Annotated in this window: 46 protein-coding genes and 1 tRNA gene; 33 read left to right on the top strand and 14 right to left on the bottom strand. The window is 57.5% G+C overall.

The features are described from left to right. The first annotated feature begins 176 nt into the window (after window positions 1-176). Both DWW73_RS10295 and DWW73_RS06040 read left to right on the top strand, forming a co-directional pair. Entirely contained in the window at window positions 177-938 is a 762-nt protein-coding gene (locus tag DWW73_RS10295) for a septum formation initiator family protein (RefSeq protein WP_233509137.1), read from the top strand. 20 nt (window positions 939-958) lie between these two features. Continuing rightward, window positions 959-1,960: a hypothetical protein gene (locus tag DWW73_RS06040; protein WP_117779022.1), complete on the top strand. Its 1,002-nt coding sequence runs from the start codon at window positions 959-961 to the stop codon at window positions 1,958-1,960. A 345-nt stretch (window positions 1,961-2,305) separates the two neighbouring features. Here the strand turns inward: DWW73_RS06040 and DWW73_RS06035 are convergent. Further along, window positions 2,306-2,390: transfer RNA gene (locus DWW73_RS06035), tRNA-Leu, on the bottom strand. Between the two features lie 31 nt (window positions 2,391-2,421). Then, complete coding sequence (locus tag DWW73_RS06030; RefSeq protein ID WP_117776842.1) at window positions 2,422-3,045, bottom strand: hypothetical protein; 624 nt, start codon at window positions 3,043-3,045, stop codon at window positions 2,422-2,424. A 163-nt stretch (window positions 3,046-3,208) separates the two neighbouring features. Between DWW73_RS06030 and DWW73_RS06025 the strand changes: the two genes are divergently transcribed. Beyond that, complete coding sequence (locus DWW73_RS06025; protein ID WP_055252380.1) at window positions 3,209-3,496, top strand: PTS sugar transporter subunit IIB; 288 nt, start codon at window positions 3,209-3,211, stop codon at window positions 3,494-3,496. A gap of 12 nt (window positions 3,497-3,508) precedes the next feature. After that, window positions 3,509-3,883, top strand: a complete 375-nt coding sequence (locus DWW73_RS06020) for a VOC family protein (RefSeq protein ID WP_117779021.1) — start codon at window positions 3,509-3,511, stop codon at window positions 3,881-3,883. A 75-nt stretch (window positions 3,884-3,958) separates the two neighbouring features. Here the strand turns inward: DWW73_RS06020 and DWW73_RS06015 are convergent, their stop codons facing one another. The 3 genes from DWW73_RS06015 to DWW73_RS06005 are packed head-to-tail and all read right to left on the bottom strand — an operon-like array spanning window position 3,959 to window position 6,575. Continuing rightward, window positions 3,959-5,254: a cell wall metabolism sensor histidine kinase WalK gene (locus DWW73_RS06015; protein WP_117779020.1), complete on the bottom strand. Its 1,296-nt coding sequence runs from the start codon at window positions 5,252-5,254 to the stop codon at window positions 3,959-3,961. Beyond that, window positions 5,238-6,014, bottom strand: a complete 777-nt coding sequence (locus DWW73_RS06010) for a response regulator transcription factor (RefSeq protein ID WP_117779019.1) — start codon at window positions 6,012-6,014, stop codon at window positions 5,238-5,240. Before DWW73_RS06010 ends, DWW73_RS06015 begins: the two co-directional genes overlap by 17 nt. 18 nt (window positions 6,015-6,032) lie before the next feature. Beyond that, window positions 6,033-6,575 (bottom strand): DUF4342 domain-containing protein, encoded by a 543-nt coding sequence (locus tag DWW73_RS06005; RefSeq protein ID WP_117583603.1) that lies wholly within the window; start codon window positions 6,573-6,575, stop codon window positions 6,033-6,035. Window positions 6,576-7,079: 504 nt separating this feature from the next. On the opposite strand from DWW73_RS06005, the gene DWW73_RS06000 reads away from it, so the two are divergent. Together DWW73_RS06000 and DWW73_RS05995 are read left to right on the top strand one after the other, a co-directional pair. Then, window positions 7,080-7,754, top strand: coding sequence for a type IV toxin-antitoxin system AbiEi family antitoxin domain-containing protein (locus DWW73_RS06000; RefSeq protein WP_199408775.1), 675 nt, complete (start codon window positions 7,080-7,082; stop codon window positions 7,752-7,754). 18 nt (window positions 7,755-7,772) lie between these two features. Beyond that, on the top strand, window positions 7,773-8,660 hold the full coding sequence (locus tag DWW73_RS05995; RefSeq protein WP_089573599.1) for a nucleotidyl transferase AbiEii/AbiGii toxin family protein: 888 nt from the start codon (window positions 7,773-7,775) through the stop codon (window positions 8,658-8,660). A 69-nt stretch (window positions 8,661-8,729) separates the two neighbouring features. Here the strand turns inward: DWW73_RS05995 and DWW73_RS05990 are convergent, their stop codons facing one another. Next, window positions 8,730-10,163: a hypothetical protein gene (locus DWW73_RS05990; protein ID WP_117779018.1), complete on the bottom strand. Its 1,434-nt coding sequence runs from the start codon at window positions 10,161-10,163 to the stop codon at window positions 8,730-8,732. Between the two features lie 287 nt (window positions 10,164-10,450). Between DWW73_RS05990 and DWW73_RS05985 the strand changes: the two genes are divergently transcribed. From DWW73_RS05985 to DWW73_RS05965, 5 genes are all read left to right on the top strand, one after another. Then, window positions 10,451-11,368: a hypothetical protein gene (locus DWW73_RS05985; RefSeq protein ID WP_117779017.1), complete on the top strand. Its 918-nt coding sequence runs from the start codon at window positions 10,451-10,453 to the stop codon at window positions 11,366-11,368. A 38-nt stretch (window positions 11,369-11,406) separates the two neighbouring features. Further along, window positions 11,407-12,891 carry a VirD4-like conjugal transfer protein, CD1115 family gene (locus DWW73_RS05980; protein WP_117779016.1) on the top strand — a complete coding sequence of 495 codons (1,485 nt, stop codon included), beginning with the start codon at window positions 11,407-11,409 and terminating at the stop codon, window positions 12,889-12,891. Between the two features lie 109 nt (window positions 12,892-13,000). After that, window positions 13,001-13,603, top strand: a complete 603-nt coding sequence (locus DWW73_RS05975) for a ClpP family protease (protein WP_117779015.1) — start codon at window positions 13,001-13,003, stop codon at window positions 13,601-13,603. A 74-nt stretch (window positions 13,604-13,677) separates the two neighbouring features. Then, a complete protein-coding gene (locus DWW73_RS05970) occupies window positions 13,678-14,505 on the top strand; it encodes a hypothetical protein (protein ID WP_117779014.1) in 828 nt (275 codons plus the stop codon). 304 nt (window positions 14,506-14,809) lie between these two features. Next, entirely contained in the window at window positions 14,810-15,358 is a 549-nt protein-coding gene (locus DWW73_RS05965) for an HNH endonuclease (RefSeq protein ID WP_233509136.1), read from the top strand. A 5-nt stretch (window positions 15,359-15,363) separates the two neighbouring features. On the opposite strand, the gene DWW73_RS05960 is transcribed toward DWW73_RS05965, so the two are convergent. From DWW73_RS05960 to DWW73_RS05940, 5 genes are all read right to left on the bottom strand, one after another. Next, window positions 15,364-16,704: a Shedu immune nuclease family protein gene (locus DWW73_RS05960; protein ID WP_117779012.1), complete on the bottom strand. Its 1,341-nt coding sequence runs from the start codon at window positions 16,702-16,704 to the stop codon at window positions 15,364-15,366. Beyond that, on the bottom strand, window positions 16,691-18,160 hold the full coding sequence (locus tag DWW73_RS05955) for an LlaJI family restriction endonuclease (RefSeq protein ID WP_117779011.1): 1,470 nt from the start codon (window positions 18,158-18,160) through the stop codon (window positions 16,691-16,693). Before DWW73_RS05955 ends, DWW73_RS05960 begins: the two co-directional genes overlap by 14 nt. A gap of 3 nt (window positions 18,161-18,163) precedes the next feature. Further along, the gene (locus DWW73_RS10290; protein ID WP_255413123.1) at window positions 18,164-19,594 is read right to left on the bottom strand and encodes an AAA family ATPase; all 1,431 of its coding nucleotides are present in this window, start codon (window positions 19,592-19,594) and stop codon (window positions 18,164-18,166) included. A 547-nt stretch (window positions 19,595-20,141) separates the two neighbouring features. Further along, a complete protein-coding gene (locus tag DWW73_RS05945) occupies window positions 20,142-21,206 on the bottom strand; it encodes a DNA cytosine methyltransferase (protein WP_117779009.1) in 1,065 nt (354 codons plus the stop codon). Beyond that, entirely contained in the window at window positions 21,203-22,108 is a 906-nt protein-coding gene (locus DWW73_RS05940; protein ID WP_233509140.1) for a DNA methyltransferase, read from the bottom strand. Before DWW73_RS05940 ends, DWW73_RS05945 begins: the two co-directional genes overlap by 4 nt. A 392-nt stretch (window positions 22,109-22,500) precedes the next feature. On the opposite strand from DWW73_RS05940, the gene DWW73_RS05935 reads away from it, so the two are divergent. The 6 genes from DWW73_RS05935 to DWW73_RS05910 all read left to right on the top strand — a co-directional run bounded on the left by DWW73_RS05935 (window position 22,501) and on the right by DWW73_RS05910 (window position 31,013). After that, window positions 22,501-22,737 (top strand): ATP-binding protein, encoded by a 237-nt coding sequence (locus DWW73_RS05935; protein ID WP_199413472.1) that lies wholly within the window; start codon window positions 22,501-22,503, stop codon window positions 22,735-22,737. 351 nt (window positions 22,738-23,088) lie between these two features. Continuing rightward, on the top strand, window positions 23,089-24,273 hold the full coding sequence (locus DWW73_RS05930) for a WYL domain-containing protein (RefSeq protein ID WP_117779006.1): 1,185 nt from the start codon (window positions 23,089-23,091) through the stop codon (window positions 24,271-24,273). Continuing rightward, window positions 24,260-28,861, top strand: coding sequence for an ATP-binding protein (locus DWW73_RS05925; protein WP_117779005.1), 4,602 nt, complete (start codon window positions 24,260-24,262; stop codon window positions 28,859-28,861). The genes DWW73_RS05930 and DWW73_RS05925 overlap by 14 nt, the downstream gene beginning before the upstream one ends. A 130-nt stretch (window positions 28,862-28,991) precedes the next feature. Continuing rightward, window positions 28,992-29,297, top strand: coding sequence for a hypothetical protein (locus DWW73_RS05920; RefSeq protein WP_117779004.1), 306 nt, complete (start codon window positions 28,992-28,994; stop codon window positions 29,295-29,297). A 102-nt stretch (window positions 29,298-29,399) separates the two neighbouring features. Then, the gene (locus DWW73_RS05915; RefSeq protein ID WP_117779003.1) at window positions 29,400-30,224 is read left to right on the top strand and encodes a hypothetical protein; all 825 of its coding nucleotides are present in this window, start codon (window positions 29,400-29,402) and stop codon (window positions 30,222-30,224) included. A 171-nt stretch (window positions 30,225-30,395) separates the two neighbouring features. Then, entirely contained in the window at window positions 30,396-31,013 is a 618-nt protein-coding gene (locus DWW73_RS05910) for a hypothetical protein (RefSeq protein WP_147343546.1), read from the top strand. Between the two features lie 71 nt (window positions 31,014-31,084). Here the strand turns inward: DWW73_RS05910 and DWW73_RS05905 are convergent, their stop codons facing one another. After that, complete coding sequence (locus tag DWW73_RS05905) at window positions 31,085-32,671, bottom strand: hypothetical protein (protein WP_117779002.1); 1,587 nt, start codon at window positions 32,669-32,671, stop codon at window positions 31,085-31,087. Window positions 32,672-32,893: 222 nt separating this feature from the next. Between DWW73_RS05905 and DWW73_RS05900 the strand changes: the two genes are divergently transcribed. The 11 genes from DWW73_RS05900 to DWW73_RS05860 all read left to right on the top strand — a co-directional run bounded on the left by DWW73_RS05900 (window position 32,894) and on the right by DWW73_RS05860 (window position 48,219). Next, window positions 32,894-33,631, top strand: coding sequence for a hypothetical protein (locus tag DWW73_RS05900; RefSeq protein WP_117766972.1), 738 nt, complete (start codon window positions 32,894-32,896; stop codon window positions 33,629-33,631). Window positions 33,632-33,675: 44 nt separating this feature from the next. Then, window positions 33,676-33,882 (top strand): hypothetical protein, encoded by a 207-nt coding sequence (locus DWW73_RS05895; RefSeq protein WP_117766970.1) that lies wholly within the window; start codon window positions 33,676-33,678, stop codon window positions 33,880-33,882. Window positions 33,883-33,943: 61 nt separating this feature from the next. After that, on the top strand, window positions 33,944-35,713 hold the full coding sequence (locus DWW73_RS05890; RefSeq protein ID WP_117779001.1) for an AAA family ATPase: 1,770 nt from the start codon (window positions 33,944-33,946) through the stop codon (window positions 35,711-35,713). Window positions 35,714-35,847: 134 nt separating this feature from the next. Then, window positions 35,848-39,798 (top strand): hypothetical protein, encoded by a 3,951-nt coding sequence (locus tag DWW73_RS05885; RefSeq protein ID WP_117779000.1) that lies wholly within the window; start codon window positions 35,848-35,850, stop codon window positions 39,796-39,798. Further along, a complete protein-coding gene (locus DWW73_RS05880) occupies window positions 39,782-41,677 on the top strand; it encodes a hypothetical protein (RefSeq protein WP_117778999.1) in 1,896 nt (631 codons plus the stop codon). The genes DWW73_RS05885 and DWW73_RS05880 overlap by 17 nt, the downstream gene beginning before the upstream one ends. Window positions 41,678-41,835: 158 nt before the next feature. Beyond that, window positions 41,836-42,066, top strand: coding sequence for a hypothetical protein (locus DWW73_RS10150; protein WP_117797533.1), 231 nt, complete (start codon window positions 41,836-41,838; stop codon window positions 42,064-42,066). 86 nt (window positions 42,067-42,152) lie between these two features. Next, complete coding sequence (locus tag DWW73_RS05875) at window positions 42,153-45,503, top strand: CAP domain-containing protein (RefSeq protein ID WP_158551204.1); 3,351 nt, start codon at window positions 42,153-42,155, stop codon at window positions 45,501-45,503. A 96-nt stretch (window positions 45,504-45,599) separates the two neighbouring features. Further along, the gene (locus DWW73_RS10065) at window positions 45,600-45,965 is read left to right on the top strand and encodes a hypothetical protein (RefSeq protein WP_117799814.1); all 366 of its coding nucleotides are present in this window, start codon (window positions 45,600-45,602) and stop codon (window positions 45,963-45,965) included. Between the two features lie 128 nt (window positions 45,966-46,093). Further along, window positions 46,094-46,849 carry a metallophosphoesterase gene (locus DWW73_RS05870; RefSeq protein WP_089572443.1) on the top strand — a complete coding sequence of 252 codons (756 nt, stop codon included), beginning with the start codon at window positions 46,094-46,096 and terminating at the stop codon, window positions 46,847-46,849. A gap of 9 nt (window positions 46,850-46,858) precedes the next feature. Beyond that, complete coding sequence (locus DWW73_RS05865) at window positions 46,859-47,497, top strand: metallophosphoesterase (RefSeq protein ID WP_117637087.1); 639 nt, start codon at window positions 46,859-46,861, stop codon at window positions 47,495-47,497. Continuing rightward, window positions 47,494-48,219: a metallophosphoesterase family protein gene (locus DWW73_RS05860; RefSeq protein ID WP_117778998.1), complete on the top strand. Its 726-nt coding sequence runs from the start codon at window positions 47,494-47,496 to the stop codon at window positions 48,217-48,219. Before DWW73_RS05865 ends, DWW73_RS05860 begins: the two co-directional genes overlap by 4 nt. Window positions 48,220-48,234: 15 nt before the next feature. Here the strand turns inward: DWW73_RS05860 and gluQRS are convergent, their stop codons facing one another. Continuing rightward, window positions 48,235-49,131 carry a tRNA glutamyl-Q(34) synthetase GluQRS gene (gluQRS, locus tag DWW73_RS05855; protein ID WP_233509139.1) on the bottom strand — a complete coding sequence of 299 codons (897 nt, stop codon included), beginning with the start codon at window positions 49,129-49,131 and terminating at the stop codon, window positions 48,235-48,237. Between the two features lie 624 nt (window positions 49,132-49,755). On the opposite strand from gluQRS, the gene DWW73_RS10145 reads away from it, so the two are divergent. Beyond that, on the top strand, window positions 49,756-51,702 hold the full coding sequence (locus tag DWW73_RS10145) for a DUF2207 domain-containing protein (RefSeq protein WP_158563793.1): 1,947 nt from the start codon (window positions 49,756-49,758) through the stop codon (window positions 51,700-51,702). 452 nt (window positions 51,703-52,154) lie between these two features. Here DWW73_RS10145 and DWW73_RS05845 read toward each other — a convergent pair whose 3' ends face one another. Continuing rightward, window positions 52,155-52,796 carry a GNAT family N-acetyltransferase gene (locus DWW73_RS05845; protein ID WP_117640393.1) on the bottom strand — a complete coding sequence of 214 codons (642 nt, stop codon included), beginning with the start codon at window positions 52,794-52,796 and terminating at the stop codon, window positions 52,155-52,157. Between the two features lie 265 nt (window positions 52,797-53,061). Here DWW73_RS05845 and purH point away from each other — a divergent pair, with 265 nt between their 5' ends. From purH to DWW73_RS05825, 4 genes are all read left to right on the top strand, one after another. Next, window positions 53,062-54,669, top strand: coding sequence for a bifunctional phosphoribosylaminoimidazolecarboxamide formyltransferase/IMP cyclohydrolase (gene purH, locus DWW73_RS05840; RefSeq protein WP_117778997.1), 1,608 nt, complete (start codon window positions 53,062-53,064; stop codon window positions 54,667-54,669). A gap of 224 nt (window positions 54,670-54,893) precedes the next feature. Further along, a complete protein-coding gene (locus DWW73_RS05835; protein WP_117759752.1) occupies window positions 54,894-55,625 on the top strand; it encodes a hypothetical protein in 732 nt (243 codons plus the stop codon). Window positions 55,626-55,804: 179 nt separating this feature from the next. Then, window positions 55,805-56,476, top strand: coding sequence for a response regulator transcription factor (locus tag DWW73_RS05830; RefSeq protein WP_117778996.1), 672 nt, complete (start codon window positions 55,805-55,807; stop codon window positions 56,474-56,476). A 9-nt stretch (window positions 56,477-56,485) separates the two neighbouring features. Then, entirely contained in the window at window positions 56,486-57,529 is a 1,044-nt protein-coding gene (locus DWW73_RS05825; protein WP_117564916.1) for a sensor histidine kinase, read from the top strand. Window positions 57,530-57,671 lie beyond the last annotated feature (142 nt).

Below are 57,671 nucleotides of genomic sequence, written 5' to 3'. Positions count from 1 at the left end.
GGGAGGCTGACTCGGTTCCGTCCCGCCTTGACTGGATGCTGCAAAGCGCCATGGGCGCTGGGCCATACGGCTCAGCGCCTTTTTTATGTCGAGCAAAGGCTGGCGAAGGCGGTGCAGGCGCTCGTGCTATAACTAAAGGACTTAGCGCAAACAAACCTCAACCGCACAAGGCGCACATGGATCAGATTTACGACAACAGGTACTATTCCGCCGGTTCGCGCGAGCCGTCGCCTCGCCGTGCGCGCACGGTGCAGCTCGGTGGGTCCGCTTATGCCGGCGCCGACCGCTCCACGCAGCGCCCGGCAAGTACCTCGCGCCCCAATGCTCAATCAAATACCTTGGCAGATGGACCGGTGCGCCCGGCACGTTCGTCGCATGCGTCGCGTCCCTCGACTCAAGCACACGACAAATCGAGTAGGCCCTCGAACCGTCTTTCGGGCTCGGACTTTATGCATTACGCCAACGACAACGCGGTTGTCAAGGCGATCTATGACTTTACGCATGGCCCTCTGCGTCCGCTGTTTATCGGTATCGTGGTGGCGCTGGTGCTCGTGAGCCTGTATTTCCCCGTGCGCGATCTGTACGTGGCAAAGCGTTCGAGCGATATCTTGGCCAAGCAGGTCGAGATTCGCCAGCAATACAATGATGAGCTGCAAAAAAGCGTCGACAAGCTGCTCTCGGAGGAGGGTATCAAGGACGCGGCGTCCGAGGACCTGGGCCTGGTGATGCCCGGCGAGAAGAAGATTGACGTGCTAGGTTTGGACGACGATTCGGACTCGTCGTCGAGCAAAAAGTCCTCAAACGCCAAGAAGGCCAGCGAAGTGGCCAAGGAAATCGAAGAAGTCGGCAAGGACGCGCCGTGGTACATCCAGGCGCTCGACATGCTGTTTGGGTTTAACGGCGTCGAGGGTCAGACGGTCGTGTCCAACGGCAAATAGCGCCCGGAGGGGAGCCCGCAATGACAAATTGCAAACGCTATAAGGTAGCCGCGATCGACCTGGGAACGGTGTCGTCGCGACTGGTGTTGGCCCAGGTCGAGGGCGGAGCGATTGTGGAATCGTCCAAGCATACCGAGATTACCGACCTGGGCGAGGGCGTGGACACGACGGGGCGCTTTTGCAAGGCGGCTGTCGAGCGTGTGCTCGCTGCGTGTCACATGTTTGTGGACGAGGCCCGTGCCTTTGGGGCCGTGTGCGTCTGCACCACGTGTACGAGTGCCGCGCGCGATGCGTCCAATGCCGCGCTGCTGTTGGACGGCCTGCGCGATCTGGGGCTTGAGCCACAGGTGATTCCGGGCGAGGTCGAGGCGCGCCTGACGTTTTTCGGCGTGGCGCACGACTTTGCCGGCGAGCGCATCATTGTTGCCGATTCGGGCGGCGGATCCACGGAGCTCGCGACTGGCGTGTACGCGCCGGAGCGCGGCGTCTTTGCGCTGGAGGGAACGCGCTCGCTGGACATCGGTTGTCGCCGCGTGACGGAGCGCTTTTTCTCCGCGTTGCCGCCCGCGGATGGCGAGCTTGCTGCCGCTGCCGCGTGGGCAGGCGAGCAGTTTGCCGCCTATTTTGAAGGCCTGCCCAGCGACTTTGAGCGCGCCGAACGCCTCGTTGCGGTGGGCGGCACGGTGACTACGCTGGTGGCTCTGGTCCACGAGCTGGAACCGTACGATTCGAGCTTTGTGCACCTACGCGAGCTGTCGCTGGAGCAGGTCTCGGCCGCTATCGAGCGCATGTCTGTGTTGGACGCGGAAGGCATCGCCGCGCTACCGGGTGTACAGCCCAAACGCGCGGGCGTGATCTTGGCTGGTGCCGTGGTGATTCGCGAGCTTATGCGAGCCGGCGGCTACGACACGCTCACCGTAAGCGAGAACAGCCTGCTTGCCGGCATGGCCGCCACCATTAACGAGGTTCTCGACGGTGAGCTACCCACCATCGGCTGGACCCCCAGCCTCAGCGCCCTTTAACCATCCCCTCATAAGTTGCGGTGAAATAGTTCCTAAATGGGCTGATAAACTGCCAAAACAGGAACTATTCCACCGCAACTTAGAGGCTTAACGGCATCCAGAAGAAACGAGCCCGCATCCCCAGGGGGCACGGGCCCGTAAAAGCCAAATGGTAGGGGCGGCGGGACATCTGCGTATTTGTTGCGCAAATCCGCACCGGCTTCGGCTGCCTGCCGGCGTCCTCGCCGGCTCGCTACGGACGCTGCGCGTCCGCTTGACGCTCGCCCCCTCGCGGGTTCGAGCCCCACCGGCATCTTAAAGAAATGAGCCCGCATCCCTGGGGGACACGGGCTCGTAAGCACTACATGGTAGGGGCGGTGGGACTCGAACCCACAATCCTTGCGGCGAGGGATTTTAAGTCCCCTGCGTATGCCAATTCCGCCACGCCCCCGTGAGACTAGAAGTCTAGCACAAGCCGTCCGTTACGCGTTGACGGCCATCGAGTGTTGGCCCGACTTTTCCAAGTACTCGGCGAACTTGGCCTCGTCGCCCTTGTTCTGGTACTGCAGGGCTAGCAGGTATTCCAGGCGGCAGCTCTTAACCTTGTCGTCACCGGCTTCCTTGAGCATGCGCTCCAGCTCGGGAATGTCGTTGTGGCGCTTGAGGATCATCGTGTCGTACATCAGCTGGCATTCGTGTGCGACCGCCTCGGCCTGACCGCCCTCAAAGCCCTTGATCTCGTGCAGAAGCTCCTTGGACTTTTTGCGGTCCTCCTGGCCAGCATAGTAGTTAAAGGCCTTAATCACCAGGTCGACGCGCTGCATCTTGGGCAGATTGAGCCCCAGCAGCAAATCGAACATCTCATCGGCGCGCTTGTGGTCCTCGCGCAGCAGATAGGAGTTCAGACGCAGGTAGTCGCGGTTGTAGCGCGGGTACAGCATGCTGGTGAGTTTGCCGTCGAGCAAACGATCGAACTCGTCCCACTGCTTGGCAGCCATAAGCTGCTGCAGACGCTTGAACGTGGTGCGTTTTTTGACGCTAAAGAACACCGACACGCCGATGCAGATGATAACGACGGCGGTCCAGAGTGTGCGGGAATCGGGCATATTGGGATCCTTAGTCGCTCATATAGCGAGCGGTATGACAACACGTACTAGATGTATTATACGCAGCGCGCAAGCAAACTGGCATAAAAGCTCATCGAGGCTGAGTGCCATCGCTCGCTGCGGTACACTTACCTAAAGTAAACCATGAAGGGAGACATTACCTATGAAGAAGATCGTTTTGGCTTGCGGTGCTGGCGCTGCTACTTCCACGCTTGTTGCCCAGAAGGTCGCTACCATGCTCGACGCCAACGGTTATGCCGGCAAGTATGAGATCGTGCAGTGCGCCATCTCTGAGGCCAAGGACGCTTGCGACGAGGGCGCCGACCTGCTGATCGCCACCACCGTTGCCCCCGAGGGCCTCACCTGCCCGTACGTGAGCGGCGTGCCCTTCATGACCGGCATGAACCGCGTCGCTGCCGAGAAGGCCGTTCTCGACGTTATGGCTCAGTAGGCGCTGCCTGTAATGAATGAGCAGAACGCCAACCCGGTAGAGCTCTTTGGCATGCGCGTCGCCCACGTGGGCATTAACGCCACCGACCCGGCCGATGCCCTGGAGATCGCGGAGCTGTTCTCGACGATGATGGGCCTACCCGTTATCGAGACCCCGGTTTCGTACTTTAACGATTCGCTGATCGAGGTCATGAAGCAGAACGGTCGTGGCACCAAGGGCCACATTGGCTTTGCCGTCAACGACATCGATGCGGCCGAGAAGTGGTTTGCCGAGCGCGGGCTCGAGGTCAACGAGGAGTCGCGCGTGCTGCTGCCCGACGGCGGCACCAAGCTCGTGTACTTTAAGCGCGAGTTTGCCGGTTTCGCCGTGCACCTGTGCCGCGAGTAACGCATGAGCTGCTATAGCTAGCAAAAAGGGATAGGGCCGCATGGCCTTATCCCTTTATTTATGCCGAGGGGCTTCCTACCGTGGTAGGCGAATCGTAAAGCGGCTGCCGACGCCCTCGACTGAGGTCACGCCAATGACACCGCCGTGGCTGTCGACGATCCACTTGGCGATAGCGAGCCCCAGGCCCGAGCCCTGTGCGCCGGCATCGCGTGCGTTGTCGGCACGGTAGAACCGCTCAAACGCGTGAGCTGCGGATTCCTGGTTCATGCCGATGCCCTCGTCCTCAACGCTTATGTCAATCGCGCCCGTGCCCGCATCGGGTGTTATGGCAAACGTGACGGTCGTGCCTGCGTCCGAATACTTGGCGGCGTTTTGCACGATCACGCGCAGCGCCTGCTTCACGAGTGCCACGTCAACCGATGCGTTGCAGCGCGGGTCGCCGGTAAGTGCGGCATCATACGCCAGCCGATATGTGTGCCCGGCATCGATCATCTGTGATTCTTCGCAAACCTCGCCGACCAGTGCAGCCAGGTTGGTATTCGCGCGCCGCAGCACGGTGCGACCGGCATCGCCGCGTGCCAAAAACAGCAGCTGCTCCACGAGCTCCTGCATATGCTCGCTTTCGGCTTTGAGCGAGGTGATGGATTCTGCCAGCACGTCCGGGTCGTCTTTGCCCCAGCGGTCGAGCATGTTCACGTAACCCTGAATCACCGCGATGGGCGTGCGCAGCTCGTGACTCGCATCGTTGACAAAGCGCATCTGCTGCAGCTTTGCCTCTTGCATCTGGCGCAGCAGGCGGTTGAGCGCGACCTCGATGCTTGCCAGGTCGGCGTCGCCGGTGGTGACGCTCGGCGAGTCGACGCTTGCGCGCTCGATGGCCTGCTCCAGCGTTTCCATCTTGCCGCCGGAGAGCTGCATGCGGCCGAGTTCGTCCACGCGCAGGGCCAGATCGTTGAGCGGCGCCATGGTGCGGCGCACACGGCGGGCACCGCCGAGCATGTTGAGCACGCCGATGACCTGCCAACCTGCAACAACGATATAGAGGGGCCACAGTGCGACGAGGTCCTGCGCGAGGGGGAAGGTCTTGGTGGTACGCGCAAGCTCGACGGTATAGGTGAGTGTGGTCGGGTCCCAGCCGCGCGCGGGCGTCAGCGACATGTCGTGAACGGTGGCGCCGGGGATCCATCCTGCGGTAAACGCGCCGTCGGGCAGCGTCTGGTTGTATCCATAGACGAGGATCGCCGCCGCAATCACCATCAGCAACAGATCGAGCCAGACATAGCTCATCAGACGGCGCCACATATAGCTCCAGTTGATGGCGCGGGCGATGGAGGTGACGCGCTTGGCCTCGGCGTTACGTACGGCAGACATAACCCACCCCGCGCACGGTCTGGATGATGCGGGCGCCGCCGGCGTCTTCAATCTTGGCGCGCAGGTGCGCGATGTGCACGTCGACGTTGTTAGTGTCGCCCACGTAGTCGTAGCCCAGCGCCTCGTGCGCGATGCGCTCGCGCGTGAGCACGGTGCCGGCGTGCGCCATAAGCAGGGCGAGGACGTCGAACTCGCGAGCCGTGAGCGCGATGAGCGAGCCGCCGACCGTGACTTCGCGGCGGTCGGGGTCGAGCACAACCGAGCCCACGGTGAGCACGGCGGGGGAGGGCACGGCAGAGGTCTTGGCCGAGTCGCTAGCCGGGGACGTCGCGGCGGTATCGGCACCCGTAGCGCCCTCCCCGGCCCCAACGCCGCCAACGCCCGAAGCCGCCCGCACGGCCTCCGAGCGCTTCAGTGCCACGCGGATCCGTGCGAACAGCTCCTCAATCGCAAATGGCTTGGTCAGGTAATCGTCAGCACCGGCGTCAAGCCCTGCCACCTTGTCCATCACGGCATCGCGCGCGGTGACCATAATCACCGGCACATCCTTGTGCTTGCGGACACGTCGCAAGACCTCCATGCCGTTGAGCTGCGGCAACAGTACGTCGAGCAGAATCAGATCGTAGTCGCGCTCCAGCGCCAGGTCAACGGCGGTGCGGCCATCGGCGGCGTGTTCCACCTGGTAGCCCTCGTGCTCCAGCTCGAGCGTCACAAAGCGGGCGATTTTCTCCTCGTCCTCTACGATCAAGATCCGTGCCATGCGTGCCCCCGTCTGCGATTACTTGTCGTCGTTGAGATTTTGCTTGATGTCGTCCGCGGCGTTGGCAGCGCTATCCATAAGGTTGTTGATGCTGCCGGGCACGTCGCCGTCGCTGTCGATGCGGTAGCGCATGCCAAAGAACAGGCCAATCAGCATCAGCCATATCGTGGCGCCCCAGGCAAACAGCGCGACGATGGGGATCAGGATGGGGATGTTGAGGATGATCGCATCGCGGCGCGTGGCGATAAACTTGGTGTCCAGACTCAGGCGGAAGAGCTTTTTGAGGTACTCCCACACGCTGTCCATCTTCTTGGAGAAATCGGTCTTTTCGCTCGACTTTTCGTAAGCGACCTGCGCGGCGACCATCTCGGCAGAGGGCTCATCGACTGGCGCGGACTCGGTGGCGGCATGCGCCGACGTGGTCTGGGTCTTGCCCTGCGACTCGAGCCAAATGATGGCATCCAAAACGTTGCCGTCGGCAGCGTCGAGCGCGGCCTTGGCATCGGTGTAGCTCACGTTGCACTTGGTGCGGATAGTTTCAACTTTTTCGAGGTCGTCCATGACCTGTCCTTTCGTTCGATGGGCGCGACGCCGGGCGATCTGCCCGGGCGCGAGCGTTGCGTTCGGCGGCCTGCGTTGCGCGGCGCCGCCCCGCTCTTGGTCGAACTCTATAGTGCAGGTTATAGATTAAGCGATTCTTGAGCCAAGATTAATGTTGGATGAGTTTTTGGGTGGTGCGGAGGCGGGCAGGGGCAGAAAAGGCAGGTTTTGCGTGGCGTGAAGGAGGGGCGGTCTGATCTTTGGGATAGCTGATAGCGAGGTCTAATACTTTTCCGAGAAGTGAATGAGTGAAAACGGACCCCCGAAGCATCGACACTTTAGAGGTGCCGCTTCCTGCGGTTTCAATGCTGAAATCCCACGATTTTGCCGCCGAAAAATGCGGATGTTTCAGGGGTCCAAAAACAGCCGTTCACTTCGCGGAAAAGTATTAGACCTCAATAGCGGGGGATGGGGTGCCGGTGCAAAACGGCGTCAGAAATGGGGTAAACAAGGCAAACGGATCTAATGGATCAAAAATCACGTTGCAAAAGTATGAAAATATCCTACAATTGCAGCATGAAGTACTTTAGCAACATAGCGGCGATAAGCGAGCTTTCCGAGAGCGAGGGCGTGTTCACCACAGCCCAGGCGGCTCGCATGGACATCTCTCGAGATGCGCTGGCGCACTCATGCCGCGCAGGGCGTCTTGAACGGATATGCCACGGCGCCTACCGGATGTCTGGAACGCAGCGCCGAGACACCGACGAACTCAACGCCTTTTGGAAGCTCACCAATCCCTCCCTTTGCGCGTGGGAGAGAAAACGTCAGTGGGATGGCATCGCCGTGAGCGGTACGACAGCGGCGAACCTGCAGCAAATGGGCGATTTCTATCTGTCCCCCTACAGGATGACCGCGCCCATGCGTATCAATACAAGAAACGAATCCCTTTCTTTTGTAAAGCGCGAGATTGCTGAGCGGGACATCGTTTGGCTCGACGGCCTGCCGGTAACTAAACCCGAGCGCACGCTTGTCGATCTTTGCCTCGATTGCGAGGATCCCTCATTAATTATCGATGCCTATCACGACGCGCTTGGACGTGGACTCGATATACAACGGCTGAAGGATCTTGTAGAGGAGAACTCTAAAACCGCCAAACGACGCGAGCTGATGGCGCCTTTGCTGATGGTACTGAACGGGTAATGCGAAACGGAGGACATGGTGAAGTACAAAACGCCTGCCGCATTGGAGATGGCTGTTAGGAATGCCGCAAGAGAATCACCAATGGATACTAATCGGGCAATCGTCGGTTTCTACTTTCATCGCTTCCTATGTCGCGTTTTTTCAGAAGATGACGGCAGCTTTGTGCTCAAGGGCGGTCAAAGCGTCCTGGCGCGAACACTCGATGCACGTGTCACAAGAGATATTGACTTGGTTGCTCAAGAGGAGAGTCTCGAAGAGGCTATTGTCGATCTGGTGCAGGCTGCTTCGATTGATCTGGAGGATTTCGTTTCGTTCGTCTTTGATCGTGCAGAGCAAATCAAAGAAGAAGATGAGTATCGGTGCGGTGCGAAGGTGTGGTTCACCCCCTTTATGGGAACCAAGAAGCTACAGCCAATTTCAATTGACTTGGTAATTGATGAAGTGCGGGGACTTGAGCCTGAGGTTCTTGCGCCGATCGATCGTCTGAATATCGAGGGGCTCCCAGTCTGCGACTATCGAGTATGCCGAGTGGAGAGTGCCCTTGCAGATAAATTGCTCGCAATGATAGAGATGCATGAGGGCCGTGCTTCATCGCGAATCAAGGATATAGTCGACATCTTGGTGTACGCGAAAACTTGCTTCGTCGATGGGGCTACGCTTGTCGAGAGGGTCGAGAAAGAAGCGTCTGCCCGCAAAGTGGCAATGCCGGAAGAGTTCGTGGCGCCTCTCTGGTGGAAACAAAATGGTTCTGCACAGTACGTAAAGATGGCGAGGCAGGCGGGGGTACTTGATCTCGCGGGGAACATTGCTGGGGCAGAAGAGGTCGTCAATCGGTTGTATACACCGTGCTTTAATCATTCGGCGAATGTGTGCAAATGGAATCCTCAGACCACGGGATGGGAATAGGCTAGATAGTTAAGCCGGCGGCAGAATTAGTTCCTGTCGCCGGCTTAAGACGTTTCTACTGCCTATGCGCTATTCGCAGGTCTGGTCGACCACCTGGGTGACGGCCTTTTTTGCGCCTTCGAGGTCGCGCTGGGCTTGGGCGACAGTGGCCTCGGCTTGTTTCTTTGTCCTTACGACCTCGGCAAAGCGGTTGATGGATTCGCTATACTCGCGTGTGCGCGGGTCGAGCGCCGGCGGGACTTCGATCTCAAACAGGTCGCTAGGACGGATGGCGCGGATGCTGGCTGCTTCAGTTAATGCTTGAATCAGCTGCGCCCCGTGGCCTTCGGTAAGGTATCCAACAATTATCTCCGAAAACACTACGCGCTCATCTTCGGTCATCGTTTGGAATGACGGGCGAATGACGGTGGTGTTATGCGAAGCAACCAGATGCTGCTTTGCGTCATTGGCGCTGACGACAAGCAGGTTGGACGCGCCGTAGCGACCCAGCATGCGCGGCATGACGATATCTCCAGCGCGGAGCTCATAGCGATCGAGAACGCTGGGGTCCACCTTTACGATTTTGGAATCCGAGCCGTTTGCGCTTTCTACAGCGTCTGCGGGCAGAAGGTTGCCGTCTTGAAAATCCTGAGATGAGATGCGGCGAACCTCGATCGCATCAACGTCGTTCGATGTGGTGCTCTCGCGGGGCATGAATGGTGCCACTCGCGTAAAAGCGTCACCAAGCGTGGCGCTGTAGTTTCGGGTAAGGCTGATAAGGCTGATTTTGCCCCACGAGAGTGGGGCATGGTGCTGGAGTAGCTCACGCGTCTCGAGAACGATTGTCTCTATGGGAGAGGTCTGATGTTGAGCGAGGCTAACGCGGGACCAATCCGGTGCAATAGCTAGGGGCGGGCAGGATTCTTCGTTCGCGGGGGTTGGCAACATGTAGCGAGTGAAGCTGGACAGGTTGTGGAATGTGACGCTGCGGTTCTCCGTTGACAAGACGATGAGCTCGCACATCTTGTAACTGCTGGGTTCGCTGTGCGGGAAATAGACGACACGCTCGATGAGTCCTTCGCGCATGAGAACCGTGCGCGCCTGCTCGGCTTTATCTATTAGACTTGCTGGCAGTAATACCGCTGCCCTGCTTCGACCGGAAAGCGCGAGCGCATAGAGGCACCAAACAAAGGGGTCCCAATCGCAAAAGCCTAAATAGCCCGGCTCCAGATCGTTGATAAGGGCCTCGCATAAGCGAATTTCTTTGTCGTGAGTATTGCGGTGATAGCCCGTAGCGTCGATAAGCACCGGAGCGGGGCCGTCGACGTCGTCCCGCTCTCCTGGTTCAAGTTCGCAAATGCTGGGAAAGACGCTTTTATTCATGAAGAGGCACGTATTGAGCAGGTCGGCATCGAGCGAATCGGGTAGTCGAACGACGCGCAAGCGACTGCCTTGTTCCAGATTGAGTGCGCGCGAAATGATGGCAGCGGTGAGGCGTGGCAAAGAGAACGCGGATTCGTACATACGTATGCCCTTTCTTCTTAGTGGGATATATGTTAACAGAATATTTCGAAAATTTCTAATGACGAGAACAGCACACTGTGCTATCCTCGAAGCAATCCAAACCAATTCAATACCAACTGTTTGATGCCACAGCTAGACAGCCTTTAGGCAAATCGCGCTATCGAGCAGAGTAATTTTACTTACGAAACCACAGGCTAGGCGACGTTTCTGGCCCACACGTCAAATCATTCTAAAACTTAGAACAAACTTACCGACAAACATCTGCAACCGGATAGGAAGAAGCATTCATGAAGAGCGAAGACAGCATCTACGAGGCATTCCTCAACACACTCGACGAGGATCTCCGTAGTATGTGCGCAAAGAACGAGAAGGCAGAGAAGCCGTTTCCGTATCCGTACTGCGGTGAAGAGAACGTTGAGCGCCTCGCTAAGGCACTTGTTGGCGTGCTGGAAAAGCACTCGCCCGATATTCCCGGGCTGGTGCCCGAGCAGTATCGAGACGATGTGCACGAGGCTCGCGAGCTTTTGGCCGCGGCGGCGCTCGCTTTGCTGTCGCTGTACTTTCCCCAGCGCGATAGCTGCATGCGCTGCATGGCCATCTTAATTAGCCTGTTTCGGCACGGAAGCAATCCGCGCTTTAAATCGAGCGGCGTGCTCATGTTTGAGCAGGTTTCGACAGGTATGAAGTACTCGTCCGAAAAAGGTGGATATATTCCGTCTCGCTTTGTGCGTCATACCGACCACAAAAGGCCCTACGACCACGTGCATCGCGACGGATCGCGTGGCTTTACGGCGGACGAAGACGATGTCGTCATGTTTTTCGAACGTTACCGCGTGATTCAGCAACGCGTGTTCGATACGAGTCCGCGTTTCAACTTTGAGCTATGCGTCAAATACCCGTATGAGGCACTTTCGGACAATCGGCAGAACTTTTATTACATGGAGGAAAAGATGGAAATCGATTTGGCAACTAAGGTACGGGGGCTCCAGGACCGCTATCTCCTCAACTGCGCTCAGGCCAAGGGATACGACCTGCTCGACAAGCTGATGATTAATGCATTGCTTGCGTATCTGCGCGACGGATCAGTCTCAATTGCGGCGCGCGAGAGCTATGTGGCGCAAACCGAGCGTCTGATTGACGGCGCGGTCAAGTTGCCGTGTACGACGAGCCCCAAGGAGGGTGTAAGCGTCGACCGTATTTCCTAGCAACTAAACAGAACTATCGACAAGAAAGGGGCCGTGACATGTCAGTCATCAAGATGTACGGCTACGAGGCCGCGCAGCAAACGGAGTATCAAACCAAGAAGTGGGCGACTAAGGAGGAGATGCAGGCGCTGTCGTCTGGCGATGAGCAGCGCGATGTGATCCTGGCTAAGGGTGCCACGGTGGCGTTCTACGAGGACGACAAGCATTGGGAGACGAGTGTGTCCAACAATGTCTTTGCCTTTGGAGGTACCGGCAGCGGCAAAACGGCGAGTTTCATTTTGCCCAACCTGCTCAATCACCACGAATGCTGTTATGTGGTCACAGACACCAAGGGTGAGCTGCTGCGCCGTACTGGGAAAGGCTTTGAAGAGGACGGCTACGAGGTAACGGTTCTCGATACTGTTAATCCCGAGCAGTCGGCCGGATACGACCCTCTGCGTTACGTGATGGATGTCGAGGACATCCCCACCACAGTGGCGGCAATCATGGAGGGGGTCGATCCTGACGGTCGTAGCCGTAGGTATGATCCGTTCTGGGATAATGCAAACGATCTGCTGCTTCGAGCAATTGTTGGAATCCTGTATCTCCTAGAGTGTCTTGCCGGCACCCTTGCGACGGGCGAGGACCCCAAAACTCCGCGCCGCTACCTTAAGATGAACAACGTCTTTAAACTGGCTGCGCTCATCAAGGTTACGGGAGATGGTGAGGGGCGATTCCCGTTGGACTACCTTGTAGAAGAGGTGGAGTCCAGGGAGTTTCTCGATAAGTTTGGTGCGGAGAACGCTGATCTGTATGGCGTTGAGCAGTATCGTGATTTTCGCGGGGCAGCCGATAGGACGCTTAAGAGCATTCTGATCACGCTCAACGCGACCATCTCGCGGCTTAAGACTCCCCAGCTCATGCGCGTCTTTGAGAAAGACGAGATGCGCCTCGACCGTATCGACGAGGGCAAGCGCGTAATCGATCTTAAGGTGAGCGACAACGACTCGACCAATGCATGGCTTGCGAACGTTGCCCTTAAGCAGCTGTTTAACCTGGCCCAGCGCCGTGCCGATGCCAGCCCCAGCGGCCATTTGCAGCGTCGCGTGCAGTTTGTGCTCGATGAGTTTCCCAATGTGGGACGCATCCCCGATTTTGAGCGCAGCATTGCGACCGTGCGCAGTCGTGGCATTAGCTTTTTAATGTGTGCGCAATCGCTGAGCCAGCTCGATGCCGTGTACGGCAAATCCACGGCGCTTACCATCCTCGATAACTGCGATAGCTTGGTCTATATGGGTGGCGGCAGCAACATCGCGACGCAGAACTACATAAGCGAACTGTGTGGCGAGTCGGTTTTGGGCACCAAGTACGTGGGCGCCGAGCGCACTGCCGTAGATGTACGCGGTTGCGTGATGACCCCAGGCGAGGTTGGGCTTATGCCTCGCACCGATTGCCTGGTCAAGGTGACCGGCATGCGTCCCTTCCGCGCCAAGAAGTACTTCTGCGGCGACCATCCCAACGCGGCCAAGTGGCTGAGGGATTAACCCTTGCAGCCTCGCGCATTCTGACCTGTATTTTGGCTGCACGGCCTCTGTTTGCCATGTGCCGTGCGGCCAGTTTCCCTTATCGATTCCATCTAGAGAGGAATTAACCATGTCCGTTATGTATCGTGAGCCCAGCATCATAAAGAAGTCCAAGGACGGCCGTGTTGCCGCTGTCGATATGGCAAGCGAATTGCTCAACAGTCGTGTGCTGCTGCTGGAGGGCGAGGTCAACGATGTGACCTGCAACGGCCTTATTAAGTCCATGTTGATGCTGGAACATCAAAGTGCGACCGAGCCCATCACCCTCATCATCAACAGCCCAGGCGGCAGCGTTACGGCGGGGCTGGCGCTCATCGACACCATGCAGTCGCTCGACTGCCCCGTGATCACGGTGGGTGAGGGCGTCGTGGCCTCGATGGCCGCGGTGATCCTGGCCTGCGGCGACCACCGCCAGGTGTACCGCCACACGCAGGTGCTCATCCACCAACTGATGGGCGGCACAGGCATGGCGCAGCAGACCGATATCGAGATTGTGGCCCAGCATACAGCGGCCATGCGCGCCGAGCTGGACGAGCTGCTGGCCGAGCATGGCAACCTGAGCGCCCAGGAGTTCCACGAGCTCACCGAGCGCGATTGCTGGTGCAATGCCAAGCGCGCCCTAGAGCTGGGCCTGGTGGACGAGGTGATTGCGCCCAGCAAGAAAGCGCTCTAGTGGGGTGCATGCCTTACAAGCACGTTAAACAGGGCGAATGAGCACGTAGTTGAACAGCCAGAAAGAGGTTGAACATGAGCAGGATTTGGGATGTCGACGGTATTGAGTGGGAAGATCTGCCCACCGTGAGCGACCTGCTGTGCGCTGCGGACACAAAGATCCTGGCACGCGAGGTTGCCCTGCGATACGGCGGCAAGCCGGACGACCGTGGCCGTGTCGATAGCGAGCGCAACCTAAAGCGTGTCCGCCGCAAGGTCAAAAAGCTGCGCAAGATCGACCCCGAGCCCAGCGACAAGATCGTCCTGTTGCCCAAGCATGTCATCAATCGTCGCGATGCGGGCCACGGCTTTGGCTATTACGATGTAGAGCCGTGCGCCTTTACGCGCAGTGGCGCGCAAAAGTCAGGGGAGGACGCGTGTGCTGAGGTGTACCCGTGGGAGCTGTTCCTACTGAACGAGGAGCCTGCAAGCGTCGTTCTGGGCTATCGCGTATGGCTCGGCGGCGAATGGGACCTATGCGAACGTTATCGCTTTTTGGCTGTGGCGTGCGCCAGCGCGCTGCATCGCTTCCGCGAGCAAAAGGAGCTGCGCAAGTGTCTCAAGAAGGACGATGCAGCCTGTGACATGGACGAGGATGAGGTGATCGAAGGTGTTCGCCAAGACGTGCTGTATCCCGAGGAAGTAATCAACGCAAGGCTCGGCGGCTATTGGGATACGAGCCTGGGCCTTGATCTGCCCTGGAAGGACGAACATTTCGAGACCTGCGTTCGGATTGATAGAGCTATCGATGACCTGTTTGCCGAGGAGACGAAGCGCTGTGCCGCGGAGCTTGGGAAGAAGCTTGAGCGCGGGTATGAGAAGCGCGTGGAAGCGCCGTTGTTTCAACCGTTCACCGACGAATGAGAAAAGGCGGCAAGTGCGGTCCCCGCGGGATTATCTTGGAGCAGCTAAGTGAGCGGTGCGCGGGCGAGGAGCAATCATGGCTAGTCGTGGAGATAAATAGTCGAGGGAAGAAACCCTTGCGGCTCTGTTCTTATACCTCGCCCTACCATTAAAAAAGGTCGATGATACAAGCGAGGATGTCCAGGCGTTAGCCAAGGCCATTGGCGGAACGCCGGGCGCGGTTGCTCTAATAATCTGGAACCTTGCATCATCCGATGAGCGTCGACGTGCTCGCGGCAAGGTTGGAATGACCCAGGCGAGCAAAATGGACAAGATGGTTTGGGCTGAGTATTCCTCTGCTGGTGATGAGCTTGTTGAGGAGGCGACCGACGTTTTCCTCAACTGTTTCGATTTTGAAGAACCGCTAAGCGATGAGTTGAAAGAGACGATCGGCATTGATTTGCCAGAGGGTAAAGAGCGCGAGGCAATCGTTTCGATGCGGATGAACCAGGAGTTCTTTCGAAATACCTTGCTTGCCAATTACAATTCAAGGTGTTGCTTGACGGGGCTATCGAACAAGACACTGCTGGTCGCCACCCATATCAAGCCCTGGAAAGTCTCTGGTCCTAAAACGGAGCGCCTTGCGCCCGACAACGACTTGCTTTTAAACGCATTACACGATAAGGCGTTCGATCGGGGACTAATCACAATTACGAAGGACCTAAAGATAATGGTGTCCAGTGTGGTCGAGCACGAAACGCCCGAGGACGAGTATTTGTGGCGCTACAACGGAGAGCCAATTGCGCTTCCGAAGCGATTCGCTCCACGAGCTGAGTTTATTGAATACCACAACGACATGGTGTTTAAGGGGTAATTGGACTATCTCCCGACCAAACGAGGATTCGGATTGGCTTGCTGGAAGGGAATGACTATGTCGGGTTCCCGGATTCCCGAGGTCGGGGAGGTCGCTTCGTTGCCTGTTCGGAGTACGGCAATGAGGTCCTGGATTCGCTGGAGCAACTCATCAAAAGTAACCACAGTCACATCGCTGAGGTTATTCCGATAATGCTCAAAGGTAGCTTTTTTGCTCGCGGTGTCGAGTTCAGAGATCTTCCCTATGACTACAACGCACTTTGGGGAAAGGGCCTCAAAGTGAGAAGACGAGCGCCCGTTGACCATGTAGTACTCCTTCGTGAGCGTGTCCCGGTAGTTAAGCACTTGGTTTACTGATCCGCTCATGTGTGAGGTCAAGGAATAAACGGCGTTCTCGGGCTCTTTCCCCCTGTATATTGTGCCGAGCAGGCTTGTAAGAGGAGTCTTGATCTCGATGAGCGTGACATTGCTGGTTAGCTCATTCTGGTAGAGGAAATCGCAGATATTGCCACCGGAATTATCAATCGCCTTGCCTCCGACATACGCCTTGCCTTGGAGAAGTGTGCATGGGGCGGAGAATACCTGCGACAGTATCCATTGGTGGTCGGTGAATATTCTCTGCCAGTACTCCTCGTTGCCGTTACCGAGGTTCTCAGCAATCTCCTTTTCGACCTTTTCGAGCTGGGCGAGACTCAGACTGACCGTGAAGTCATCGAGATGTCCCTTCTCCAACTCGGAGAATATCTCACCCAATTGCTCGCGAGTCGTCCCCTGGGTCATGAGCCGGATCATCTCTTTGACGAGTTCGAAATTATTGCCATCTGTAAGTAGCCTGGTTTCCGAGGGATTTTCGCGCATCATCTTAAGGAGTGAGCTTACGGAGCGGTCAAGGGGGACATACGTTGTGCTGCCGCCTTGAACTCCTCCACCCTCCTGATGGATTCGGTAGCGAGCATCAAGTGCCTCGTACAGGCGACGGGTCTCTCCGGTGTCTAAAGTGAGTTCGAGCCAATCACCATTGAACCCTTTTCTTTGCAGCATGCCCCTCGAAGCAGGGCCCAGTTCGGTTTCGGCCGAGTCTGAGGGGAAAGAAGCATCTCCTTTCCTCTTTCGTTCGTAGACGAATTTGCCCTCAACACAATGAGAAGGATTCTTCGGATTGTCTACGTTGGTCGCGAGGAACCGGTATCTCATCCTGTCCGTTGTTTCTGTCAACTCAACGGGGTCGGATTTTGCCGTGTATCGAGAGGTCGAGACCATGTTGATGGCCCCGTCAATAGCACTTGAAGGATTGGGATAGAGCGTGCCATCCCAATCAAGTGTGTCCCCGAAACTAATGCGCCCCATCCAGGCTCCCTTCGCACATCCTCTGGATCAGCTTCCCGTCCGCCAGTCTTCCTGCCAGATAGCAGTCGAACACGTAGTCCGCGGGCAGCGCCCACATCTCCACCCCGTCCGTGAGGGGCGGCTCAGGCTTCCCGAAGACGCCTGGGAACCGCACCCTACCCATGAGCCTCGCCTCGGCCTCGTGGGTCGGTACCAGGAAGACATTCGCCACGGAGGAGAACCCGTTGTCCCGGATGAAGTCCCCGTAGGCGCTCTGGTAGAGCACCTGCTTCGTTACGGACTCGACGCCCGGCACGTCCTTGGCGGCGCCGGGGCGCAGCGACGGCGTGTAGTACTTCGCGTCGTAGATGCAGAACGCTCTGCCGCCAGCGCCGTCTCCATGGATGCCTATGACGTCGGGAATCAGCGTGTTCACGTCCCCGCAGCCCGCACCGCCGGCGTCCATCCACTCCGGCCTAGGGATGATACCCAGAAGCGTCTCCGCGCCGCGCTGGCACCAGTCCTCGGCGAGCGGAAGCCCCAGCGAGTCTATGCGGTCGGCGAGCCTGTCCCCGAAAGCGCTCTTGCATGCCAGCTCCCACGCGTGGTAGAAGGATGAAGTGCCCAGGCAGAACTCCTCCTCGGGGCTTTCATACTCCTCGGAGGGGCTCAGATAGCGCAGCAGCATGTCGATGACGTCCTGCTTCCACGCCACGAACTGCACGGAGCGCTCCTGCTCCAGGCGGTAGGTCAGCGTCTCGGCGTCACCCAGGTCCTCCAGTTCCTCGCCGGAGAGGTCGACCGGGGCGAGCCCCAGCAGCTCGTCCAGGCCCCAGCGACGCAGGTCCTCGGAGCAGCGAGTCAGCACGCACCGGTGGAGGCGTGTCACCAGGTCGGCCGCGTCGCGGGAGGTGTCGCGCGTCTTAAGGTCGAAGTAGACCGGCGTGTCGCCGTCCATGAAGGGCTGGTTCTGCGCGATGGTCCTGCCCCAGGCGATCTCACCCGACCCGTTGTCGCGGACCACGCGCACGTAGTTGGAGTAGACGCCATTCTCCTCGTAGGAGCCGAGCAGCGCCAGCATGAGCGAGAGCGGCCCGCCGTCCTCGTCGGCGTCCGGCAGCGCGGCGCCGACGCCAGAAAGCCCGCCGGAGCTCTTGCGCAGTACGCGAAACACCTGGGCGAGCTCCGTCTCCGAGGGGCGCGTCCCCCTGGGGAAGTATTTCGGGTAGGCGCAGACGAGGGTCTCGCGCCAGCGCGCGAGGCCAACCCACGTGAACTGGTACTTGCCGAGGGCGGCGAGCTCCTCGTCGGCGTCGCCCCCCTCGGGGGCGGCGTCGCTCCTGAGCGTCAGCACCCCGCGGGCGGCAAGCGCCCTCACGCACGCGAGGGCGTCGCGGACGTCGAGACCGAGCAGCCGGGTGAGGTCGCCGAACGAGTAGGAGTCCCGCTCCCGTACGTAGACGGGGTCGAAGGCCATGGGCTACTCCTCCGCGCCCTGGCCGTTGCCCTCGTCCTCGGAGGGGGCGCCATCCTCGACGCGTGGCACGGGCTCGTCGAGAGCGAACACGCCGTCGGCAGAGCTGTCGTACTCGGCGCAGATCTCGGAGTACGTGAAGTCGGGGTGACGGAATACCTTCGGGCGCTTCATCTTCGCGGCGTCCTCGTAGAGGTAGAGCAGCACCTTGCTCTTGAACGCCTCGTCGAAGGCCTCGTCGTCATCCAGTGCGGACTCCGTGAGGAAGAACGGGCCCAGGAGCTTGTCCTCGTTGACGCGCGCTTTGCCCTTGAGCAGGCCGTTGATGGCGTGGCGAAGGACGTTCCACTCCACGGGCTCGCGCTTCGCGCCGATGCGCACGACTTTGCCGGCGTACTTTCCCTCGCCCTCGTCGATTCCCATGTAGCGAAACTCCCAGCGGCGCTTGAAGGCGGTGTCCATCGGGAACACGCCCTGGTCGGCGCTGTTCATAGTTGTCCAAATGTAGAGGTTGGAGGGCAGGCGCATCGCGTTCACGCGATGCGCGACGTTCTCCTCGTGGCTGTAGAGCCCCGGGGCCTCGTCCGCGCACCCGGATGCATCGTAGAACTCCTTCCAGAGGAACTCTCCGAGATCGACGGGAACGTCCACGTCGTACTCGCTCACCCCGTCGCCTTTGCGGTCGAGCAGTTGGAATACGTCGCCGAACACTGCGGCGGGGTTCGCGCGGTTGATCTCCTCAACGATGAGGAGGTAGTCCTCATTGGGATGGGTCTTCGCCTCGACGTAGCTCTTCACGAGGGGTCCGGGGACGAACTCATAGGAGATGTAGGGCCTCCTCATGTTCTCGGACAGCGACTCGTCGGGCTTCTGCTCGGGCCACTGCATCGTCGGCTTGTAGCAGCCCACGAAGGAGGCATAGCTGTAGTCCGGGTGGAACGTGACGCGACGCGTGTGCGCCTTATCGAAGTGCTCCCCGGCGAGTTTGTTCAAGCTGTGCGACTTGCCGGTGCCGGGGGCTCCAAAATAAATAAGATTATAAGGAAGTTTAACCTCGCTGGCTTCACTGGTCTCAGCGGTCTTAGTTTCAGCATTAGACGACAAATCAGAGTAGTCCACTCTTGCTGTATTGAATGACGTGAAAGCCCTAGACTTGTAATCATTAAGTTCGGCTTTGTTCACGCCCTTGGCAAGGATGACGTTTTTCGCATTATTAGTCGAGATGGGCGAGAGCCAGGGATTGAGACCGTCGATAATAAGGTTCTTAACTGCCCTTACGGGGCCTTTCGGATCGCTGTTGGTACACGTTAAGACTTTTTTCGTCTCTAATTCATTTGCGGAAAGCAGGGCGTCGTACACACATGGAAGAGAATATAAATAGCCATTCACGTCATTATCTGTTTTGCAGACGACCTGATCAGAGAAAATGCCAAGCATTCGAATTAGTCGATTCTCAACGACGTGATCAAGCTCTTTTTTCGATTGAAGCCATGCAAACAGCACCGTGATATATTCAATCGGACTTGTGGAGATAAGAATTCCAATCAAATCAATATTGCTCGTAAGCCTAATTACTCGGTCACCTCTGACCAGTTCGCCATCTTTCTTTATACGCTCGGCCGAACGAGGAGAACCAACCGTGCTTACTCGCGCAAGACGCCATACTAGGCACAAAACAGCATCCAAGGATTCAATTTGCGCTTGAAAAAGTGACACAGTATTAAGGCCTAGGTCAGTCTCTTTCACAGGTACATTGAGACTATTGGCATAGCTAAGCAGCAGCTTTAAACTGGACTCACCGTCAACCAGTTCGTTGGCAGGCGTGATCGTCATTTTCGCAGGCTTCTCTTTTGCCAGCCACAATAGAATCAGCAACGCAAGCGTTCGTTTGGGATCCTTTACCACTGAGCTGGATACCCACAGCCTAGGGCTAATTGGTTCGCGAAACTCGAGCTTACTGGGAAGCAGCACGGTTCACCACTCCTTACGATTTGAGGTCATGCATGATCTGCTCGGCAATTGCCTTACCAAGCAGGGGTGGGACAGCGTTGCCGACTTGCTTCATCTGTGACGACTTGGCCCCATAGAAATGATACGTGTCCGGAAAGGATTGGATGCGAGCAGCCTCCCGAGTGGTTATCGCTCGGTTCAGGAACGGGTGCGTGAACTCGCCCGATGACGGCGTGTCGTACCGCGTAGTGATCGTCCTCGCGATGCCATCCTTCTTCATCCGGCACCAAGTGCCGCTGTAGATGGACTTGGTGAGGTGCTCGGTGGGGAGCATCTCCTTGCCGTGCTCGGGCGGAATCATCCTCAGTCGCTCCAGGGTGATCTTAGAGTGCGCGGTCGCGATGTGGTTGTAGAGCTCGGTCGACCCATCGCGCATCATGCGTTGGTATGCCGATTGTGGCTTGTTGCGGTATTTTGAGACTTCCTCGCCTTCTCCGGATTCCAAATAGGCGAGGTCGCTAATGGCGTCCCATATGGTCGCGGATCGGCCGTAGGGGGCCGGGAGGGCGACGGTCTCGTCGGCGTCAAGTTTACCGATGATGCAAGTACGGTGCCTATCCTGCGGCACGCCGTAATCAGCAGCACAAAGGACGCCGCAGTTGACGGCATAGCCCAGGGCGCTGAACAGCTCCACTATCTCGTTCTTGAAGTAGCCGTTCTCGGTCGTCAGGAGGGTGGGGACGTTCTCGATGACGAAGTACTTCGGCTTCACGAACTTGACCACGTCGTAGTACTTGAGGAAGAGGAAATTCCTCGGGTCGTTGATGCTCTTCCTCTGGCCCTTCTGGGAGAATCCTTGGCAGGGAGGGCCGCCGATGACGATGGTCGTCTTGCCCGCGTACTCGGAAAAGGTCTTCTCAATATCGAGGTCACGAATATCGGCGACCACCATTTTGGTATCCGGCCGATTGCGTGTGTATGCCTCGGCAATAGACGGATCGAACTCATTTGCAATCTTCACGTCGAAACCGGCCATTTCGAACCCAAGAGAAAGGCCGCCCACGCCGGCAAACAAATCAATTACTGTCGGTTTCGTCATAGCTCGTCCTGGATCCTCTTGGTTGCGATGTCGTAATAGGACTTCTCTAGTTCAATGCCGGTAAAACGTCTTCCGTCGCGAACCGCGGAAACCCCGGAGCTTCCGCTGCCCATGAAGGGGTCGAGCACGAGGTCGCCCGGATTGGAAAGCTTCTCAACGAAGAAGTCCATGAGCGCGACGGGCTTCTGGGTCGGGTGCTTGCCGTACTCGCGCTCTCGCTTCGGGGTGACCGGGGACTCGAAGAAGTCGTGAACGGCCTTGCCGTCGTTGTTGAACGTGCCGACTCGCGCTCCATACGTGAAGTAGATCCACGATTCGGTGGAATTCACGAAGTGAAGATTCATGTTCCTCGGCATGGGGTTCTGCTTATGCCATGTCCCGGTTGTCTTGTAATAGAACCCGTGCTTTACGGCCTGCGTGATAATCGACTCGACCTTGATGACCGCCATGAATACGATCATGGAACCACCCGGCTTCATGACACGGGCGGCTTCCTCAAAGAACGAGTCCATGGACTCGTTCCATTCCTCGTACTCGAGGTTGTCCCAGCCCGCCGCCCCGAAGTAGTTATCTCGGAGCGCCTTGAGGTTCGTTGCGCGCTCCTTCATGAACAGGCCGAGGTTATAGGGAGGGTCGGTAAGAATAAGGTCAACTGAATCGCTAGCGAGGCCATGAAGGGCTTCCAGACAGTCGCCGTTGATCAAGGTTGGCTCAAAGTGTTCGCTCTGATTATCGGGTTTTTCACAATCCGTCTCGGAGCAACGTCCCTCCGTCCACGCGTCAACGGCGCTGTATTTGAATCTCCACTGGTGGCCGACCTTCTGGGCGGGAAACTCCTTGGTTTTAATCCAGCTGCGAATCGTTTCCGGGGTCACTCCAACATGGGAGGCTATATCCTTCATAGTCACCCAAGACTCTTCCATCATTGCCCCCGAACAAGAAATAACGCGAATTAGCAGAAAATAGCGCGATTATAAAGCCGGGTTGCGCCAATGTATAGGCTTGACCTACGATGGAAATCTGCATGCGAGCTCGGACAGGCAAAGTTAACGCAAACAACATCTTTTGCCGCCCAGCGCCGGCAAACACTGCTGCGCGACGCCCACGCGCGCATGATGTTCACGGGGCGCCGCCGTCACGTACTCCGCCGCACACGTCAGTGGTTGCCATCCTTGGCGGCGGGCATCCCGCCGTGTGTTTGTTAACGTCGTGATTACGGGTTTGGTCACATCCGTTTTTCGGAATTGAGCATGAGCGCTAGCTGCTCAGGAAGTTCGGCGGGTACGGCCTTCTCGTGCTCGACGAGTGGCTGCTGAACAAGCCCGACGACCTGTTCAGGGCGATGCTGCTCGAGCTCATGGAGCTGCGCTGCGGTTCGTCCTCGACCGTCTTCTGCGCGCAGTACAGGTCGAAGGGCTGGCACGCCAGGTTGGGCGGCGGGATTTACGCCGGGGCGATCATGGACAGGATCGTGCACGGCACTGTCTGGCTAGAGATGGGAGACGTCAACATGCGCGACATATACGGCTGACGGTGCTGAACGGACACCGGCGGTACCGATTCACGATACCGCCGGTACTGTCCCGCAATATTCGCGGTACGGAAACGCATAAATACTCACAATACTGGTACCGTCATGATTTATCCAGCGGCGATTATGGCGCGTATAGACGATGCTGGGCGCCCATGTCTGATTCAAGATTCAAATTTGCTACGAGCGCGCTCTAATAGTCAATACGTCGTATACGGGTTGTGTTACTCTTTTTGTGAACGGCGGAGCCCTTTATGGATGGCTTCGCCGTTCACCGTTAAATAGCGGCACTTTCAATCTCCTGGTTATATTGACTGAATAAAATGTTGATTGTTCAGATTGGAGGCGGCTATGGTTCAACCGAAAACCCAAGGAAATCACCGAGCATATCCAAAGGAGCTGGCGATATATGTCGAGCGTATCCTATTGGAGGAAACCGATGCTGGGCTTGGCAAAGGGTTGAGCGTTTCGGACATAATGGCGGAGCTTAAAGCTCGTTATGGATATGAAGTTAAGCGTGACACAGTGCAGGGCGTATTGAACGCACTTGTTGATTCTGGATCAAAAAAGCCTTCGCTCTGCAATAATGCGGGCGTCAGTCCGTTAACCGAGATGAATAGAATCGACCTCGACAACAGTTGCCTGAATCCGTTCTACACAGTGATTGCAAGTCGGTTGGCATGTAAGGGCGAGCGACTGACGAATGGTGAGGGGGATCCTGCTCCTAAAAATGCGAAGCACCTGTACAGCATAGAGCGTCAAATTGATGGTGCGCAAATTGAGCATTTGTGCCGTCTCATCGAAGCTTCTACGGGTGTAGGTGGAGCCGACGCGCTCGAGCATGCAGTTCTTCGCCTGCTGTGCGGCGAAGAAAGGCAGCAGATTGAAGATCGTTTGGCTCAAGAAAACGCCCTGCTCAAAAGCGGCAGAATTGCAAATATGGAAGCAACGCTTGCAAATTTGAAGTTATTGGAAAAGGCCATTAGCCAAAGGCAGAGAGTCCGCTTTCGAACTTCTGATAAGGGGCGACTGCATAGCCATACGCCATATCATCTATGCATGCACGATGGCTACTACTACCTGTTTGTGGGTCACAAGGGTGCTGCGAGGTCTTTTGACGCAATTCGAGTTGATAGCCTGCGGGATATAACCATTGCTGGACCAGTGGATGATGCAAAAGGTCGTTTTGAAGCGATGGCCGAAGAGGCGAAAAGGTTCTCTCGTGCTGGCGTGAACAGGATGTTTAGTGACGATATAGTTACGGTTCGCGTAAGGTGCCATAGCCAGGCAAAGGAGAAGTATCTTTTAGCCGAATTTGCCGGGAACGATGGGTTTCGGTGCGAGACGCAGGACGGGCACCCAAATCCAGAGTATTCGTTTATGGCATCGTATGACGGCATGAAAACATGGGCGATGAAGTGGCTCGATGTGTTTGAGATACTTCAACCAAAGAAATTGCGCGATGACGTCGTGGACATCATTGGACATAAATGTATCTATGTGAGTGCGAGGACTGATTCAAATGACCCCTGCTGAGAAAAAGCAAGCAATTGGCGATGCGTTGGATTACTGGTATTTGCTCGATTTTTTGAGCCAAGGCGACCAACCCGAAGATAAGAAAAATCCGCCTAGGCCCAGAAAAGGAATGCTTGATGACTGCTTTGTTCCAGAAGAGCGGGACGACCAGTACTTAAGGACGCCTTTTGAAGAAGCGAGAGAACGTGCGGATAGTGTCACAAACGGCGAAAACTGGCCGATCTCAACGATTTATTGTCACCTGGGCTCCGTTCCGCGCGAAGCGGTCATGACTTATATTGCAGAAAAACCGGGGAATGAAATCGAAAAAGAGGATGAGTGCATGACGGTCGCACTATTAGGTGTGAGTCCTGATGGTCAATTTGTCAGCCTTGAGTTGTCCTCTTTATTTTGGTGGTTGAAGAGGAACGTCGGGAATAGCCTAAATGCCATCGTTAGCTTTGAGAAAGAGCAGGATGAAATCCGCAATAAAATCAACGAAAAACTCAATGGAACAAAGCTGACATATGGTGTCATTAGGGACCTTGTCGATAGTTGCGTCCGACCAATGATTGAGGGGATTGCCAGCTGCCTTCCCGACGGTGACGGGGCTGAACGTATCAGCGAGTGGTGTTCAAGGCTGCTTGTTGAATATAGAGCAATGAAGCCAAAGGACAATGGGGGCGATGCGTACCCAGTGTTCGACCAATCGCTCTGTCACTCATTTTTCGCAAAAGATATTTCCCGGATAAATGAGCAGTGCAAGTCAGGGTCATTCGACGATTTGGATAAGGGGCCGCTGCCTCTAGTCGCCGCTTACCTTGAAGGCGGCTTGAGGGAGGAGTCTGCCTGTGGAGAGATTGATCTTCTGGGCGGCGAAGACGATGATGATCTGACTGCCCGTGCAGATTTTTTTTCTGAAGTGTTGGGAGCCGGCGCTACACCTATCGGTCGCTGGCCGAGTAAATACTCCTTGAGTTTGATGCAACAAGTGGCGGTAAATCTTGCGGTTGGTCGTGGCGGTTCGACACGCAAATACCCCGCAAACGACGTTATGTCGGTTAACGGTCCCCCGGGCACGGGAAAAACAACCCTGCTCAAGGACATCGTTGCGGCTAACGTTGTCGAAAAAGCCCGTCTGCTGTGCGAATATGACAAGCCCGATGACGCCTTCGAAGAGGTGGAACTTAGCAAAGATTATCTCAAGTATGCTGAGAATCCATATCGCTTCAAAAAGGGCAGGACCGGAGATGCGATAAATAGTCTCAGCATTTTGGTCTGCTCGACAAACAATGCAGCAGTTGAGAATATCGCCAAAGAGCTTCCTGATGGAAAGGCGTTCTGGGAGGGTATAGACGAATCTGAGAAAAAGGAGTTTCTAGAGTCAGATTTGTCCAACATTGTTTGGGGAAAGAAAAACGAGCAGAAACCGGTGGATGATTTCTATTTCTCTTCGGCGCTCGTTGACAATAATGGCAATCTTCGCGACCCTGCGCATCCTGGGCTTATGATTGCGGCATGTCTGGGAAACCGTAGGAATATTAATAATTTCAGAGATTGCGAGCTTTCTTCGCTGCAGTTTAGCGGCGGGCTGGGAAAGGGCAAGCGGTTTTCTAAGGCGAAGAAACTGTTTCTTGTTCAATACAAAAAGGTATCCGATCGATTCGATCGAATGGAGGAACAAGCCGCTAAGAAACGCGAGCTTCTGAACCTTAAATCGCGTTTGCCTCAATTGGATCGTGAGTGTCAAAAGGACGAGCGAAAGATAGTTGAAGAGCTGACAATCGAAACGGTATGCCTGCCTCATCCTTTTGAAGGCGGTGCTGCAGGCGATGTCCGGAAATATCTTGATGACATTGCGAAGTATACCGCCGATTATGAGGAGAGAAAGAGAGCGCTCGAAAAAGAGCTGCGCGATGCGGAAGAAAAGGCCAGTGGACGGATCTGGAGCATTTTGTATAAGGGTCGCGTGTCCGATTGCCGTGAAGAGCTCGATTCCTTTATGCAGCAAACCAAGTCGGAGCAGAAACTTGTTGAGCTGCGTACGGGATTTGAGGACAAATACGAAGAATTAGAGAATGAAAAGAAGAAACTAGTCTCTTTGCAGGTGAAGATTAAGGGGTTAGAGGACGTAGTCAAGGGCACTAAATCTGTCGAGACGATTGACGAGCGTTTTGTTGAGTCTATCTCAAAGGGGGATAACGAAAGCCGAAAGAGCGCTCATCTTTATAATCCATCCGATGACGATGAACTAAAAAAGGAGCGTAACCTGCTATTTCTGTACGCGCTGCAGGTGACACGCGAGTTCATTCTCGAATCAAAATGCATGCGGAACAACATTACGTTTCTACGAACATACTGGGGAGCTAAAGACAAAGGCGCCGATTCTGGCAAAAAGGAGTTGATAGAGTTCACGCAAGCCGACAGACGGAAGATGGCCCCTGCGCTTTTTCAGGCACTCGGTTTGCTTACCCCAGTGATTTCTTCCACATTTGCGTCGATTGGTCGCATGCTTGAGGATGTTCAGATTGGTGGGGCTGTACCCCTGTTCGGCCTGTTGATTATAGATGAGGCTGGACAGGCGGTGCCGTATGCCGCTTTGGGTGCCCTTGCCCGCAGTCGACGTGCAATGATTGTCGGCGACCCTTCTCAGATTGAGCCTGTGATTACTGGGGATGTTAAGGAGCTCCGCGCTACCCTTGGTAAAAAAGTATTGCTGCCGTTTAAGGGAGACATGGCTTCGGTCCAACGACTTGCCGATGCCGTTAATCCCTATGGCCATCTGCGCAGCAATGGCGAGGGTGATCAATGGATTGGTTGCCCGCTTGTGGTTCATCGTCGCTGCATATCGCCCATGTTCGATATCTCGAATGAAATTTCGTATCAGGGCTCCATGCTTAACGAGACGGCTAATCCAAAAAAGGATCTCGCTGGCAGCTTTTATCTAAAGTCCTCACAGTGGATCAATGTTGCAGGATTTGAACGCGGCAATCGCGACCACTATGTTGATGCTCAGGGCGACAGAGTGTACGAGATTGTCAAGGAGGCTTTTAGGAAAACGGCGGCTGCGACTAAGAAAAAAGCCGGCGGGTCGGGTGAGCATGAAGAGTGTTCTATTCCGAGCCTCTATATCATTTCTCCGTTTAAAACTGTTGTCAGCGGGCTTAAGAATAGGCTGTTAGAAGAGACGCCTGAAGGAATAGCAGAGCGTGCTTGGAGTGCATTCGCAAAGTTTAATATTGGTACGGTTCATACGTTTCAAGGCAAAGAAGCCCATCAGGTGATATTTGTCTTGGGGTGCGATACAAGTCGTAGTTGTGAAGGTGCAATCAGGTTTGTAAATCCAAATATCGTGAATGTTGCGGCAAGCCGAGCTAAGTATCGCCTTTACGTAATTGCTGACTATGCAGCGTGGAAGATTAATGAGAACGTTGCAACGATGAAGCGAATTCTCGACACGGCATGGGTTGAGCATTGGGAAAAGTACCAGACAACTGGAGCTATTGAGGAGCTCAATGCGGCGAAAGATATGTTGCCGCGAGGAGAATCTCTTCCACGGGAGGCAACTGACGCGGACGAGGAACATGTCAATGAAGATGATTGGTGTTCTGATGTAAGCACCGATTCCTATTTGGACAATGTGAGCGAAGCGTTTAAAAGCTTTAATCTGGATGCAGAAGACTGTCGAATCATAGGCTTCTCTTCGCGCGAAGCTCTTCAAAGCGCATTTGCTGATTGCGCGTGCGACCAAAATGGCAAAAATAGGGTGCTTGAGAATATCGAACAGGGGCTTCTTCTGTGCAAGATATTTGGCATTGGCAGTGTTGGTACCGATAGCGATTCAGATTGCGCATTTTGCCTGCTAATGTTCTGCCGCGCGGCAGAGAGATACTTGCGTTTGAAATTGTTGCCGGCCTTAAAGGCCATTGCTCCCGATTATGTTGTTGCAAGAAAGCCGCTCAAGGAGCTTGAGAGCCTTAACCTCGGTCAATACAAAGGATTAATTGAAAAAAAGAGTGAGCTACTGGCATCCTCTGTTCGAGTTGAAAATACAGAGCTGACGCAGGCGTCAAAGGGGGACTGGTGGAGGACGCTCGGCGAAACGTTGGGTCAATTCACTAAATTTCGTAATAGCGCCTGTCATACCGATCGAGAAGAGATGGTTAGCGCGGGCGAGGTCTGGCTGGCGCTTCAATGTCTTTTCACTGCTTTTCAGCTTGATGAACATGGCCATAAGAGTGTGGAAATCATGCGAGAGGGCGTTGTTTACGAAGCGGCTTTTGCGGGGGCCGAACGTTTGCCGGTCTGTTACTCAATGGATCAGGCGGAAGCTAAAGGCTATGCCTCGATTTCGAAAATACTGAGCGTAGGTGGCTCAAGGATTAGGGCAGCAAAGGCCAATAACATTCTGATGAAACAAGGGTACCTGCGACTTTTCGATGAAGGCGAAGAGAGCGTGCAGAAATGCAAAGTTCCGTCCGCTAAGGGTTTGAGTCTGGGTGCAATCACTGTGCGCGGTGAAAAGGGGGACGGTGAAGTGTACTTCTATGCGCAGTATCCGAAAGTGAAGGCAAAGGATATATGCAACATAATTGAACGCGAGTCATGAGCCATCTCAAAGTCAAGTGAGTTTTAGGGTAAAGCCCGCAATCTAACGCTATATAGCGGTAGATTGCGGGTTGCTTTTTATCTCTTTTCACTATTCTGCAGGTGTCAGTTGTTTGAAGGGAGATTCAAAGATGCTTGAGTCCAATTGTATTTATATTTGCGACGAGTCGAATGAGGCGAATCTCACGTGCACGCTGTTGCAGATGAAGCAGATGGTTGACGAGGCAATTGATCTTGCCTATGAGCTCGAGGACTCCTCTGTTGCTTGCAAGGGAGTTGGTGACGACTTGTTGGCCACGTGGGAGTCGTTGTGCTACTGCAATGCCGCCGTCCACGAGCTTATTCAATCTGTTCTGCTTGAGCGTAAAGAGACCCTGCGATTTGATGAATTACAAATGCGTAATGATGAAGTGCCCGAGCGGCCAATATGCCGATAACAACATTTGTTTGTCTCTGGGGGCAACAGCCTTGTTCAATCCCTCGAAGACAGTGTTTTCTTACATTAGCTTGCGAACGTAGCCTTCTTTGAAAGGAAAAACATGAACACTTCTATCCAAATTCCGTCCAGCGCCGTTGAGTCTGCACCCCGCACCGCCAAAGGCGAGGTCGTCAAGCTCGTGCAGGGCGCGCTGCTCATCGCCGTCGCCGCATTCGCCGCCGTCGGTATCGCCTCTGTCGCCGCTCCGTTCTGCGTCTGGAAGGGCGAGGTCGCGCTGTTCCTGAACGAGTCGTTCCACACCAACTGCTCCGTTTCCGCGATTGCGGAGTACGCGTCGGCGGCGCCTGGGTCCGATTGGGCGTCAATGCTCGTGGCCGCGCTCGTCGCGGCGTACCCGGCCTACCATGCCGTTTGGCGCGTCCGCGAGGGTTTTGGGCTCAGCTGCGATGCCCCGGTGTTCAGCAGGCGCGTGTCGCGCCTTCTCGCCGCGGTGAGCGCTTGTTTGCTGTTGGCGATGCTGTTCATGGGCTATGGAACGAGTTGGCTCATCAACGGCAGTGCGATGGGTGACCAGGGCCTTGTTGAGTCGGGGCACAATGTATGGGCCGTTTCCATCATGATCATGCTGGGCTGCGCCCTGATGTGCCTGTTCAAGTGGTTTCTCGCCAAGGGCCCCGGACGCAATTTCGGCAGCGGCTTTGCCGTCGAGCTTGTCCGCCTCGCCGACGTCCTGCTGAAGCGCGCGAGCTCGAACCTGGTGCTGTGCTACGTGGCCGAGCTGCTCGCCTGCCTGCTGGCGCTGGCCTTCATCGCCGTGGCCTATGTCGTCGTGAGCGTGGCCATCGCGCTCGCGTTCGCAGCCGTGGCCCTGGTGGTGTGCCTTGCCGGGATTCCCGTTATCCTTGCTGCCTCGTGGCGCAGGTAGCGGGGCGATCATGCGAGTTCTTATCGTAGCGTGAGAAAAACTTGCAGAAATCGCAAGTTCTTTTCACGCGATGAGAAAAACTTGCAGATTGGCGCGAGGACGACGGCCCTCCGCGTGAGCGCGGTTTTGATATTGCTTGTTAATGTGTCCGAACGGTTGATTGGAGACAAAATGTACCCGAACTATGAGTGCAACAACTATCCCATGAACATTACGGATGATGACGGCCCGTTCCTGATCATGGAGGCGGAGCTGTCTGGCGACGTCGAGCTCAATGATGAGTTTAAGAAAGACGCCAGCTATAGATATTCGTGTGCGACTGTTTCTGCGGCGATCGATCTTTGCAAGTCAATGACGGACGGCGATGCCGATCCCTGGTATGAAAGTTGGGAGAAGGCGGTTGAGCGTTATCCGCTCGAGAAATGCGAGGATGCGACAACGCTGTATTGGATTGAGCCGACCGATCCGTACAAGGCGCTGTGCGCCTTCCATCCCCATCCCGATCTTGAGCGGTACGCGGCTGAGGCAATTGACGCCGTTGACACCTATCTGCTGGAGCGCGAGTACTGTCCCTTTACGATCAACCACTTAGATCTAAAGGATGTTGACGTCCTGCTCAGCGCTGCTTGGGGATTGGCTCGAGTCCTTAAAGAAATTTGGGGAACTTGCGACCCTGATGTTATGGAAAAGATTGAGGATGCTACGTACAGTGCGCATATAACGGTTAGGGACCTGATCGCGGGTGAAGAGGCGGTCAAAGCTAGCTCGAAGTCCGATGAGAATCTTTAGCCGCCGCGCTGATCGGCGCGCCTGATTGACAGGCTGTCGGAAAAGTCCGGACAGCCTGTCAACCCCGGCCGTTACATCGTCCCCTTACTCGCGGCGTAATGTCCCGCCTGCTTAAGGGCATCCTCGTAGGCGCGCTGTTTTGCTTCGTACTCTTGCGCGCAGCGCTCCTGTTCTGCTTGCCCGGGAACAGGCACGGTCATGCTTCGCAGGTCTTTAGGAGATAGCTGCGCAAGCGAGTCTCCGTGTGAGGAGGCTAAGAGTTTCTGCTGTCCTTCATCGGATGACAGGTAGGCTAAGAAGAATCGTGCTAGTAGTTCATCTTTAAAGGATGCGCAGAAGACGACATCGCAGGGGACAATGAGTTTAGGGCATAACTGAGGTTTCTGAGGCACCGGCTCGCGCCTCATGCTTCCCGGCACTACGAGGGCCAGCTTAAATGGTGGTCCGAAGCGTGAGATCAGTATGCAGGTTTCATACTCGCCCAGCGGTTTGAGACGATAGAAAAGACCTGGATCCGTATCGCCCATATCGTAAATATCCGTGTCGGATACGCGCTCGGGTAGATCTTCGAAACCGATAACCGTTCCATCGACTAAGTGTTTAAGCGATAGGTAGTAGCAGTCAATTCGTCGGTCCGTTCTGCTAAGACCCATCTGTGGCATCTTTAAAAGAGTGCTACGGGGAATGCCGCGGCGTATGTCCGCTACGCTGCCAAAGCGAACGAAGGACTCCTCTGCAAAAGAGGTGCTTTTAGCACTGGGAAGTAAAGGCCAGATTTTTTCGGCACCTCGATCGCCGAGACGCCAATGCGTCACATCGGTTGTCTTGGCGTAAGCATAACTAATCGAGTCTTGGATCTGATGCATGAGCTCGCTTGTCATGGGCTTGTTGTCAAATGACCGCCCATCAAAGAGGAAATATGGCTCGTTGGGTTTACGGTCGCTCAGAAATAGTAAGGCGTAGCCATCGCTATTGGCGGCGATCGTATTGGGAAGTAACACTATCGCTGTCAATAGTCCAAGCTGGCAGAGCAGGCGGCGCCCGTCTGCGGCGCGTGCCAGGTTGAGCAATCGGTTGGAGACTTGTACGACCGCAATGGAATCCGGGCGTTCACACGCAAGGGAAGCAGCGAGAAAAACGTAATACCATTCGCTGACCGAAAGCGGGCTTGGTACATCGACAAGTGTTTGCAGTTGACGGGCCCTCGACGTAAGGAAATCCCGAACATGCTCATCTGCAATTTCGAGCGAGGGCTCAAATTGAGTGAGGGGGATTTGCTCGGGGGGTCTGCAGTAGATGAGCGTGGGCTCATCGGTACGGGGCACGGCACCCGATTCTGGCGTTGAGGCAAAGACATCGGCTTTGGTAAATGTAAAAGACGGATCAGCGGATGTGCCGCGAGTTCTAAAGTCGGTGCTTTCGGGGTCCTTAAGGTCGATGCCCCAGATAGACCATGCGGGTCCATTTGCATAATCTTGGGCAAACTCAAAATCTCGGCAGCACAGCTCGATAAGCGTATGAGTTTTTAGCGTTGGCTGGAGTTTTGAGACCATAAAGGAAACCAGGTTTGCAAGAAATGCGCTGCTATGAGGCTCTGGATCCTGATTGTAGGCATGATAAAGGCCTAGCTTTGCTTGTTCTGCGCGAGACAGAAGCACGATTGCCTCCTCGGACATGCGTTGTGCGATATGGAGTGCGTCGTTGTTGGCAATGGCACGACGCGGTCAATTCATATTATCAGCCCAACTCCGATGAATTTGAAATTGAGTGTTTATAGCTTAACCCACGGGGGTATCAACTGCGTTAAGCTTTTAGAAATAAAATTCTAAAAATGAACGGGCTTTCGGACCAATATGTCATCAGCAATGAAAGGACAGCTAATGAACGGATGCGACATGTACAGAATCGAGCCGGACGCCCCCAAGAAGCCAACGGCGATGAATATTTTCGGCATGATTCTGCAAACTGTCTTTGCGGTTGTACTCTACGTGGTCGCCGTCGACATGATGTGCTTGCTGACGACGTGGCTCGGCGGGTTTATGTTCGAGATTAGCGAGAGCAACACGGTGATCCCGCTCCATTCATGGCGCCTGGTGGCGTTTAGGGTGTACTGGGTTGTGCTGGGCGCGGCGTTTGTTGCGGCGCTTGCCCACAAATGGATCGTGTTGTTAACGGGAGGGCGCGAATCCGACATGTGCGAGCTGCTCGGTGTAATTGAGGGTGCCGGCGCATTTGCATCCGTCGTCTGTGCGATTGTCTGTTTGCTGGGCTATGCCGCCGTATTTGATTGGTGGGCCGGCGTTACCGGAAAGATGGCTTCGGATTCCCGCGCCAATGATTACCTGCTTTGGGCTGTTGTCTTAACCATCGGAACGATTGTCGAGTGGCGAATTGTCGAAGGGGTCCTCAAGGCTTTATTCCCTCATGAGTGCTTGTTCCACGGGCTTCGCTTTGCATCCGTCTGCGTGGTTACTCCTCTGCTTGCGCTTGTACCCACCACGCTGGCCATCATCGTGTGCGCGCTGGTGGTGGGCCTTTTTGCCGGGATTCTGTTTGCATCGCTTGCGATCCCCGTGGTTATCGCGGTTATTGGCATTGCCATCGCTATGAGTCGCTAACCCACAACGCAATCCAAATATCTCGCATAAAGAAAGGAACGACCATGTCGGTATTCTCTGACGCTCAAAAGCTTTTGCTGCTTGCCGTACTTACCGCTCTTATGGCTGGTGCCCTGATGTACGAAGTGTTGCATCCCACACTGTTTCCGCTGCTCAAGCAGGGCATTTTGCAGCTGCTCTACCACATTCCGGTCTTTACCCAGCCGGGCAACGTGATCTATCTGGAGTCGGCGACATCGCTGGCACTGTAGGAGTTTATGGGCTCGGGGCCACGTCATAGGTAAGAAAACCAATATAGAAAGGAAAACACCCATGGCTCAGAAGCAGTATCGAAACATCGATCGCTACCGGGACCTGCTCACTCGAATTGCGCCCTCGCGTCTGGTGGAGCAGACGCGTCAGAGTGTTATTGGCCACGAAGGAAGCTTGGAGGCCTTTGTGACGGCGCTGAGCTTTGAGGTCAACCGCTGCGTGATGTTGGCACGCGGCGCCGATCCGCGCGACGTTCTTTCGCCCGCCGCCATTTTGGTGATGGGTTCCACTGGTACGGGAAAGACCCACACCATCAAGGCCGTGGCAGATGCCGCAGGGCTCAAGCTGTTCGTGTTCGATGTCTCCACCATGACGGGCGAGGGCTGGCGCGGTGCCAGCATGATCAACTGCCTATCGCAGGTCGCGGACTATCAGGCTGCGAATCCCGGTGAAATTTGTTTGGTGCTCTTTGACGAGTTTGACAAGGCGGTTCGTGTCGAACCCGATGGGGGAGAAGTTGCATCGAGTTTTAGTCCATCGCAGTCGTTCCTTAAGCTTTTGGAAGGCGGGGAGATGCCGTTCGAATGTGATACCTCCAAGAGTGCGGCTATTAAGACACTCAACCTCGATCAGGTTGTCTGCATTTTGGGCGGCGCCTTTATGGGCTTGGACGCTCTGGTGCGCAAGCGCCTGGGTGACAAGTCTGGCACCACGGTCGGCTTCGGATCCTCGTATGCCGCCGTGCGCACCGCCGCAAAATCGGCAAACGAGCTGCGAGACAGTGCGACCATCGAGGATGTTGAGACTTGGGGTATTATGTCCGAGCTGTGCGGGCGCATTGGCTCGGTGATTAACTTTAACGCCTTGAGCGTGGACGATCTGGTCCAGATTGCGTATGAACAGTACCTACCCAAGCACAACAATATGATGGGAAATGGCGCCAAGATGGAGCTGACGGCAGATGCTGCTCGCCTTGCGGCGAAGCGCGCGGTTAAGGAAGGTGCCGGCGCGCGCGGCATGCTCCGTCAGCTGCGTCCCCTTATGATGTACGCCTGGAGGGACATGCGGGAAGATACCTATATTTCCCGTGCGACCTTGGTCGTGAGCGACGGGGAACTTGCGGTTGCGTACGAGCGCTCTCATGAGCCGCGGGGTTTTTTGCAGGAAGAGATGGGGGAGAATTCGCCCTTTCTGAACGGGAGGGAGATTGAAGCCCTGGCGCTGGTGAACAGCTGGATGGAGCATGAGGACAAGGACGAGCATAGGCCGTATCAGCCCGAGCTTGCTTGGCTGGCGGATTTGATGGACGGCTCGGCGCTCGACAAGATCGTGCAGGGCGGCAAAGCATTCGATCTTGCTGGGGTCTTGTTGCGCGGCGTTCCGTTTGATGGGCCGGAGCGCATTGCCGCCCACGAGCTGCTTAAGGCGTGCGCCTGCTACAACGACGTGCTCTATGCCGATCAGGACAAGTATCGCAACCTTGCCCAGGTGCTTATGCTCACCAAATTGGTGTACAAAAAATCGCCCGATTGCTTGCTGAGCCCGCTCGATGTGGTTATGAACGGCACGACTACGGGCAACGGTTTTCAGGGTCTTGGCGAGTGGGTCGATGCCATGAGCAGGTCCGAAAAGCCTTCGTTGGAAAAGTGGCAGTACCTGGCGGCCGGGGAGGCCCTGCGGATTTACGACCACTTTAGCAAGCGCCCCGACCAGGTTAAGGAGCTTGCCGCCAAGGTGTCCCTGATGCGTGTCGCCCTTGCAGTGATGGACGTTGAGGAGCGTGAGGCATTGGAGTGCGATCTTAAGAAGCTGCTCGCTTCGTGCGAGTAATCGCCGACTGTTTCTCTTTCTTTTCTTTCCCTTTCTCGGCGGCATAGACGCCGCCACCTCAACCACCTCGCGTGAGTTTTTGTCCGCACGGGATGGTATTCAACACATGCAACAACTAAATCGGAGGTTTGACCATGGCTACGTGGGAACTCAACTGTCAATCGATGCTGTCGTCTGCGGGCGACAAGGAGCTTGCTCCCTATCTTGCACGTCAAAAGGCGATGCGCGAGTTTTTTGAACGTGCGCTGTTTGTTCCCCAGGATCAGGACGGCGCTAAGGACCAGGACAACAACGGCCTGTACTTTTTGGGCGCCACGACGGGCTCGGGCAAAAACTACACGGCCGAGCAGGTCACGGCCGACCTGATTGCCGGCGGCTGGGATGAGTCGGGCTGTTTTAACAAGTGTCCCGGCCGCCGTACCTTGGTGTTTGTTGTTCCGGGTAAAGACAATCGCGACAACTATGTTGCAAGCGTGCGTGAATTGTTGGCTGGCCAGGGCATGAGTTGTGATGAAGCGGCACGCATGGTGTTCGATCTTCCGCGCGCGGGCGAGAACATTCTGAATTGGATTGAGGCCACCCGCGGCAAGGGTGCCGTGGGCGTGCGCGAAATCTCGTGTCCCATCGAAGCAGATGACGAGAGCTCTCATCGCGTCATTAAGCGAGCATGGCGTAACACTATGGAGGTTGCCGATAACCTTCTGCACATTCTTGATACAAAGAAAAGTCTGGGAAACGTTGTCGATTGTCTGACCCCCAGCCTGTGGGACAAGCTGTCGTTAGCCGATGCGAGCCTGCGTTGGGCAGTGAGTTGTGAACTCAAGAACATTACGCGAGGCATGGAGGTAATCCCTCAGATTTGGCCATCTGCGCTGCTCAACGACGAGAGCATGCCACATGTGATTGCCCTTACGCCCCAAAAGCTCGTCAACAGAATCGATACGGTGACCGGTCGGGGCGTTGTGCTCTTTAACGCGGCGGCTGCAGAGAAGTGCCTATTCATCTTTGACGAAATCGACCACATGAAGGCTGACATGCTGTCGACGCTGACGGACGACCCCGTGACGTTTCAGCCGGATGAGGCGCTGCGCATCCTTGATCGTCATTTTAACGGCGGCGTGGTGGACCCCTTGCTGTTGGGAAATCGAGATCAATGGATGGCGGTCTACACACACGCTTCTACGTCGGGCGATCACAAGGGGTCGAATGCCGAGAGGAACAGGGTTTCGCGAGCGAGCGTAGAGGAAGCTGCCGAAGGAATCGCCAAGGATGCCGAGAATATTCAAAAGGCACTCGCCTCCTGCATTAAGGAAATGAAACTGCGCCCGCCTTTTGCGCTGTCTGACGAGGCAAAAGACGAGCAGCTTGCCGGTCGTCGTCTGTTTGGCAGTGATGATGTCTCGGTGGGCGATAACTCGGTAAACCCGTTGTGCTACAAGCTCAATGAGGACGGTACCCGCAATATGATTACGGCTCATGGGGCGAATGGACAGCAAACCGTTAACAAGGCGGTTCGTCGTGCGCGCGGCGTCGTTAGGATGGTAGTAGGTCACCTTGCCATCTGCGCCAGCCTTATGGATAGCCTGTATTACGGCAGCATTTCGTACAAGGACGATCTTTCGCGCAAGAACATCATCGATGCGCTGGGCATTAGGAACGACCAAACCAGTGAGAAATGCTTTTGGAATGCGTTGATGATGGCGCTGTTCTTTAAGAACCGTAAGAACGACGATATTGATGCAGCCGATGACTCGATGTATGCGCGCGGCGTCGGCTACCTGGTGATGGAAACCACGCTCGACCACATATTTACCACGCACCTAACCAGCCATGGCATTGAGCGCATGCCCGAGGCGTACTTGGCCTCCATTGCTGCCAATGCGCCCTGCGTGTGCATGAGCGCAACTTGGAGCGCATCGACCGTAAAGAACTTTAACCTGGATTACCTCGATGAGGTTCACGGCGTGGTCCGCAAGGATACGTGGATTGGCGAGCTCAACCAAGAGATCGTGCGACAGACCAAGCTGTTTAACAAGCAGGCGGCAAAGACGTACGACGTTGACGTTGCTTGGGTTGACGAAGACAAGAATCTTGCCGGTATGGCTGCGTTGGCCGGCGGCGCCTTTGGTGGGGCCATCGTATCGCCCGACGAGACGTACGAGCGCGTGATGGAGTTCTTTGACCAGGTCGGCGTAAGTGAAGGGCTTGCGGTGCGTCTGCGTTTAAAGATCGCCGACAGGGTGGGCACAAGCGACGTCAAGAGCATCGAGTTTGAATTGAAGCGTCTAAGCAAGACACTCGTTGCCGTGAGCACCTGGGCACGTGGCGTTGCACGCAACGAGCATCAGGCAGGAGCCATCTTTACGACGCGCCACATGGGAAACCATGGCGACTTTAATAGCTTGGCGCTGGACCTTGCCCGAGAAATCGTTGCCGAGCTGGTGATTCGGAACGTTAAGTGCCCCGAGGCGTCGTACGAGGAGTCGCTCAAGGAGGCCAAGGGTATGGTGCCGTGCTTTAACGCTGCAGAATGGGATATCGGTTGGGGTGACGCTCAAAACCGTCTCGAGATGGGCCGGCCAACCCTTATGCTCATCAATTTGTCGGCCGGTGGCTTTTCCAAGAATCTTAAATACAAGGTACCGGAAAGTTTGTGTCGCACGGTACGACAGGTTGATTGCGGCTTCGAGGATGCCGACCGCCGTCCCAAGATGGACCTGGACTTTCTGTACATTGAGTCGCCTACGAGCCGTCTGACGTCGGAAGTCGAGATTAGCTCGGCGACGTTTGTTCAGCAGGCGTTGACAGGTGTGGTTGAACAGGAAGAGCTGGTGGCGCGCGGAGAGGTCCCGTTTACCGAAAAGCGTCATAACGTACGGCTGCTGCTGTCTGGCACCAAACGGAATCTGCCGGTTCGCAATACCCTCTCTTATCAGGTCGAAGGTGCTCGCATTGTGGCGCAGGCCGTGGGCCGCCTGATGCGCACGAGCGTAAAGATGCCGCACGTGCAGGTAATGCTCGACCGCAAAATCGCCGGCGATTGCGACTTTTCGTTCCTGCACGATTTGCCGATGGGCTACGAGCTGGAGCAGGTTGTTGGCGCCTGTGCGGCTGTCAACAATCACATGGCGGACAAGAAGCAGCACGCTGCTAACAAACAGCAGAACCTTGCTGCCTTTAGGAACAACCTGGCGAAAGAGAAGCACGAAAAGCTGGCATGGAAGGTTACCTCCCTCGATGCGCGCGAGGAAGATCTGGCCGCCTTCGATGGCGAGCGCGACTTTTATCTGCATCATTTTTGCCTGCCGTGGGAGGACCTCGCAAGCTATCCTGCGCGCAAAAGCACCGCACTGCACATGCCGTTTGCCGCGAGTGGCTATGCGTATGCGCAGGGCGGAGCGTGTAAGGTGCCGCATTTTGAGTTTCCCAGCTATGAGGGTGAACCTGTCGAGCAGATTGCTGCCCGCCTGGAGGAGCGCTGCCGCTATAACGAGGGCTTAAAGGGCGCGAAGGTTCGCCAGGTAAGCCAGATGGCTGCTCGTGTGTCCGAGCTGCTCTCAATTCGCGAGGTGCGCGAGCGCTGGTCGCGCGACGGGGTGCCTACGACGTTGCAGCCGGCGGCGACGGTGCACATGACGCCCTATATGTTCCAAGCGGTATACCTTGGAGAGCTGGGCGAGTCTGCCGGCAGGGCCATCTTTGAGGCGTATTACGACGGGTGTTATTCGCTTACTCGTGGTGATGCGGCCCATGCCGAGACAGGCGGCGATTTTGAGGTGCTCGATGCCGCCGGCAACAAGACCGGGGTGTGGATCGACTTTAAGCACTATCGTATCGGCGCCTATGAGGCCTACAGGCGCAACGGCGGCGATGCCACGGATGCCGAGCGCTTTAAGGCCAAGGCCCAAAAAGTTGGGGCGAAGCGCCTGTTGATCGTCAATGTTTTGGCCGATGAAGCGGCGCTGGAGCTCCGCCAAAAGACAATCGATGACGAGGGGATGGTCTACTCCTTCCCCTATATGGCAGCTGATGGAGCAATCAGTCTGGAGATGATGGAGGCGATCGGCCGTGCAATCGAAGCATAACCAGCCGTGTGGCCTGGGAGACATCGCTGTGTCCGAGCTTGTGTTGCAGCTCGATGCCGCGGCTGCCGAGAAGCGCTACTCGGTCTTTTGGTGCAACGTTGGCGATGCAGGCAAGCATGCCGTGGCGGACTTTATGGCCGATGTGTGCCAGACGGGCAAGGTCGTGGCGCTCACCCAGCTCGAGGACAACCGCGTCTTTCTGATGGTCAAGGCGGGCGCGCAGACGGGCGACCTTAACGCCCCGCTCGCCCATGAGCAAATGGTTCCGATTAAAACTCATTGGGACGAGCTGGAAGATTGCGTCGTGTTGCGCCTGCTATTCAACTCTTGCTCGCAGTTTGAGGGGGTCGAGGACGAGATTCCCAATGACACGGGACACCTGTATGTCATTAGTGCCAAGGGCGACCGCCGCGACGCCATTGAGGAAGCAGGAACGGGCCCTGCCAAGATTGAGACGGTCGAGACTGTTATCAACGAGGACTGCACCTTTGAACTTAAGATCCGAACGTTTGCCAAGCGGCGGGTGCTCATCGGTCGTGCGGCAGGCGACAAGCTGGAACTCGAGAAGATCAACAGCCAGGTGGGTTACAGGCTGTCGCCTGTGGCTACGGTGGTGCTGGCTCACGGACAAAGCGATGAGTATATCCTGCGCCGTGCCAAGGGCGATAAGCCGTCCAAACGCCGTGACCTTACGTTTTCTGCCCAGGCGGAGAAGGTCGCCTATACCAAGAAGGGAATCCTGTACCGAGAGCTGCAGATTCTTGAGCGTCGGTACAGCGATTTTGCCCAGATATCGCTCAGGGAGTATCCGCGCAAGAGCTTCTACGAGGTTCTGAAAAGCGACCGATACGCCCATGTGGTTGCGGAGCGTTCGTTGGGGCGGCGGGTTGTGGTTTCGTTCGCGGGTGACGGGCTTGATAGGGTAGCGCGCCAGTTGGCCGATCGGCTCAACGATTCCTCGTGGGGCGTGCGCGCGTCGTATGGCGGCAGGGCTGTTGATCCGCTGGCGTGGAATATCGTTGTGGTAGCCAACGAGGTCGCCGAGGACGATGGCTATGCTCTGCACGCTGGCGTGGTGGAGCAGCATGTGACGCCGGATGTGTGCGAGCCGCTGGTTAAGGCGATGCCGAATACAAAGGTACGGGGCGCACAGGAGGGAATCCTGGGAGCCATGCTCAAAGAGCTGCTGGTAAAGCAGAACGTCGTCGACGGACGGATGCAGGCGTTTGACCTTGGCTCTTTTGGCGTTGAGTCGGTGACGGTCTGCGGCGTGGTCAATGTTCCGCGTAAAGAGGAAGACAAGATTGAGCTGGATGCGCGCCTTGCAACGCTAACGATTGGTGCTGACGGGGCCATGGACTACACCTCGCATTCCATCGAGGATGGTCCCGTGGACGAGATAGAGCTTGAGCTGTTGACGGCCGACGGCAAGCTCGACAAGGATGCCTATATCTTTGACGTGCGGGCAGGTGGACAGTCTATGCTCGCGCGCGTGCGCGATACGGGCTTGACGACCTTCTCTAACAACTTTGCGACCTTGGTGCGCGATTACCAGCTTACGGGCAAAGCGGGCCGTAAGAAGGAGTTTTTCGAAAGCTACAACTCGCCCTATTACGGCATTGGAACGTTTGAACGTGCAGGGATGACCTGCTACTTTGTGGGCGTCAACAACGGCACCAAGGAGGACCTGGCGACGGCGATTCATGTGCGCTCGATTGAGGTGCTCGAAGGCGACGATCTGTCCGAGCTGCTGGTTCAGCTGGTCAATGTGGGGCTTTCGCGCCACGGAGCTCCCTCCAGGTGGCCGATTCCGGTGAAGTATCTCAACGAATGTGCCGCGCGTGAGGGCGCGGCGGGGGAGCCTGGTATTTGCTCGTGAGGAAACAGAGGAAACAGATTAGCTATAAGCGCTAGAAAAATAAAAATGTTCTTGCAACATGCAAGCAGAGCGCATATACTACAGTCATAGCGTATGAGATGGGGTCTCTAAAAGAGGCCAAGCACAGCAATTTGAGTTTATGTGGACGGGATTTGAGCATGAGCACCAGCAATTTCTCCTTTAACAACGGCAATATCGATTTCATTAATCTCGAGACCATTTATGGCCGTACTGACCGTTCTCGCACAGAGAACTGGCCTGTATGCCTAGGTGAAGAGGCGCCAAGTGGCGAAGATCTCGAGTATTTGGATGAGATTGAGCGCGAGCGGAACTATGAGTTTGGCTTTTGCGAATGCCAGGTTCGCCGCGATTCAAATCGCTCAATTTAATTACCCCGTTATCACCTCTTTTTAATGGGGCAAGTTGGATCGACTATCTGTGTCAAACAACGGCTCACCGTGGGAAGGAATCGACAATGAGCAAGAATATGAACAAGGACATGGACGGCAAGGCTTTGGGTAAGGCCAAGGCGGCTGGACGCGTGGTGACGGTTGCTGCGGCGACGATTGCCATGACGGGCGGCTCGATGCTGTCGCCCCTGGTCGCGGTGGCACAGGATGCGGATGGCGTTGGCGCCACGGGTGCAACGGCTGCGGTGATGTCGCCGCTGACGAGTACTGCGGCCGCCGGTACTGGCGCGGGTGCCGTGTCTGCAGCGCAAAAGGTCGCCGACCTGCAGGCTGCAGTTGATGCGGCGCGCGCTAAAGCTGCTACCGCCAAGGCCGATCTGGAAGCGGCTGCCGCTCCCTACGATGCTGCCGCCGTCAACCAGCAGCAGGCGCGGGGCGCCTATGACGCGGCCCGCGGTGCGAGCGATAGCGCGGCCTCCGCTGCTTCGGCCGAGCTGGAAAAGCAGCTGGGCGCTGCGCAGGACAAGGCCGATCAGGATGTCAAGGCGTTTGAGGACGCTCAGGCTGCGCTCGATGCTGCCAAGAAGGAGCTGGCGGACAAGGATGAAGCCCTGACTGCTGCCCAGAGGGCATCCCGTGATGCCCAGTCTGCGCTTGAGGCCGCACAGGCTGCTGCATCCGATGCTACGCCCGAGGCTGTAGCTGCCGCCCAGGCTGCCGCAGGGCAGGCTGCGAGTGACCTGGAACAGGCGAAGCAGCAGGTCGTTGATGCGCAGGCCAAGCTCTCGGATGCTCAAGACGCTGCCACTGCCGCCGCTGCCAAGCAGCAGGACGCGCAGGGCAAGCTTTCGGCAGCTCAGCAGGCAAAGGCCGCGGCAGATGCGGACGTGGATGCCGCGCAGACGAGCTATGACGCGGCCAAGGCCGATCTGGATCGAGCCGAGCAGGGCGCCGCGGGCCCGGAGTACGAGGCCGCCAAGGCAAAGGTGGCTGCTGCGTCCGAAGCGCTGACGGCCGCCAAGGCCGCGCAGTCGAAGTGCGAGAGCGAGCTTGCTGCCGCTGAGCAGGACGTTGCCGCCGCCGAGGGCGAGGTTCAGACTGCTCAGCAGGCAGTTGCCGATCAGCAGCAGGCCGCTGCCGATGCCCAGTCAAAGCTGGATGCCGCCGCTGCTGCCAAGACCGCTGCCGACGCCGCTCTTGACCAGGCCAAGACCGATCATGCCAGTGCGCTCACGGAGCTGGCCGATGCCCAGGCCAAGCTTTCGGCGGCCAAGGACGAGAAAGACGCTGCCGACAAGGCGCTCGATCAGGCGAAGGCCCAAAAGCAGCAGGCCGACCAGGCTGTGGCTCAGGCCCAGGCAAAGCTCGATGCCGCTCAGGCAACGGCGAATGCATCGGCGGAGAACTACCGCCAGGGTGCCATCGCATTCTTTAAGAGTGTGGGTGCCGACGATGCGGCGGATATCATCCTCAACTGCAAACTCGCTGGCTACAACAAGGTGGGCGAGGAAGTCGACGCGACGAGCCTGACCAATATGAAGCAGGCGGTTGTGTGGCTCAAAGCGTGCAACGAGTATCGCGCAAGCGTTGGCCTAGGCGAGCTCAAGGTGACATATGCCATGATGGCGACCGCCATCGCCGACGCGAACTTCTCCGATACGAAGGTCGCGCACGCTCAGCAGTTTAACGTGGGCGAGAATGTGGCGTGGAACTACGGAAGCAATCCGTTTAAGCAGTGGGTCGATCAGGAGAAGGCCATCTTTGATGCTGCCGCCGCCTCGCTGGGCGCGTCGGGCCTTACGGGAAAGGCCGCTTACGATTTCTATACAGCGCATAGCTCCCAGATTGATAACTACGCCGCACTGCACGGTGGACCTAACCCTTCGGTCGGACATTACATCAACGTGATCAACCCCGATTACACCGTGACGGGCATGGGCGTTTGCACGCGAGGGACGCTGTACGGGAGTACACAGGCGCAAACATTTGTATATTCTGGTCAATGGTATAAGCCGTATAACCTCAATCCGATGACGGTTGCAGAGTATGAGGCTGCGTTGAATGCGTGGTGTGACTCGTTGGCAAATCCCGAGCAGGGCGTGGATGCGGCACGCAAGGAGCTTGCTGTGGCGCAGGGCGTTGCCGACGATGCCGGCAGCAAGGTGAGTGCAGCATCGCAGGCCGTTGCAGCAAAGCAAACCCAGGTTGAGCGCGCTGCCGCTAACGTTGATGTCGCGGCAACCAAGGCCTCGGAGGCCCAGGCTGCCGTGGCGCAAAAGCAGGCTGCAGCTGACGCCGCCGCGCGTGCCGTCAGCGATGCCCGCGCCGATTTGAGCGCTGCCAACGCCGCTGTTGCGGCAGCGCAGGACGCCGTGGCCGCCAAGTCTGGCGAGCTCGACATTGCCAAGGGCAAGGTGGCTGCTGCCAAGCGCGCACTGGACGCCGCTCGTGCCGGTGTTGGCGACAAACGGGATGCACTTGCCGCGGCCCAGGATGAGCTAGCGGCGTACTCAGCCGATATCGCCGCTGCTCAGCGTGCGTTTGATGCGGCGTCGTCTGCACTCGAAAGCGCGCGTGCCAATCAGCGCGAGGCGGAGGCCGAACTTCTTGCCACCCAAGGCGATGCCGATCAGGCAGGCATCGATGCTGCTGCCACTCAGGTGGAGCTCGATATGGCGCAGCGGGCTGCAAGCGATGCCGACGCCGTCGTGGCAACGGCTCAGGCAAAATCTGATGCAGCTGCCGCCCGCGCCTCTCAGCTTAAGAATGCCGCCGCAGCACTTGCCAAGGCCACTGGGGACAAAGCGACTGCCGATGCCGCGCTCGATGCAGCGGCGATGGCCGTGAGCGATGCCGAGTATGACGTGGTGGAGGCTGACGATGCCGTGGTGGATGCGACTGTCGCGCGCGACGCCTCTGCCGCCGCGGTTGCCCGCCTGCGCAGAATCAATATTGCCGAAGCCATTGTCAACGGCAGCACTGACGATGCGGACGAGGTACTTAACGCCAAGATCGCTGCGGCCCACGATGCCGCCGAGCGTGCCGCGACCGCCAAGGCCGAACTCGATGACGCCGTGGCTGCGACGGATGCCGTGGCGCCGGCATACTTGGAGGCGCTCGCCAACTACACCGCCGCCAAGGTCGAGCTCGACCAGGCTATTGCCGAGCTTAACGCCGAGATCGCTCGCCAAGAGGCCGCCGACCGCGGAAACGGCGAGCAGACCCAGCCCGTCACGCAAGTGACGTACCAGGCCAAGCATGCGGAGGCAAAGACCGAGGCCACGACTTGGCAGACGGCGATGCCCGCCACGGGCGATGCGTCCGAGCTGCTGGGTGAGACCTTCGTGATCGGCGGCACGGTCCTGGTGGCCGCCGGCGTATTCCTGTCCGATAAGCGCCGCCAGCTGATCCGTTAGGGACAGGGAAGCGCGCTGTTTTTGGCGCGCACCGCAGGGGCATGGGCTCTGCGGCGCGCGCCGCCTTTTTCTTCAAGATTGATTAAGGAGGGATATATGCAAATAAGAGGAGAGGCCGCGATCGCCTGCGGATTCATGGCGGGTCTGGCAACGGGGTTGCTGTTCGATGGATGTTTCGACAGCTATATCAATCGATTCTGCGATTTTGGTTTTTCGAGAGGCAAGCCTTGGAAAACAGCGCCAGCTCGTCAAGAGGTGGCTGCGCCCATCGAGCCCCGCAGTGTGGATACCTCAAAAATCAAGGTAATCGTCACTAAGAACGGCAAGATTTACCACCGTTCTACGGGGTGCAAAAGCCTTCCTCAAAACGCCATTAAAACAAGCGTACCATTAGCGGCTGCACTCAAGCGAGGCAAGACGCCCTGCCCAACATGCTGCCCGCCAACAGTGTGCTCGATCTAGTTTTTTGGGTGTTTGATCCGTTTGGATGGAAGAACGAAGGGTAAGCCCTAAGGGATACAGATGCCGGCCCGGCCTGCAATTTCTTCCATTGATTTGTCCAGAGTCGCACAGCACGGAGGTGTTGTTTGATGTCTATTTTCGTTACCGGAGACGTTCACGGTGTTGCCGAGTATGGGGCGAGTCGCTTCTCGTCGCGCGTTTGGCCATTGGGTCGAACGCTGACGCGCGATGACGTTGTCATCGTTGCCGGCGACTTTGGCTTTATATGGAGCGGCTCGAACACCGACAAATACTGGCTCGACTGGTTTGAGTCCAAGCCCTGGACCACGTGTTTTGTCGACGGCAATCACGAGAACCATCATCTGCTGGCGGGGCTGCCAATGCGTGAGTGGAACGGGGGCCTCGTTCACGAGGTTCGCCCGCACGTGCTGCACCTGATGCGCGGCGAGGTGTTCGACATCACGGGGACCACGGTGCTCGCCATGGGTGGCGCCGCGAGCCATGACAAACAGTGGCGTCAGGAGGGAAAGACGTGGTGGCCCGAGGAGATGCCGAGTGAGCGCGAGATCAAACACTGTCGCGCCTCGCTCGATCGCGCGGGCTGGAAGGTCGACTATGTTGTGACGCACGAGGCGCCGGTCGATTTGGCTGACGAGCTGTGCATGGAGTGCAATCGCGAGTTCTACGACGATTCGCTGCAGGCCTTTTTGGGCGAGCTCGACGGGCGGCTCGACTACCGCACCTGGTTCTTTGGCCATTACCATGACGATGAATGGCGCGATGACAAGCATCGCCTTATCTACCAAGATATCGTGCCGATCGAAGCGCGATGTGCCGATGGGCAGGATGAGACGGCGAGTGACTATTTTGAGCAAGAGCGTTAGGAGGTCCCCATGATCTGGTTTACCAGCGATACCCACTTTGGGCACGAGAACATGCTGCGGCTCGCCGACAGGCCTTGGTCGACTGTTGGGCAGATGAACGACGCCATGGTCGCTAGCATTAATAGCAAGGTCGCTGCGGATGACGAGCTTTACATTTTGGGTGACTTCAGCTTTAAGATGACGGTCCAAGATGCCTACGAGCTGCGCAAAAGCATTGCATGCAAGCGCATCCATCTGCTGCCCGGCAACCACGATAAAGACTGGACGCAGCCTGCGGTGGCGGATGCTTTTATCGTCGAGCCGCCCATTTGCGTGCTCAAGATCGACCGTCAGAAAATCGTGCTGAGCCACTATCCCATGGTCGACTGGCAGGGTATGTCGCACGGCGGCTGGCATTTGCACGGGCATATCCACAGCTGTGGCGACGCGTATAACAAGTTCAACCTTCGGCAGGGGCTGCTGCGCTACGACGTGGGCGTGGACGCCAACGGCTACGCCCCGGTGAGCCTGGAGGAGCTCAAGTCGTGGTTTGCACAGGTAGACGAGCCGGTGTGTTGCGTTAAGTGGCCGTGGTGGGTCAACGCCACGGGCGACGAGCAGGTCGAGCGCGATCTCGAAACCTATAAGAGGGAAGTGGTGATCCGATGACGGTCTATGTGACGGGCGACGTCCATGGCGGCGCTGACATGCAAAAGCTGCGCGACTGGGAGCTTGGGGATAGCCTGACGAGTGACGACTATCTGATTGTCGCGGGCGACTTTGGCTTTCCCTGGGATTTTTCTGCCGAGGAGTGCGCCGATATCGCCTGGCTGGAGTCGCGCCCCTATACCGTGCTGTTCGTCGACGGCAACCACGAACGCTACGACCATTGGGCGGAGCGCCCCATGGAGCTGTGGCATGGTGGGTTGACGCAGCGTCTGTCGGACACCTCGCCCATACGGCGCCTGACGCGCGGCGAGGTTTTTGAGCTCGACGGCTCAACGGTCTTTACCATGGGCGGCGCCACGAGCGTGGACAAGGAATACCGCATTCCGTATTCCAGCTGGTGGCCGCAGGAGCTGCCGGACGAGCGCAACTTTGAGGAGGCACGGACAAAGCTCGACGGCGTGGGCTGGAAGGTCGACTACGTGATCACCCACACCTGCTCCACGCGCATGCTTTCGCCCACGCTCTATCCGGGGCCCGGCTGGAATTGCCCTGCCGTTGATCGGCTTACGGCATTTTTCGATGAGCTGGAAGACCGCTTGGACTACAGGCGCTGGTACTACGGGCATTTTCATCGAGATGCCAACCCGGCCGAGCGTCATACCGTGCTCTACGACTGCATCGTTCGCTTGGGCGACGAACTCCAGCCCTGGGATGTTGCGTAGGGGTGGGGTGCCTGATTACTCAGCCGTTACGGTGATGTTCTCCCTGTGCTTGCGGATAACATCCCAGCTAAAGTGCTCGACCAGCCGCTCGGCAGAGCGCGGCGTGGTGTCCGGCGCGATGCCCGTTTGCCCGGCGAGCCAGCCCAGCAGCGCTTCGGGCGTGCCAAAGCGGGCGCGGAGTTCGCCCAGGTCCAGATCGCGGTCTCGTTTGGAAAGGCGGCGGCCGTCCGGCGACATGAGCAGCGGAATGTGCGCGTAGCGCGGCGTGGGCAGTCCCAGCAGATGCTGCAGGTAGATCTGGCGGGGCGTGGAGCACAGCAGGTCGCATCCGCGCACGACCTCGGTGACGCCCATGGCGGCGTCGTCGACCACTACGGCCAGCTGATAGGCAAACACGCCGTCGCTGCGGCGCACCAAAAAGTCGCCGCACTCGGTGGCGAGCGCCTCGCACTGGGCCCCGTACGTGCGGTCCACGAATTCGATCACGTCTTCCGCGAGGTCATCTACGGTGGGCACGCGCAGGCGCGTGGCCGGGGCGCGCAAGGTACTGCGGCGGGCGACCTCCTCGGCCGAAAGGTTTCGGCAGGCACCGCGGTAGATGGGCGTGCCGTCGCTGGCGTGCGGCGCGCTCGCGGCGTGGAGCTCGGCGCGCGTGCAAAAGCAGGGATAGGTGAGGCCGGCGTCTTGCAGCCGGCGCAAGGCGGCTTCGTACAGGTCGAGGCGATCGTGCTGGTAGTAGGGGCCTTCGTCCCATTCGAGCCCCAGCCAGGCCAGGTCGTCAATCAGTTGAGCGGCAAGCTCCGGTCGCTTGCAGCGATCGTCCAGGTCCTCGATGCGCAGCACGATGCGGCCGCCTTGGCTGCGGGCCGAAAGCCACGCGCACAGGCAGCTGAATACGTTGCCCAGGTGCATGCGGCCCGAGGGCGACGGGGCAAAGCGGCCCACGACGGGCGTGGGAGCGGAGACGAACGGCGTCGCTGGTGCGTCCGCGGCGGACGTTGATATGTTGCGTGCTTTGATATCCATGCGGATGAGTATAGCGCGGGGCGCGGTAGGGAAGGCGCTGCTGTGGCTCGCAAGTTGGCGACGCTGCGCATTGTGCGCGGTGGGTCTGCGACTCAATGCCTTGACCGCTGCACACCGACTCGGCCTTATACACGACAGAAACCCCGGCAGCTCTTCGCAACTGCCGGGGTTTCCGCGGAAAAGGGGGACATGATCCTCGAGCGAACGGGAAAGGGGCAACCGTTTTCGCTCAACTGCTTTATGCCCTTCGCCCGCAGGCTCAATCAGCGTATTTAGCGGCAACACAAAGCCGCTACACCTGTGACGGAGCTGTGAAGTGGTATCTGCTGCTGGCGCGGGCCCTGCCAAGGAGTGTCCCCGACTGCCGGCAGATAAGGAACGTCCCTAAGTGCCGGGCCAGGGGAGGTGACTTTTGTCCTGTCTGACGCTCCGGTTGCCGAGATATTCGTCCCGTGCGCCCGCAAACGTGGGACAATGGCGATGTTGGTTTTACAGACAAAGGATGTGCCTATGAACGCCCCCGTTGCCAATGCCTGCCGGCAGCGCCGCTTGTTTGCGCGATTCGTTTCCGTCTGCGCGTTTGTCGCGCTTGCGTTGCTGCTGCTGCCTGTCGCCGCCCACGCCGACGGCTACTCCATGACCCAAACCTATATCGGTGCCACGGTCGAGGCCGATGGGTCGCTGACCGTTGTCGAGGGACGCCAGTTTGATTTCGACGACGATATCAACGGCGTGTATTGGGATATCAATACGGGCACCAACCAGCAGGGCGGCACGGCGGGCGTCGATGTACTGAGCGTTGAGGAAGACGATGCCGCGTTTAGCAGGGTCGACTATGCAAACAAAGGCGACAGCGGCGTCTATACGGTTGAGCAGTCCGACGACGGCGTAAAGATTAAGGTGTTCAGCCCTCACGAGAGCGGCGACAGCGCAATCTACTACGTGAGTTATTCCATGACCGGTGCGGTTATGAACTGGGCCGATACCGCCGAGCTCTACTGGAAATTTGTGGGTGACGGCTGGTCTGCGGACTCCGATGACGTCGAGATGGAAGTCTACTTTGCAAATGCCGCTGCCGGGACGGCTGCCGTCAAGGGCGATAACTTCCGCGCATGGGGCCACGGCCCACTGACGGGCGACGTGTCGCTCGATGCGGACGAGCCCATGGTCACCTATACCATTCCCTGCGTGCATGAGGGCGAATTCGCCGAGGCACGCATCGCCTTCCCCAGCGACTGGGTGCCGCAGCTTGCCGTCTCGGGCGAAAAGCGCATGTCGACGATCCTGAGCGAAGAGAAGGAATGGGCCGACGAGGCCAACGCTCGCCGTGAGCACGCGCGTGCGGTTGCCGGCGCGATTGCCGTGGTGTGTGTTGCCGTGGCGGTTGCCTATACCGGTGTGATCGTGATGCTTAAGCTGCGCAGGCCCAAGCCCAAGCCGCTCTTTCAGGACGAGTACTTCCGCGATGTGCCCTCGGCCGACCATCCCGCGGTGCTTTCGGCCCTCATGAGCTGGAACGACGTGCCCGATCAGGCATATATCGCCACGCTTATGAAGCTCACCGACGACCGCGTGATCAAGCTGGAAGAAGCGACCGAGACCAAGAAGAAGGGTCTGCTCCGTCGCGAAAAAGAGGAGCAGACGTATCGCATCACAGTGACCGACGAGGCCTGGAAGGCTGCCAAGAAGGACGGCATCGATCGCGATGTGCTCAAGGTCTTCTTCGCCGGCGTTAAGCCCGATAAAGACGGCGTCCGTTCACGCACGTTTAGCGAGCTGGAGGAGTATGCCAGCGAGCGTACTGAATCTGTTGGCAACAAGCTCGAGGACTATCAAAGCACGGTTAAGGGCAAGCTGGAGACGCGCGAGCTTATCGCCTCGGACGGCACCATCGCCCTGGTTGCCGGCTTGGTTCTCGGCATCATCATCGTCTTTGGCATTCTGGGCTCTCTGATCTATACCGACTTTGCGGACGCCAACGTCGGTGCCGCTATGATCTCGATCCCCGTCACGATCGTGGGCTTTGTCCTGAGCTGCACCTTCCGCCGCTACACGCCGGAGGGCGCCGAGGTGGCGGCTCGCTGCAAGGCGCTCAAGCATTGGCTCGAGGACTTTACGCGTCTGAAGGAGGCCGTCCCCAGCGACCTGATCTTGTGGAACAAACTGCTGGTGATGGGCGTTGCCCTGGGCGTTTCGAAAGAAGTGCTGCGACAGCTGGCCGAGGCCGTGCCTGCGGACCTGCGCAACAGCGACGATTTCTACGACAACTACCCCTGCTACTGGTGGTATTACCATCACTACGGCAACGAGTCCCCGCTCGATTCGTTCAACGATGTGTACCACGAGACCATCCACGAGCTGGCTTCGAGTTCCGATAGTTCGAGCGGCGGCAGCGGCGGCGGCTTTTCCGGTGGCGGCGGTGGCGGCGTCGGCGGAGGCGGCGGCGGAACGTTCTAGCGAGCGCTTGCTTTGGGGTGGATCTTTCTGGGCGGTTGCCAGGGAAGATTCATCCCATTTTTGTGCATCGAAACGGGTCAAACTTTCCGCTGAGGACCTTCGCACAAGGGGCAGTGGACAAAAAATACCAAATATGAGTACTGTTGCTGCGTTGGTCACATATGTTTGCACATAATAATGGGCTCCTAATGAGAGTACTCCTCGTTAGGAGCCCATTTTATTGAACATTTGGGGAGTTACGTCAGCTCGTGCAGCTGGTCGTCATGCCTATAAGCATCAAAAATGCCCCGAATCGCTGCTACTAAAAAGGTAACAGTACTCATATTTGATGTATTTTGACCACGGCTATCTACAAACCCCCTAGGCCACTCATTGGGGACAGACTTAAATGACTAGTTGTTGGGGATCAGTCATTGGGGACGTTCTTAAATGACTAGGTGTGGCTGCTTGGGCTAGGCTGTTAGGTCGAGTTCGTAGAGAAAGCTTTCGCGCGGCATGTCGTGACGACGCTCTTCGCGGTTGGCGCGGTGCGTGGCCGTGCGCTTAAAGCCGTGCAACTCGTAGAACTTCCACGAGCAGTTGGAGTCGGTGTACAGGTGCGCCCTTGTCGCCCCGCGCGAGGACAGGTACGAGACCGCGGCATCGAGCAACACTGAGCCTACACCCAGGCCGTGGACATCGGGATCGACGGCGAGCAGCGTGACTTCGTTGTCGTGCGGCAACGGGCTGCTCTCGAGCAGGCGGTTGTTGGTTCGGATGGTTGCACGCACAAACGAGAGATACTCGGCGCAGGCATCAGGCTCCAGCTCACGCATCTGCGATAGCAGCGCGCGTTCGGTATCCATCCAATGTTCCTTAACGGTGGCGCCGGAGCTCTGTCCCGCACGCGCGAGCGAAATGCCACGCGCCTGACCGTCGATTACGGCAACCTGCGAAAACGTCGATGACGAAAGGCAATAGGCGAGGTCGCACGCGGCCTCAAGGCGGTTGTACTCATCGTTATCCGAATTGTTATGCCAAAGCTGCTGCAGAATCAGCGCGATGGCGTCGAAGTCTTCGGTATCAAACGGTCGGTAGAGAACCCGCGAGACCATGGTGCCTCTTTCTTTTGCGGATGCATATCGAGCACAGTTCTACCACGCTATTGGCATCTAATTATGGTGCCCCTGTGTTTCATGAACTCACCGTGCCCATCCCCTCCGCTCGCAAACTTTTTCTGCACATGCGCTCGTTGCGGGGTGCATCGATGCGCTCGATGCGCTACATTGAATCAGTATTTTCAATGCCGCTGCGCGAGCGCTGCAGATCGACGTATCACCGACTCACAGAGCACGGCGGCGTACCAGACAGGAGGACTGCATGGGATCTGATGTGAAGATCGCACGCGCGTTGATCTCGGTTACCGATAAAACGGGTGTCGTCGATTTCGCACGGACGCTGGTCGATGACTTTGGCGTCGAGATCATCTCTACGGGCGGCACGGCTCGTGCCATCGAGGACGCGGGCGTTCCCGTAACCCCCATCGAGGAGTTCACGGGCTATCCCGAGATGATGGACGGCCGCGTTAAGACCCTGCACCCCAAGGTTCACGGCGCGCTGCTGGCCCGCCGCGATTCCGAGCAGCACATGCAGGAGGCCGCTCAGCACGGCATTAAGCTGATCGACTTGGTCGTCGTCAACCTGTACGAGTTCGAGAAGACCGTCGCCAACCCCGAGGTCACCTTTGCGGACGCCATCGAGCACATCGACATTGGCGGTCCCTCCATGCTGCGCTCCGCCGCTAAGAACGCTGCGAGCGTTACCGTCATCTCTGACCCGGCCGACTACGACGCTGTCCTTGCCGAGATGCGCGAGACCGGCGGCTGCACCACGCTTGCCACCCGTCGTCGCCTGCAGGTGAAGGTCTACCAGACTACCGCCGCCTACGATACGGCTATCTCCCGTTGGCTTGCCGCCCAGGCAAGCGACGTGGCGGACACCTCTGCCAAGCTCGAGATTTCGCTGGAAAAGGTCGACGACCTGCGCTATGGCGAGAACCCACAGCAGAAGGCCACGGTCTATCGTTTTGCCGAGGGCTGCGAGAACACCGCGAGCTCGCAGTTCCCGCTCGTGGGCTCCGAGCAGATCCAGGGCAAGCCGCTCAGCTACAACAACTATCTGGATGCCGACGCCGCTTGGAACCTGGTCCGCGAGTTCGACGAGCCGGCCTGCGTGATCCTCAAGCATCAGAACCCCTGCGGTTCCGCCGTTGCCGAGGACATCACGGCCGCCTACGACCGCGCTTTCGCCTGCGATCCCAAGAGCGCCTTCGGCGGCATCATCGCCTGCAACCGCGAGGTTCCCTTTGAGCTGGTTGAGCACTTCGCCGACCAGAACAAGCAGTTCGTCGAGGTCATCATCGCCCCGAGCTACACCGATGAGGCGCTCGAGCGCATGGCCAAGCGCCCCAACCTGCGCGTGCTGGCTACCGGCGGCGTGGACCACGGTGCCCAAGTGGAGCTGCGCTCCATCGACGGCGGCATGCTGGTGCAGGAGGTCGACCACGTGACCGAGGATCCCGCGACCTTTACGTTCCCCACCGACCGCAAGCCCACCGACGCCGAGATGGCCGAGCTCGAGTTTGCCTGGAAGGTCTGTAAGGGCGTCAAGTCCAATGCCATCCTGGTCTCCAAGGGCAAGGCCGGCATTGGCATGGGCCCCGGTCAGCCCAACCGCGTGGATTCCGCGTTGCTGGCCTGCGAGCGTGCTGAGGACTTCTGCGAGCGCGAGGGCGTGGAGAAGGGCGGCTTTGCCTGTGCAAGCGACGCGTTCTTCCCGTTCCGCGACAACGTCGACGTGCTTGCCGCGCACGGCGTGACCTGCATCATTCAGCCCGGCGGCTCCAAGCGCGACGACGAGAGCATCCAGGCCTGCAACGAGCATGGTATTGCGATGGTCTTCACCGGAGCCAGGCATTTTAGGCACTAGAGGCTTTCCCAAGCACCCGACCTTGCCCCTCAAACCGTCGCTTGCGTACATTTAGTACGCGGCGCTCCTCTTTCGGGGCAATCTCGGGCACTTGGAAAACCCCTTTATGGGATGTTGCTCTATCCCATAAAACTGACCGGTCGCCTGACCATATCGTCAAAATAATCTCTGCAAAAGACGGTCGCTCCGTTTGGAGGGCCGTCTTTTTGGTATAAGAGGACGGAATGACTAACACGAAAGGTATGACCATGCCCCAGATTGATGATGCAGAGCTGTTTGGCAATGCCGAGGACCAGCGTGCGTACGAGGACTTTTGCGCCAATCAGGAGGCGGTCGAGAAGTTTACGCTCGACAAGCCCGCGCTTATCTGCCGTTGGCGCATGTCCAACAAAAAGGTGCCCATGCTCAACCGTCACATTCGCGCGCTGTCCGAGCGCTTGGTGCAGGGCGAGCCGCTTACCCATAACATGCTCAGCTGGGCCAAGCAGCACGTTGAGTGGTCGCTTGCCGAGGGCGATTACACCGCGCACGACGGCGTGCTCATGCTGGTGATCGACGTTAACGGCAATGCCGCCATGACGGTGGGTGAGTACGAGCCGCTGGCCGATACTTCGGCCAAGGCGCTGCGTGCCCGCTCCGCCGAGGCCCGCTCCGAGGCCGACGAAACCGGCGTGGCGCCCGAGCTGCTCGCTGCCGTCAACAACGGCGAGCTGGCCTTTGTGGCGCCGGCGGACGAGTGCCTGTGTGGCACGGCGACGCTCATAGAGCAGCTGGCCCAGACCAAGGGCATCCCGGTCACGCGCGTAGACATTCCCGCACAGCTCAAGGGCGCCTTGTTCCTGGTAAGCGACGAGCACGGCGTGGTGCCTGCCACCGACGCCGACGCCGCCGAGTCTGATGCCGCGACGGTCGCCTTCTTTGCCGACGGCTACGAAAAGCTTCGCGCCCGCCGCTAAATGATTATTCTGGGACGGGGATTAAAGAATCATTTTGGTTCCCGCCACCGCTGCGAGTGCGAGGCGGACAAAACGCCCCCGCTCGCGAACAGTTCTGTCACCTTGGCGACGTGCGTGGCGCGCACCTGCAGTTTCGCAGCCATAATGGTGGCAAGACAACCAAGAGGGGAGCGGAATCCATGGCGCTAATCTATATCGTTGAGGACGACGAGCCCATTCGTCGTGAGCTTGTCGACATCCTTGCCCGTGCCGGTTTTGAGGTCGAGGCCTGCGAATCGTTCGAGCATGTCTCGCGCGATATTCTCGCCGCCGCGCCCGACCTGGTGCTGCTCGACCTCACGCTTCCCGTCAAGGACGGCCAGCATATCTGCCACGAGGTTCGCCGCGAATCCGAGGTCCCCATCATCGTCCTCACCTCGCGCACGACCGAGATCGACGAGGTCATGGCCATGACACTCGGCGCGGACGATTTTATCTCCAAGCCCTACAGCGCACGCGTGCTCGTGGCGCGCATCAACGCGCTGCTGCGCCGCACCACGGCGGCAGGCGAGCGCAGCACCATGGTCCACAAGGGGTTGGAGCTCGACCTTGCCCGCTCAACGGTCACCAATACGGCAACCGGCGACAGTACCGAGCTCACCAAAAACGAACTGCGCATCCTCTCACTGCTCCTGGGCCGCGCGGGCAAAATCGTCTCGCGCTCGGCCATCATGCAAGACCTATGGGACTCCGATGCCTTCGTGGACGACAACACGCTCACCGTCAACATCAACCGCCTGCGTACCACGCTCGAAAAAATCGGCATCAAGGGGTATTTGACGACGCATCGCGGCCAAGGCTATTCGGTCTAGGGGCCGGCTATGTCGTTTGGCAAGTTCTTTAAAGATGCACTGCTTCCCGTCGCCGTGTGGACGTGCGGCGTGCTGCTGAGCTGCTTTGTGCTGACGGTCGCCGGCGCACCCGTTTCTATCGTGGTCGTGGCGGTTGGCGTGTCCTTTATCTTCGGTATGCTCGGCATCGTGATCGAGTACGCTCGCCGTCGCCGTTTTCTGCGTCAGTTGGAGCGCGCGGCAGAGGAGCTCGAGAGTCCCGCATGGGTGCAGGAGATGGTGCAATGCCCAACCTATGCCGAGGGCGAGCTCGAGTACGAGGTCCTGTGCCGGGTGGGCAAAGCCGCCTGCGACGAGGTTGCCGAGGGCCGGCGTCAGACCGAAGACTATCGCGACTATATCGAGAGCTGGGTCCACGAGGCCAAGCTGCCCCTGGCGGCGGCTCACCTGATTCTGGAAAACCTCGACGGCGGCGCAGATGACCCAACACGTGTCGATGACCTGGGTCGCGAGTTGGCTCGCGTGGAACGCTATATCGACCAGGCGCTGTACTACGCGCGCTCGGAAGTCGTGGAGCGCGACTACCTGATTCGCCGCTGGGACCTTAAGACCTTGGTGACGGGTGCGATTAAGGCCAACGCGCGCGAGCTCATTGCGGCGCACGTGGCTCCGGTGTGCGAGAACCTCGACTTCGAGGTCTTTACCGACGAAAAATGGCTCGAGTTTATCCTGGGCCAGCTCATTCAGAACAGCATTAAATATGCGCGCGAGGACGGCGCGAAGATCGTGTTTTCGGGCGCGTTACTGGACGAGGGCCTGGCGAGCGAGCGCATCGAGCTCACCGTTGCGGACAACGGCTGCGGCGTGTGTGCGGCAGACCTGCCACGCGTGTTCGAGAAGGGCTTTACCGGCGACAACGGCCGCACCACCAAGCGCGCAACGGGCATCGGCCTCTACCTGGTGGCGCGCCTATGCTCCAAGATGGGCATCGACGTCACGGCGGCATCCGACTCCGGCGAAGGCTTTGTCGTAACGTTCGCCTTCTCGACGAACAAGTTCCAATACTTTGAGTAGCCGGGCCGTCTTGCGCTGCGGACGGCTATGTTCCCGAACGTGAACTTAGCTAAGGCAACTGGCGTTATGTTCCCGAACGTGAACATAACTATGAGGCTCAAATGGATCTCCCAAAACAAAAACGTGCAGCCCAAACAAAACG

This window comes from Collinsella sp. AF16-8 (assembly GCF_003462695.1).
Lineage (GTDB): Bacteria > Actinomycetota > Coriobacteriia > Coriobacteriales > Coriobacteriaceae > Collinsella.
This window is presented reverse-complemented; position numbering and strand designations above follow the sequence as displayed.

Bases quoted from the DNA above. Each gene is read 5' to 3' on its own strand.
- DWW73_RS10295 (WP_233509137.1), top strand. From the start codon at position 177: ATGGATCAGATTTACGACAACAGGTACTATTCCGCCGGTTCGCGCGAG.
- DWW73_RS06040 (WP_117779022.1), top strand. From the start codon at position 959: ATGACAAATTGCAAACGCTATAAGGTAGCCGCGATCGACCTGGGAACG.
- DWW73_RS06030 (WP_117776842.1), bottom strand. From the start codon at position 3,045: ATGCCCGATTCCCGCACACTCTGGACCGCCGTCGTTATCATCTGCATC.
- DWW73_RS06025 (WP_055252380.1), top strand. From the start codon at position 3,209: ATGAAGAAGATCGTTTTGGCTTGCGGTGCTGGCGCTGCTACTTCCACG.
- DWW73_RS06020 (WP_117779021.1), top strand. From the start codon at position 3,509: ATGAATGAGCAGAACGCCAACCCGGTAGAGCTCTTTGGCATGCGCGTC.
- DWW73_RS06015 (WP_117779020.1), bottom strand. From the start codon at position 5,254: ATGTCTGCCGTACGTAACGCCGAGGCCAAGCGCGTCACCTCCATCGCC.
- DWW73_RS06010 (WP_117779019.1), bottom strand. From the start codon at position 6,014: ATGGCACGGATCTTGATCGTAGAGGACGAGGAGAAAATCGCCCGCTTT.
- DWW73_RS06005 (WP_117583603.1), bottom strand. From the start codon at position 6,575: ATGGACGACCTCGAAAAAGTTGAAACTATCCGCACCAAGTGCAACGTG.
- DWW73_RS06000 (WP_199408775.1), top strand. From the start codon at position 7,080: ATGGATCAAAAATCACGTTGCAAAAGTATGAAAATATCCTACAATTGC.
- DWW73_RS05990 (WP_117779018.1), bottom strand. From the start codon at position 10,163: ATGTACGAATCCGCGTTCTCTTTGCCACGCCTCACCGCTGCCATCATT.
- DWW73_RS05985 (WP_117779017.1), top strand. From the start codon at position 10,451: ATGAAGAGCGAAGACAGCATCTACGAGGCATTCCTCAACACACTCGAC.
- DWW73_RS05980 (WP_117779016.1), top strand. From the start codon at position 11,407: ATGTCAGTCATCAAGATGTACGGCTACGAGGCCGCGCAGCAAACGGAG.
- DWW73_RS05975 (WP_117779015.1), top strand. From the start codon at position 13,001: ATGTCCGTTATGTATCGTGAGCCCAGCATCATAAAGAAGTCCAAGGAC.
- DWW73_RS05970 (WP_117779014.1), top strand. From the start codon at position 13,678: ATGAGCAGGATTTGGGATGTCGACGGTATTGAGTGGGAAGATCTGCCC.
- DWW73_RS05965 (WP_233509136.1), top strand. From the start codon at position 14,810: ATGGACAAGATGGTTTGGGCTGAGTATTCCTCTGCTGGTGATGAGCTT.
- DWW73_RS05960 (WP_117779012.1), bottom strand. From the start codon at position 16,704: ATGGGGCGCATTAGTTTCGGGGACACACTTGATTGGGATGGCACGCTC.
- DWW73_RS05955 (WP_117779011.1), bottom strand. From the start codon at position 18,160: ATGGCCTTCGACCCCGTCTACGTACGGGAGCGGGACTCCTACTCGTTC.
- DWW73_RS10290 (WP_255413123.1), bottom strand. From the start codon at position 19,594: ATGCTTGGCATTTTCTCTGATCAGGTCGTCTGCAAAACAGATAATGAC.
- DWW73_RS05945 (WP_117779009.1), bottom strand. From the start codon at position 21,206: ATGACGAAACCGACAGTAATTGATTTGTTTGCCGGCGTGGGCGGCCTT.
- DWW73_RS05940 (WP_233509140.1), bottom strand. From the start codon at position 22,108: ATGAAGGATATAGCCTCCCATGTTGGAGTGACCCCGGAAACGATTCGC.
- DWW73_RS05930 (WP_117779006.1), top strand. From the start codon at position 23,089: ATGGTTCAACCGAAAACCCAAGGAAATCACCGAGCATATCCAAAGGAG.
- DWW73_RS05925 (WP_117779005.1), top strand. From the start codon at position 24,260: ATGACCCCTGCTGAGAAAAAGCAAGCAATTGGCGATGCGTTGGATTAC.
- DWW73_RS05920 (WP_117779004.1), top strand. From the start codon at position 28,992: ATGCTTGAGTCCAATTGTATTTATATTTGCGACGAGTCGAATGAGGCG.
- DWW73_RS05915 (WP_117779003.1), top strand. From the start codon at position 29,400: ATGAACACTTCTATCCAAATTCCGTCCAGCGCCGTTGAGTCTGCACCC.
- DWW73_RS05910 (WP_147343546.1), top strand. From the start codon at position 30,396: ATGTACCCGAACTATGAGTGCAACAACTATCCCATGAACATTACGGAT.
- DWW73_RS05900 (WP_117766972.1), top strand. From the start codon at position 32,894: ATGAACGGATGCGACATGTACAGAATCGAGCCGGACGCCCCCAAGAAG.
- DWW73_RS05895 (WP_117766970.1), top strand. From the start codon at position 33,676: ATGTCGGTATTCTCTGACGCTCAAAAGCTTTTGCTGCTTGCCGTACTT.
- DWW73_RS05890 (WP_117779001.1), top strand. From the start codon at position 33,944: ATGGCTCAGAAGCAGTATCGAAACATCGATCGCTACCGGGACCTGCTC.
- DWW73_RS05885 (WP_117779000.1), top strand. From the start codon at position 35,848: ATGGCTACGTGGGAACTCAACTGTCAATCGATGCTGTCGTCTGCGGGC.
- DWW73_RS10150 (WP_117797533.1), top strand. From the start codon at position 41,836: ATGAGCACCAGCAATTTCTCCTTTAACAACGGCAATATCGATTTCATT.
- DWW73_RS05875 (WP_158551204.1), top strand. From the start codon at position 42,153: ATGAGCAAGAATATGAACAAGGACATGGACGGCAAGGCTTTGGGTAAG.
- DWW73_RS10065 (WP_117799814.1), top strand. From the start codon at position 45,600: ATGCAAATAAGAGGAGAGGCCGCGATCGCCTGCGGATTCATGGCGGGT.
- DWW73_RS05870 (WP_089572443.1), top strand. From the start codon at position 46,094: ATGTCTATTTTCGTTACCGGAGACGTTCACGGTGTTGCCGAGTATGGG.
- DWW73_RS05865 (WP_117637087.1), top strand. From the start codon at position 46,859: ATGATCTGGTTTACCAGCGATACCCACTTTGGGCACGAGAACATGCTG.
- DWW73_RS05860 (WP_117778998.1), top strand. From the start codon at position 47,494: ATGACGGTCTATGTGACGGGCGACGTCCATGGCGGCGCTGACATGCAA.
- gluQRS (WP_233509139.1), bottom strand. From the start codon at position 49,131: ATGCACCTGGGCAACGTATTCAGCTGCCTGTGCGCGTGGCTTTCGGCC.
- DWW73_RS10145 (WP_158563793.1), top strand. From the start codon at position 49,756: ATGAACGCCCCCGTTGCCAATGCCTGCCGGCAGCGCCGCTTGTTTGCG.
- DWW73_RS05845 (WP_117640393.1), bottom strand. From the start codon at position 52,796: ATGGTCTCGCGGGTTCTCTACCGACCGTTTGATACCGAAGACTTCGAC.
- purH (WP_117778997.1), top strand. From the start codon at position 53,062: ATGGGATCTGATGTGAAGATCGCACGCGCGTTGATCTCGGTTACCGAT.
- DWW73_RS05835 (WP_117759752.1), top strand. From the start codon at position 54,894: ATGACTAACACGAAAGGTATGACCATGCCCCAGATTGATGATGCAGAG.
- DWW73_RS05830 (WP_117778996.1), top strand. From the start codon at position 55,805: ATGGCGCTAATCTATATCGTTGAGGACGACGAGCCCATTCGTCGTGAG.
- DWW73_RS05825 (WP_117564916.1), top strand. From the start codon at position 56,486: ATGTCGTTTGGCAAGTTCTTTAAAGATGCACTGCTTCCCGTCGCCGTG.